General features: G+C 73.4%; 58 protein-coding genes (2 of these 58 only partly in view). 33 read left to right on the top strand and 25 right to left on the bottom strand.

Annotated features, from left to right (window positions below; translation table 11 throughout):
- Window positions 1–935, top strand: the 3' portion of a protein-coding gene (locus IR158_RS10655) for a LacI family DNA-binding transcriptional regulator (protein WP_291812767.1). Its footprint begins 67 nt before the window's first position; 935 of the gene's 1,002 nt are visible here — the last part of the coding sequence; its start codon lies off the left edge, out of view; it ends in the stop codon at window positions 933–935.
- 30 nt (window positions 936–965) lie between these two features.
- Here the strand turns inward: IR158_RS10655 and IR158_RS10650 are convergent, their stop codons facing one another.
- Both IR158_RS10650 and IR158_RS10645 read right to left on the bottom strand, forming a co-directional pair.
- Window positions 966–1,409, bottom strand: a complete 444-nt coding sequence (locus IR158_RS10650; protein WP_291812765.1) for a hypothetical protein — start codon at window positions 1,407–1,409, stop codon at window positions 966–968.
- A gap of 146 nt (window positions 1,410–1,555) precedes the next feature.
- Entirely contained in the window at window positions 1,556–2,986 is a 1,431-nt protein-coding gene (locus IR158_RS10645) for an endo-1,4-beta-xylanase (protein ID WP_291812763.1), read from the bottom strand.
- 417 nt (window positions 2,987–3,403) lie between these two features.
- Here IR158_RS10645 and IR158_RS10640 point away from each other — a divergent pair, with 417 nt between their 5' ends.
- On the top strand, window positions 3,404–3,940 hold the full coding sequence (locus IR158_RS10640) for a GNAT family N-acetyltransferase (protein WP_291812761.1): 537 nt from the start codon (window positions 3,404–3,406) through the stop codon (window positions 3,938–3,940).
- Window positions 3,941–4,006: 66 nt separating this feature from the next.
- On the opposite strand, the gene IR158_RS10635 is transcribed toward IR158_RS10640, so the two are convergent.
- Window positions 4,007–4,849, bottom strand: a complete 843-nt coding sequence (locus tag IR158_RS10635; RefSeq protein ID WP_291812760.1) for an SMP-30/gluconolactonase/LRE family protein — start codon at window positions 4,847–4,849, stop codon at window positions 4,007–4,009.
- A gap of 156 nt (window positions 4,850–5,005) precedes the next feature.
- On the opposite strand from IR158_RS10635, the gene IR158_RS10630 reads away from it, so the two are divergent.
- The 4 genes from IR158_RS10630 (at window position 5,006) to IR158_RS10615 (ending at window position 9,214) form a co-directional block, all read left to right on the top strand.
- A complete protein-coding gene (locus IR158_RS10630) occupies window positions 5,006–6,730 on the top strand; it encodes a GMC family oxidoreductase (protein WP_291812757.1) in 1,725 nt (574 codons plus the stop codon).
- A gap of 46 nt (window positions 6,731–6,776) precedes the next feature.
- Window positions 6,777–7,910, top strand: coding sequence for an endo-1,4-beta-xylanase (locus tag IR158_RS10625; RefSeq protein ID WP_291812755.1), 1,134 nt, complete (start codon window positions 6,777–6,779; stop codon window positions 7,908–7,910).
- Between the two features lie 109 nt (window positions 7,911–8,019).
- Window positions 8,020–8,313 (top strand): GNAT family N-acetyltransferase, encoded by a 294-nt coding sequence (locus IR158_RS10620; RefSeq protein WP_291812753.1) that lies wholly within the window; start codon window positions 8,020–8,022, stop codon window positions 8,311–8,313.
- A 37-nt stretch (window positions 8,314–8,350) separates the two neighbouring features.
- Window positions 8,351–9,214: a PHP domain-containing protein gene (locus tag IR158_RS10615; RefSeq protein ID WP_291812751.1), complete on the top strand. Its 864-nt coding sequence runs from the start codon at window positions 8,351–8,353 to the stop codon at window positions 9,212–9,214.
- A gap of 16 nt (window positions 9,215–9,230) precedes the next feature.
- Here IR158_RS10615 and IR158_RS10610 read toward each other — a convergent pair whose 3' ends face one another.
- Complete coding sequence (locus tag IR158_RS10610) at window positions 9,231–9,641, bottom strand: hypothetical protein (protein WP_291812748.1); 411 nt, start codon at window positions 9,639–9,641, stop codon at window positions 9,231–9,233.
- A gap of 120 nt (window positions 9,642–9,761) precedes the next feature.
- Window positions 9,762–10,346 carry a DinB family protein gene (locus IR158_RS10605; protein ID WP_291813350.1) on the bottom strand — a complete coding sequence of 195 codons (585 nt, stop codon included), beginning with the start codon at window positions 10,344–10,346 and terminating at the stop codon, window positions 9,762–9,764.
- Between the two features lie 175 nt (window positions 10,347–10,521).
- Here IR158_RS10605 and IR158_RS10600 point away from each other — a divergent pair, with 175 nt between their 5' ends.
- The 5 genes from IR158_RS10600 (at window position 10,522) to IR158_RS10580 (ending at window position 14,874) form a co-directional block, all read left to right on the top strand.
- Window positions 10,522–11,799, top strand: a complete 1,278-nt coding sequence (locus IR158_RS10600) for an ABC transporter substrate-binding protein (protein WP_291812746.1) — start codon at window positions 10,522–10,524, stop codon at window positions 11,797–11,799.
- A gap of 26 nt (window positions 11,800–11,825) precedes the next feature.
- Entirely contained in the window at window positions 11,826–12,755 is a 930-nt protein-coding gene (locus IR158_RS10595) for a carbohydrate ABC transporter permease (protein ID WP_291812744.1), read from the top strand.
- Window positions 12,752–13,648: a carbohydrate ABC transporter permease gene (locus IR158_RS10590; protein WP_291812742.1), complete on the top strand. Its 897-nt coding sequence runs from the start codon at window positions 12,752–12,754 to the stop codon at window positions 13,646–13,648. Before IR158_RS10595 ends, IR158_RS10590 begins: the two co-directional genes overlap by 4 nt.
- 85 nt (window positions 13,649–13,733) lie before the next feature.
- Window positions 13,734–14,207 (top strand): ATP-binding protein, encoded by a 474-nt coding sequence (locus IR158_RS10585; protein WP_291812740.1) that lies wholly within the window; start codon window positions 13,734–13,736, stop codon window positions 14,205–14,207.
- 55 nt (window positions 14,208–14,262) lie between these two features.
- Window positions 14,263–14,874, top strand: a complete 612-nt coding sequence (locus tag IR158_RS10580; RefSeq protein WP_291812738.1) for a class I SAM-dependent methyltransferase — start codon at window positions 14,263–14,265, stop codon at window positions 14,872–14,874.
- A 3-nt stretch (window positions 14,875–14,877) separates the two neighbouring features.
- Here IR158_RS10580 and IR158_RS10575 read toward each other — a convergent pair whose 3' ends face one another.
- Complete coding sequence (locus IR158_RS10575; protein WP_291812736.1) at window positions 14,878–15,414, bottom strand: DUF1990 family protein; 537 nt, start codon at window positions 15,412–15,414, stop codon at window positions 14,878–14,880.
- Window positions 15,396–16,349, bottom strand: coding sequence for a YndJ family protein (locus IR158_RS10570; protein ID WP_291812734.1), 954 nt, complete (start codon window positions 16,347–16,349; stop codon window positions 15,396–15,398). Before IR158_RS10570 ends, IR158_RS10575 begins: the two co-directional genes overlap by 19 nt.
- A 374-nt stretch (window positions 16,350–16,723) precedes the next feature.
- Here IR158_RS10570 and IR158_RS10565 point away from each other — a divergent pair, with 374 nt between their 5' ends.
- A complete protein-coding gene (locus tag IR158_RS10565; protein WP_291812732.1) occupies window positions 16,724–18,151 on the top strand; it encodes an endo-1,4-beta-xylanase in 1,428 nt (475 codons plus the stop codon).
- A 79-nt stretch (window positions 18,152–18,230) separates the two neighbouring features.
- Here IR158_RS10565 and IR158_RS10560 read toward each other — a convergent pair whose 3' ends face one another.
- On the bottom strand, window positions 18,231–18,998 hold the full coding sequence (locus IR158_RS10560) for a DUF1345 domain-containing protein (protein WP_291812730.1): 768 nt from the start codon (window positions 18,996–18,998) through the stop codon (window positions 18,231–18,233).
- 150 nt (window positions 18,999–19,148) lie between these two features.
- Between IR158_RS10560 and IR158_RS10555 the strand changes: the two genes are divergently transcribed.
- A complete protein-coding gene (locus IR158_RS10555) occupies window positions 19,149–20,123 on the top strand; it encodes a pseudouridine synthase (protein ID WP_291812727.1) in 975 nt (324 codons plus the stop codon).
- Between the two features lie 75 nt (window positions 20,124–20,198).
- Here the strand turns inward: IR158_RS10555 and IR158_RS10550 are convergent, their stop codons facing one another.
- Both IR158_RS10550 and IR158_RS10545 read right to left on the bottom strand, forming a co-directional pair.
- The gene (locus IR158_RS10550; RefSeq protein WP_291812726.1) at window positions 20,199–21,035 is read right to left on the bottom strand and encodes a hypothetical protein; all 837 of its coding nucleotides are present in this window, start codon (window positions 21,033–21,035) and stop codon (window positions 20,199–20,201) included.
- Between the two features lie 164 nt (window positions 21,036–21,199).
- Window positions 21,200–21,901, bottom strand: coding sequence for a metalloregulator ArsR/SmtB family transcription factor (locus IR158_RS10545; protein ID WP_291812724.1), 702 nt, complete (start codon window positions 21,899–21,901; stop codon window positions 21,200–21,202).
- Window positions 21,902–21,966: 65 nt separating this feature from the next.
- Between IR158_RS10545 and IR158_RS10540 the strand changes: the two genes are divergently transcribed.
- Together IR158_RS10540 and IR158_RS10535 are read left to right on the top strand one after the other, a co-directional pair.
- Window positions 21,967–22,425 carry an OsmC family protein gene (locus tag IR158_RS10540; RefSeq protein WP_291812722.1) on the top strand — a complete coding sequence of 153 codons (459 nt, stop codon included), beginning with the start codon at window positions 21,967–21,969 and terminating at the stop codon, window positions 22,423–22,425.
- A complete protein-coding gene (locus IR158_RS10535) occupies window positions 22,422–22,868 on the top strand; it encodes a hypothetical protein (protein WP_291812720.1) in 447 nt (148 codons plus the stop codon). Before IR158_RS10540 ends, IR158_RS10535 begins: the two co-directional genes overlap by 4 nt.
- A gap of 23 nt (window positions 22,869–22,891) precedes the next feature.
- Here IR158_RS10535 and IR158_RS10530 read toward each other — a convergent pair whose 3' ends face one another.
- The 4 genes from IR158_RS10530 to IR158_RS10515 form a co-directional block, all read right to left on the bottom strand.
- A complete protein-coding gene (locus IR158_RS10530) occupies window positions 22,892–24,175 on the bottom strand; it encodes a glycoside hydrolase family 3 N-terminal domain-containing protein (protein ID WP_291812718.1) in 1,284 nt (427 codons plus the stop codon).
- Between the two features lie 100 nt (window positions 24,176–24,275).
- Entirely contained in the window at window positions 24,276–25,526 is a 1,251-nt protein-coding gene (locus IR158_RS10525) for an MFS transporter (RefSeq protein WP_291812716.1), read from the bottom strand.
- Window positions 25,527–25,702: 176 nt separating this feature from the next.
- A complete protein-coding gene (locus IR158_RS10520; RefSeq protein ID WP_291812714.1) occupies window positions 25,703–28,006 on the bottom strand; it encodes an endo-1,4-beta-xylanase in 2,304 nt (767 codons plus the stop codon).
- Window positions 28,007–28,333: 327 nt separating this feature from the next.
- Window positions 28,334–28,909 carry an NAD(P)-binding domain-containing protein gene (locus IR158_RS10515; RefSeq protein WP_291812712.1) on the bottom strand — a complete coding sequence of 192 codons (576 nt, stop codon included), beginning with the start codon at window positions 28,907–28,909 and terminating at the stop codon, window positions 28,334–28,336.
- 160 nt (window positions 28,910–29,069) lie between these two features.
- Here IR158_RS10515 and IR158_RS10510 point away from each other — a divergent pair, with 160 nt between their 5' ends.
- Together IR158_RS10510 and IR158_RS10505 are read left to right on the top strand one after the other, a co-directional pair.
- Complete coding sequence (locus IR158_RS10510; protein WP_291812709.1) at window positions 29,070–29,774, top strand: hypothetical protein; 705 nt, start codon at window positions 29,070–29,072, stop codon at window positions 29,772–29,774.
- Window positions 29,771–30,412 carry an HAD-IA family hydrolase gene (locus IR158_RS10505; protein ID WP_291812707.1) on the top strand — a complete coding sequence of 214 codons (642 nt, stop codon included), beginning with the start codon at window positions 29,771–29,773 and terminating at the stop codon, window positions 30,410–30,412. Before IR158_RS10510 ends, IR158_RS10505 begins: the two co-directional genes overlap by 4 nt.
- An 84-nt stretch (window positions 30,413–30,496) precedes the next feature.
- On the opposite strand, the gene IR158_RS10500 is transcribed toward IR158_RS10505, so the two are convergent.
- Window positions 30,497–30,991, bottom strand: a complete 495-nt coding sequence (locus IR158_RS10500) for a hypothetical protein (protein WP_291812705.1) — start codon at window positions 30,989–30,991, stop codon at window positions 30,497–30,499.
- A 507-nt stretch (window positions 30,992–31,498) separates the two neighbouring features.
- Window positions 31,499–32,524: a LacI family DNA-binding transcriptional regulator gene (locus IR158_RS10495; RefSeq protein ID WP_291812703.1), complete on the bottom strand. Its 1,026-nt coding sequence runs from the start codon at window positions 32,522–32,524 to the stop codon at window positions 31,499–31,501.
- Between the two features lie 55 nt (window positions 32,525–32,579).
- On the opposite strand from IR158_RS10495, the gene IR158_RS10490 reads away from it, so the two are divergent.
- The 5 genes from IR158_RS10490 to IR158_RS10470 all read left to right on the top strand — a co-directional run bounded on the left by IR158_RS10490 (window position 32,580) and on the right by IR158_RS10470 (window position 38,269).
- Window positions 32,580–33,827, top strand: coding sequence for a sugar MFS transporter (locus IR158_RS10490; protein ID WP_291812702.1), 1,248 nt, complete (start codon window positions 32,580–32,582; stop codon window positions 33,825–33,827).
- A gap of 143 nt (window positions 33,828–33,970) precedes the next feature.
- Window positions 33,971–36,721, top strand: coding sequence for a glycoside hydrolase family 9 protein (locus tag IR158_RS10485; RefSeq protein ID WP_291812700.1), 2,751 nt, complete (start codon window positions 33,971–33,973; stop codon window positions 36,719–36,721).
- Window positions 36,722–36,873: 152 nt separating this feature from the next.
- Window positions 36,874–37,191, top strand: a complete 318-nt coding sequence (locus IR158_RS10480; protein WP_291812698.1) for a metalloregulator ArsR/SmtB family transcription factor — start codon at window positions 36,874–36,876, stop codon at window positions 37,189–37,191.
- Window positions 37,188–37,712, top strand: a complete 525-nt coding sequence (locus IR158_RS10475; RefSeq protein ID WP_291812696.1) for an SRPBCC domain-containing protein — start codon at window positions 37,188–37,190, stop codon at window positions 37,710–37,712. Before IR158_RS10480 ends, IR158_RS10475 begins: the two co-directional genes overlap by 4 nt.
- Window positions 37,709–38,269 (top strand): VOC family protein, encoded by a 561-nt coding sequence (locus tag IR158_RS10470; protein WP_291812694.1) that lies wholly within the window; start codon window positions 37,709–37,711, stop codon window positions 38,267–38,269. The genes IR158_RS10475 and IR158_RS10470 overlap by 4 nt, the downstream gene beginning before the upstream one ends.
- A 43-nt stretch (window positions 38,270–38,312) precedes the next feature.
- On the opposite strand, the gene IR158_RS10465 is transcribed toward IR158_RS10470, so the two are convergent.
- A complete protein-coding gene (locus IR158_RS10465; protein WP_291812692.1) occupies window positions 38,313–38,921 on the bottom strand; it encodes a putative immunity protein in 609 nt (202 codons plus the stop codon).
- Between the two features lie 107 nt (window positions 38,922–39,028).
- Between IR158_RS10465 and IR158_RS10460 the strand changes: the two genes are divergently transcribed.
- From IR158_RS10460 to IR158_RS10430, 7 genes are all read left to right on the top strand, one after another.
- Entirely contained in the window at window positions 39,029–39,667 is a 639-nt protein-coding gene (locus IR158_RS10460) for an SRPBCC family protein (RefSeq protein WP_291812691.1), read from the top strand.
- 5 nt (window positions 39,668–39,672) lie between these two features.
- Window positions 39,673–40,332: a DUF4166 domain-containing protein gene (locus tag IR158_RS10455; protein WP_291812689.1), complete on the top strand. Its 660-nt coding sequence runs from the start codon at window positions 39,673–39,675 to the stop codon at window positions 40,330–40,332.
- Window positions 40,333–40,409: 77 nt separating this feature from the next.
- Entirely contained in the window at window positions 40,410–41,459 is a 1,050-nt protein-coding gene (locus IR158_RS10450; protein ID WP_291812687.1) for a magnesium and cobalt transport protein CorA, read from the top strand.
- 146 nt (window positions 41,460–41,605) lie between these two features.
- Window positions 41,606–42,700: a sensor histidine kinase gene (locus IR158_RS10445; RefSeq protein WP_291812685.1), complete on the top strand. Its 1,095-nt coding sequence runs from the start codon at window positions 41,606–41,608 to the stop codon at window positions 42,698–42,700.
- Complete coding sequence (locus IR158_RS10440) at window positions 42,697–43,335, top strand: response regulator transcription factor (RefSeq protein WP_291812683.1); 639 nt, start codon at window positions 42,697–42,699, stop codon at window positions 43,333–43,335. Before IR158_RS10445 ends, IR158_RS10440 begins: the two co-directional genes overlap by 4 nt.
- Before the next feature lie 123 nt (window positions 43,336–43,458).
- Window positions 43,459–43,854 (top strand): hypothetical protein, encoded by a 396-nt coding sequence (locus IR158_RS10435; RefSeq protein WP_291812682.1) that lies wholly within the window; start codon window positions 43,459–43,461, stop codon window positions 43,852–43,854.
- Window positions 43,855–43,859: 5 nt separating this feature from the next.
- Complete coding sequence (locus IR158_RS10430; protein WP_291812680.1) at window positions 43,860–45,224, top strand: DJ-1/PfpI family protein; 1,365 nt, start codon at window positions 43,860–43,862, stop codon at window positions 45,222–45,224.
- Here IR158_RS10430 and IR158_RS10425 read toward each other — a convergent pair.
- Complete coding sequence (locus tag IR158_RS10425; RefSeq protein ID WP_291812678.1) at window positions 45,164–46,138, bottom strand: helix-turn-helix domain-containing protein; 975 nt, start codon at window positions 46,136–46,138, stop codon at window positions 45,164–45,166. The genes IR158_RS10430 and IR158_RS10425 overlap by 61 nt on opposite strands.
- Before the next feature lie 282 nt (window positions 46,139–46,420).
- Between IR158_RS10425 and IR158_RS10420 the strand changes: the two genes are divergently transcribed.
- Window positions 46,421–47,233 carry an alpha/beta hydrolase gene (locus IR158_RS10420; RefSeq protein WP_291812676.1) on the top strand — a complete coding sequence of 271 codons (813 nt, stop codon included), beginning with the start codon at window positions 46,421–46,423 and terminating at the stop codon, window positions 47,231–47,233.
- On the opposite strand, the gene IR158_RS10415 is transcribed toward IR158_RS10420, so the two are convergent.
- Entirely contained in the window at window positions 47,210–47,887 is a 678-nt protein-coding gene (locus IR158_RS10415; RefSeq protein ID WP_291812674.1) for a DUF402 domain-containing protein, read from the bottom strand. The genes IR158_RS10420 and IR158_RS10415 overlap by 24 nt on opposite strands.
- A 94-nt stretch (window positions 47,888–47,981) precedes the next feature.
- On the opposite strand from IR158_RS10415, the gene IR158_RS10410 reads away from it, so the two are divergent.
- Complete coding sequence (locus IR158_RS10410) at window positions 47,982–48,563, top strand: nucleotidyltransferase domain-containing protein (RefSeq protein WP_291812672.1); 582 nt, start codon at window positions 47,982–47,984, stop codon at window positions 48,561–48,563.
- Window positions 48,564–48,816: 253 nt separating this feature from the next.
- On the opposite strand, the gene IR158_RS10405 is transcribed toward IR158_RS10410, so the two are convergent.
- Both IR158_RS10405 and IR158_RS10400 read right to left on the bottom strand, forming a co-directional pair.
- Entirely contained in the window at window positions 48,817–50,370 is a 1,554-nt protein-coding gene (locus tag IR158_RS10405; RefSeq protein ID WP_291812670.1) for a hypothetical protein, read from the bottom strand.
- The gene (locus tag IR158_RS10400) at window positions 50,367–50,771 is read right to left on the bottom strand and encodes a hypothetical protein (RefSeq protein WP_291812668.1); all 405 of its coding nucleotides are present in this window, start codon (window positions 50,769–50,771) and stop codon (window positions 50,367–50,369) included. Before IR158_RS10400 ends, IR158_RS10405 begins: the two co-directional genes overlap by 4 nt.
- A 667-nt stretch (window positions 50,772–51,438) precedes the next feature.
- Here IR158_RS10400 and IR158_RS10395 point away from each other — a divergent pair.
- Window positions 51,439–51,897: a ricin-type beta-trefoil lectin domain protein gene (locus IR158_RS10395; RefSeq protein WP_291812666.1), complete on the top strand. Its 459-nt coding sequence runs from the start codon at window positions 51,439–51,441 to the stop codon at window positions 51,895–51,897.
- A 31-nt stretch (window positions 51,898–51,928) separates the two neighbouring features.
- Here the strand turns inward: IR158_RS10395 and IR158_RS10390 are convergent, their stop codons facing one another.
- Complete coding sequence (locus tag IR158_RS10390; protein ID WP_291812664.1) at window positions 51,929–52,129, bottom strand: hypothetical protein; 201 nt, start codon at window positions 52,127–52,129, stop codon at window positions 51,929–51,931.
- Between IR158_RS10390 and IR158_RS10385 the strand changes: the two genes are divergently transcribed.
- The gene (locus tag IR158_RS10385) at window positions 52,128–53,891 is read left to right on the top strand and encodes an alpha/beta hydrolase (protein WP_291812662.1); all 1,764 of its coding nucleotides are present in this window, start codon (window positions 52,128–52,130) and stop codon (window positions 53,889–53,891) included. The genes IR158_RS10390 and IR158_RS10385 overlap by 2 nt on opposite strands.
- A gap of 50 nt (window positions 53,892–53,941) precedes the next feature.
- On the opposite strand, the gene IR158_RS10380 is transcribed toward IR158_RS10385, so the two are convergent.
- From IR158_RS10380 to IR158_RS10370, 3 genes are all read right to left on the bottom strand, one after another.
- Window positions 53,942–54,715, bottom strand: coding sequence for a bifunctional 2-polyprenyl-6-hydroxyphenol methylase/3-demethylubiquinol 3-O-methyltransferase UbiG (locus IR158_RS10380; RefSeq protein ID WP_291812660.1), 774 nt, complete (start codon window positions 54,713–54,715; stop codon window positions 53,942–53,944).
- A 144-nt stretch (window positions 54,716–54,859) separates the two neighbouring features.
- Window positions 54,860–55,828: a methylenetetrahydrofolate reductase gene (locus IR158_RS10375; RefSeq protein WP_291812658.1), complete on the bottom strand. Its 969-nt coding sequence runs from the start codon at window positions 55,826–55,828 to the stop codon at window positions 54,860–54,862.
- Window positions 55,829–55,877: 49 nt separating this feature from the next.
- On the bottom strand, window positions 55,878–56,276 hold the 3' portion of the coding sequence (locus IR158_RS10370) for an HD domain-containing protein (RefSeq protein ID WP_291812656.1). The gene runs 192 nt beyond the window's last position; the window shows 399 of its 591 coding nt (coding positions 193–591); its start codon lies beyond the right edge, outside the window; it ends in the stop codon at window positions 55,878–55,880.

Raw genomic sequence — 56,276 nt, 5'->3', positions numbered from 1 at the left:
ACGGCCGGCCCCGCGTCAGCGAGGCGACGCGCCAGCGGGTGCTCGCGGCGGTCGACGAGCTGGGCTACCAGGTCAACCTCACCGCCCGGAGCCTGCGGGCCGGGCGCAGCGGCACGATCGCGCTGTCCATCCCGCGGGTGGACCACCCCTACTTCGCCGAGCTGGCCGCCGCCGTCACCGACGCGCTGCTGCCCAGCGGCCGGCACCTCGTGGTCGAGCAGACGGGCGCCAGCCGCGAGGGCGAGCTGAGCGCGCTCTCACAGGCGCGGCTCCAGATGTACGACGGCGTCCTGCTGTCCGTCGTCGGCCTCAAGGACTCCGAGGTCGCGCGCCTCAACGGCGACATGCCGCTGGTGCTGCTGGGCGAGAAGCCGATGCCCACCGCGCGCGACCACGTCCAGCTCGGCAACTTCGAGGGCGCCCAGCTCGCCACGTCGTACCTCATCCAGCGGGGGGCGCGGCGCATCGCCATCGTCGGCGGCACGCTCGACGCCGACCACACCGGCATGGTCGGCACGCGCACCGGCGGGTGGCGCGCCGCCCACGCCGCGGCCGGGCTGGACGCCGACGTGCGCCTCGTCCTGCCGCCCGCGCACTTCGCCATGGCCGAGAGCCGCGAGATGATCCGCAACGCCATCAAGGGCGGACTGCTGGTCGACGCGGTCTTCGCCGTGACCGACCAGGTCGCCATCGGGGTCATGGCCGGCCTGCACGACTGCGGCCTGCGCGTCCCGCACGACGTGCAGGTGGTCGGCTTCGACGACCTGGACGTCAGCGAGCACCTGGTGCCCGGCCTCACCACCGTGGACCCGCGCGTGGACCTCGTGGTCGCCGAGTCCCTGCGGCTCCTGGAGCGGCGCATGGCGGGCGAGGAGTCCGACGCGGAGCACCTGGTCATGCCCGTGCGGCTCGTGGTCCGCGGCACGACGCGCTGACCCCGGCCCCCGGGGCGGCGCGTCCTGGGGTCAGGAGCAGTAGTCGCAGTTGCCCATGGCGGCGAGCGTCATGTGGCACGTCGGGCACACGGGCGCGACGCGCTCCGGCTCGGCGGACGACTTGCGGGGCTTGGCCGCCGGCGCGCTCCGCTGCGGGGCCCGCTTCGCGCGCACCGGCGCCGCCACCGGCCCGCCGCCGGGCTGCGTGACGTCGAAGCCGCGCTTGCGCATGATCGCCGCCGCGCTCGCCAGGCTCCCGGCGAGGTCGTCCGACGTCGCCAGACGTCCCGTCGCGAAGCGGTGCGCGACGCCCACGACCGCGGGGAGGTCGTACACCTTGCCCTCGTGGGTCAGCGTCCACTCGCCCTGCGGCGCGAAGCCGTACACCGCGAGGAAGTCCTCGCCGCCACGGCGGTCGTACTCCTCGATCGCCTGGAGGACATGCTGACGCGCTACGGAGGAGAAGGTGGCCACGTTCACGAGCCTACGTCGCCTGCCGTACGCCGAACGCCGGGCGGGGCACGCGGAAAGTGTTCCGCTCGCCACTCCCGGGCATGACAGCGGGCGCGGTCCCGGGGGGGGCCGCGCCCGCTGCGTGCGTGGAGCCGGTGCTCAGCCGATCACGAGGCCGAGCAGCTCACGGTGGGCCACGTCCAGTTGCCGCCGTGCTGGACGGTGAACCCGAACGAGGCCGTCTGGCCGTTGGCCAGCGCCCCGCCGCCGGCCGGGCGCATGACCATGACGTTGGAGGACGGCCACGTGGGCGACGCGTTCCAGGTGGCGATGATCCGCTGCGGCGAGCGAACCGTGACCGTGGAGGTCCAGCTGCTGATGTTGCCGTTGGCACGGATCGTCACGACGCCGTTGAAGCGGTCGTTCCACTTCTCGCCCTCGGAGTACGTGGCCGTGCAGCTGCCGCCGCCGGTGGGCGGGGGCGTCGTCGGGCTGGCCGTCGGCTGCTGCGTGGGCTGCTGCGTCGGCTGCTGCGTCGGCTGCGGGCCCGCCTGACCACCGGGGGTCGCGGTCGTGCCGCCGGCGTTGAGGGCGTCGAGGGTGTAGTTGTACGCGGCCTTCTTGTTGGCGTTGCCGTCGAAGAGCAGCGGGGTGTCCGACGCGCGCCAGGAGTCGGTGTCCTTGACGCCCCACACGGTGATGCCGGTGCAGCGGGCCACGGACAGGCACGCCTGGACGATGCCGCGGAACTGCTCGCCCTGGGAGTTGCCCGAGCCCTGGATGTCCAGCTCGGTGATCTGGACGTCGACACCCAGTGCGGCGAAGTTGCCGAGGGTGGTGTGGTAGTTCGAGGGGACCGGGTTGCCGGAGTTGAAGTGCGCCTGGAAGCCGACGCAGTCGATCGGGACGCCACGCGACTTGAAGTCGCGCACCATGTTGTAGACCGCCTGGGTCTTGGCGTGGGACCAGTTGTCGGTGTTGTAGTCGTTGTAGCAAAGCTTGGCGCCCGGGTCCGCGGCGCGGGCGGCACGGAACGCGGCCTCGATCCAGTCGTTGCCGGTGCCCTGCAGGTTCGAGCTGCGCCGCGCGCCGGAGCTGCCGTCCGCGAACGCCTCGTTGACGACGTCCCAGCTGTGGATCTTGCCGCGGTAGTACGTGGCGACACCGGTGACGTGCTCGAGCATCGCGGTGCGCAGCGAGGACCCGGACATGTTCTGCATCCAGCCGGGCTGCTGGGAGTGCCACGCCAGCGCGTGCCCACGGACCTGCTTGCCGTTCTGGCGGGCCCAGTTGACGATGCGGTCGCCCGAGGACCAGTTGAACTGGCCGCGGTTGGGCTGCATCGCGTCCATCTTCATCTCGTTCTCGGCCGTGATCATGTTGAACTCACGGTTCACGACGTTCATCGTGGTGGAGTTGTTCAGGTAGTGCGCGGCCATCGCGGTACCGAAGTACCGGTTGGTCTCGGCGGCGGCCGCCTGCAGCGTGCTGCCCGCCGCCTGAGCGGGGACCGCGAGCGTGATGGCGAGCGCGGCGGCGGAGAGGCCGCCGACGGCGGCGAGGCGTCCGCGGCGGTGCCTCTGTCGTGGGGTCGTCATTGATCCCGTCTCCTCTGGGTCGGTGACCGGCGTCGGCCGGGGACGCAACGTCCCTCTCGCCCACCAGGGCCGTCAAGGGACAAATGGGACACTGATACTTTCGGGGACGGTTCGAATCGATATGACACTCTCGCGGATGACGTCGACGCAGGTCGTGTCGTTAAACCTCCCATCAATTGATCGAGACCCGACGCCCCGGTGGCAACCGTTCTCTAGCGCCCGATCGAAACTATCGGACCCGAGGGTCGTCCACGCGACCGGCACAGCCCTGAGGTGAACCCGCCCGACCGCGCACAGTGGTCGCACACGTGACCACTTCCGGGCCCTGGGCGTACCGATGTGACCACTTCTGTGCCGGGGGCCGCGCCTGGCCATGCGCGCGACGCTGTGTGGGGCGTGGGGACGTAGGGTGCCCGGATGGTCCCGGAACGTCACACCGCACGCCTGCTCCTGCGCCCGTGGCAGGACTCCGACCTGCAGCCGTTCGCCGAGATGAACGCCGACCCCGAGGTCATGGAGCACTTCCCGTCCCCGCTGACCCGTGCGGAGAGCGACGCGCTCGCCACCCGCGCGCGGGCGCACGTCGAGGAGCACGGCTGGGGGCTGTGGGCGCTGGAGGTCGACGGACGGTTCGCCGGCTTCACCGGGCTCGCGCGGCCGGGCTGGAACCCCGAGCTGGTCGAGGTCGGCTGGCGGCTGCCCCGCTGGGCGTGGGGCCACGGGTACGCCACGGAGGCGGCGCGCGAGGCGCTGGCCGTGGGCTTCGACGAGCTCGTGCTGGCGGAGATCGTGTCGTTCACCGCCGTGGCCAACGAGCGGTCGCGGGCCGTCATGCGTCGACTCGGCATGACCCACGACCCCGCGGACGACTTCGACTACCCGACGATCCCCGAGGGCCACCCGCTGCGCCGCACCGTGCTCTACCGGATCCGCGCGCCGCGGGAGAGCCGGTAGGTCGCCCGGAGCACGACCCGGGCCATAGGGATGGACCAGCCGATCAGCGGCTCGGCCGTCCCGCGCTCACCCGCCGAACGGCAGCACCGGCCGGCCCGGCACCTCGACCCGCACGCGGAACAGCGCGCCCGCCTCGGGCTCGGGGTCCTCGAGGTGCTCGCGCGACGTCGTGATGTACAGCTCCCGCAGGTCCGGGCCGCCGAGCGTGCAGGCCGTCGTGAGGCGCACGGGCACCTCGACCTCCGCGAGCACCTCGCCCGACGGCGAGACGCAGCGGACGCGACCGTCGCCGTTGAGCGCGACCCACACGTTCCCCGCCGAGTCGACCGTGAGCCCGTCGGGGCTCTCGCCGTCCCGGGCGAGGAACGGCCGCCGGTTCGTCAGACGCCGGTCGACCACGTCGAAGACGTCGGTCCGGCCGGTGGCCGTGTCGTCGTAGTAGGCGCGCGTGCCGTCGGGCGAGAAGTCGAGGCCGTTGGAGATGGTCGCGTCGTCGATCACGACCTCGACGTCCCCGGCGGGCGTGATCCGGTACAGCTTCGCTCCCCCGGGCCGCGCCTCGTACGCCATCGACCCCGCGTACAGGACGCCCCACGGGTCGCACCCGGCCTCGTTCAGGCGCACGCCCGGGTCGGACCACAGCTCCGGCTGCGGCGTCGGTGCGCCGTCCGGCGACTCGGCGAGCCCGATGCCGCGCTCGAGCCCCACGACGTAGCCGCCCCGCGAGCGCGGCCGCACGAACGCCGCGACGTCCCCCACGTGGAGGCGCCCCACCGAGCCGTCCTCGTCGAGCGTCAGCAGGTCACCCGCGAGCATGTCGACCCAGCGCAGGCCGCCCCACGTCGGTGACCAGCACGGACCCTCACCGTGGTAGGCGACGGCGTCGGTGACCTGCTCTGCTCTCAGCACGGGCGCTCCTCCTCGGGTGGGTACCCCGAGCCTTCCCGCCGGAGCGCCGCGCCGCACGCCGACGCGCGGGTGCGGCCGGTCACGGATGCGCGCCACGTCGCCGCGCGCGACGGCTATCGTCGGCCTCCCCACCTGCGACGACGCCTGGAGGTGAGCGTGCCCGAGCCGGCCGCCCCGCACGTCGTCGTCGTCGGCTCCGGGTTCGGCGGGTCCGTCGCAGCCCTGCGGCTCTCGGAGAAGGGCTACCGCGTGACCGTCGTCGAGGCGGGTCGCCGGTTCACCCCCCAGACGTTGCCACGCACGTCGTGGGACGTGCGGCGTTTCCTGTGGGCGCCGCGCCTGGGCTGCCGTGGCATCCAGCGCATCCACGTGCTGCCCGACGTCGTCCTGCTGGCCGGCGCCGGGGTCGGCGGCGGCTCGCTCGTGTACGCCAACACGCTGTACCGGCCGGAGTCCGACGACTTCTACCGCGACCCGCAGTGGGCGTCGCTCACGGACTGGCGCGACGAGCTGGCGCCGCACTACGACCAGGCGCAGCGCATGCTCGGCGTGGTCGAGAACCCCACGGTGACACCGGCGGACGACGTCGTGCGCGCGGTCGCCCGTGACCTCGGCGTGGCGGACACGTTCCGGCTCGCACCGGTCGGTGTCGTCTTCGGGACGCCGGGCGAGCCCGTGGCGGACCCGTTCTTCGGGGGTGCCGGGCCGGAACGCCGCGGGTGCCTGGAGTGCGGCGAGTGCATGACCGGCTGCCGGCACGGCGCGAAGAACACGCTGGAGACCAACTACCTGTGGCTCGCCGAGCGGTCCGGTGCGCGGATCGTCCCCGACACCACGGTCACCGCCCTGGCCCCCCGGCCCGACGGACGGTGGGACGTCGTGACGGTCCCGACGGGCCGACGCCGGCCGCGCACCACCCTGCTCGCCGACCAGGTCGTCCTCGCCGCCGGAGCCTGGGGCACGCAGGAGCTGCTGCACCGGCTCAAGGCCGACGGCACGCTGCCGGGGCTGTCCGACAGGCTCGGGCACCTGACGCGGACCAACTCCGAGGCGCTCGGCGGCGCGGCCCGTCGCCCGCGCGCGCCGGGCCCGCGCGTCAACAGCGGGGTCGCGATCACGTCGTCGGTGTGGCTCGACGAGCGCACGCACATCGAGCCCGTGCGCTACGGCCACGGCTCGAACCTCATGGGGCTGCTGGGCACGGTGCTCACCGACGGCGGCGGGCGCGTGCCGCGCTGGGTCCGCTGGCTGGGGCAGGTGGTGCGGCACCCCCGGCACGCGGTGTCGGTGCTGGCCGGGCTGCGGACGTGGTCGGACCGCTCCGTCATCGGACTCGTCATGCAGACCGGCGGCGCGTCGCTCACCGTGCGGCCGCGCCGGACGTGGACGGGCCGGTGGCGCCTGACGTCGACGCGCGGTGACGGCGAGCCGAACCCGACGTGGCTGCCCCAGGCCAACGCGGCGTACCGCAGCATGGCCCGCCACCTCGACGGCATCCCCATGAGCACGCTGGGCGAGGTCGCCGACGTGCCGATGACGGCCCACTTCCTGGGTGGGTGCACGATCGGCGCCGACCCGGCCACCGGCGTGGTCGACGCCTACCACCGGGTGTTCGGGTACCCGGGCCTGCACGTCGTGGACGGGTCGACGATCTCCGCGAACCTCGGTGTCAACCCCTCGCTCACCATCACCGCGCAGGCGGAGCGCGCGTGCGCGATGTGGCCGAACGCCGGCGACCCGGACCCGCGGCCGACGGCCGGTGAGCCGTACCGGCAGGTGCCGCCCGTCCCGCCACGGCACCCGGCGGTCCCCGCGCACGCGCGTGCGGCGCTTCCGCTGACGGTCGTGCGGCGCGGACGGCCGCCCGAGTCCCACGGCTGAGCGGTCCCGCCCCCCGGCCGACGCGCAGCCCGTACGATCCGGCGTCATGAGAGCAACGAGGCTCGTCCGGAACGGGGCCGTGCTGAGCGCCGCCGCCGCGCTCGCCCTGGCCGGCTGCACGTCAGCCGGCGACCCGTCCCCCACACCGACCCCCACGCCCGCCGCCGCACCCGACGTCGCGCTGCGGGACCTGCCCCGCGCGGGCCTGGCGATCGGTGTCGCGGTCGCCGGTGGTGGGCACCACGCCGCGGCCGGCTACCCGGACCCGTTCGGCGAGGACGACGCCTACCGCGCAGTCATCGCCGAGCAGTTCTCGTCCGTGACGCACGAGAACCAGCTGAAGTGGGAGTTCCTGCGGCCCACGCGCGAGGAGTTCCGGTTCGAGGGCGCCGACGCGGTGATCGACTTCGCGCAGGAGAACGGTCAGCAGGTCCGCGGCCACACCCTGCTGTGGCACTCGCAGAACCCGCGCTGGCTCACCAGCGGCACGTTCACGGACGAGGAGCTGCGCGCGCTGCTGCAGGAGCACATCGCCACGGTCGTCGGACGCTACAAGGGCCGGATCGTGCACTGGGACGTCGCCAACGAGATCTTCGACGACTCCGGCGTGCTGCGCACCGAGGAGAACCCGTTCCTCGCGCGCTTCGGCACCGCGATCGTCGCCGACGCGCTGCGCTGGGCGCACGAGGCCGATCCCGAGGCCGTCCTGTACCTCAACGACTTCAACGTCGAGTCCGTCGGGGCCAAGTCCGACGCGTACCTCGCGCTCGCGACCGAGCTGCTCGCGGCCGGCGCGCCGCTGCACGGGTTCGGCGTCCAGGGCCACCTGTCGACGCAGTACCCGTTCCCCGGTGACCTCGAGACCAACCTGCGGCGCTTCACCGACCTGGGCCTGGAGGTCGCCATCACCGAGCTCGACGTCCGCGTCCCCGTCGACGCCGCGGGCACTGCCGAGCCGGACGAGGTCGAGAAGCAGGTCGAGTACTACGGCCGCGCCGTCGACGCGTGCGTCGCCGTCGAGCGCTGCACCTCCCTGACGCTGTGGGGCGTGACGGACCGCTACTCGTGGGTCCCGGGCTTCTTCCCCGGCGAGGGCTCCGCGATGGTCCTGGACGAGGAGCTCGCCGTGAAGCCCGCGTTCACCGCCGTGGCCGACGCCCTGCGGGGGTCCGACGCCTGATCACCCCGTGGCCCCGGAGCGACGCGTCGCTCCCACGGGCACGCGCAGGAGCGTGCGACGTACGCTCGGGGGACGGCCAGGCCCCCGGGCCCGACGAGAGGGGTGACCCATGGCGCACGCACCCGACGCACCCGTCGTCGAGCACGACGAGCCCGGACGCCGGTACGTCCTGCGGATCGGCGACGACGAGGTCGGCGAGCTGACGTACTCGACCGGGGCCGACAGGGTCGTGCTCGAGCACACGGTCGTCGACGAGTCCCGGCAGGAGAAGGGCCTGGGGTCGCAGCTCGTGGGGTACGCGCTCGACGACGTGCGGGCCGCCGGGCGGCGCGTCGTCCCGCAGTGCCCGTTCGTCCGCGCCTACGTCGAGCGGAACCCGCAGTACGCGGACCTCGTCGACTGACGGGCACCGATCGTGACGCAGGGCTCGTGACGTGGGCATGACCTTGCCGGCCGACAGCCACGTGCACAGCGAGTGGTCCTGGGACACGGGCGGGCCCGCCTCCGCCGCGGCCGGGCGCATGCGGGCCACGTGCGCGCAGGCGGTGCGGATCGGGCTCGAGGCGATCTACTTCACCGAGCACCTCGACGTCCCCGGCACGTGGCACGCGGAGCCGGAGGACCTGATGCCGCACCAGCAGCACCTCCTGAACGGTGCGGGCACGGTCGACTTCGCGCCGTTCGACGCGGCCGGCTACCTCGACGCGGTCGATCGCGTGCGCCACGAGTTCCCCGACCTGCGCATCCACACCGGGCTCGAGCTCGGGCAGCCGCACCTCGTCGGCCGCCAGGCGGCACAGCTCGTGGACCTCGGCCTCATCGACCGCGTGCTCGGTTCCCTGCACACGCTGGACCTGGGCGACGGGCCCGCCGAGCCCCACACCCTGTACCGCGACCACGCCCCCGCCGAGGTCATGGACGCCTACCTCGCGCAGATCCCCGTCATGGTCGCCGGCTCCGAGGTCTTCGAGGTCGTCGCCCACATCGACTACGCGGTCCGGACGTGGCCCGCCCCGAGCGCCGGGCCGTTCGACCAACGCCGGTTCGAGGAGGGCTTCCGGTCGGCGCTGCGGTCGATCGCCCAGGGCGGCCGGGCGCTGGAGATGAACACGCGGCGGCTCTGGCCGTGGATCCCGCAGTGGTGGGCCGACGAGGGCGGCGCCGCCGTCAGCTTCGGCAGCGACGCCCACACGCCGGACGCCGTCGCCTCCCACTTCCCCGAGGCGACCGCGATGCTCGAGCACGTCGGCTTCCGGCCGGGGAGGACGCCGGCAGAGCTCTGGCGCCGGGTCCACGTCCTGTGACCAGTGGGGCGTCGGCTCAGTAGCGGCCGTTGACGTTCGCCGTGCTCCTGCTCCACCCGTTCGAGGCGCTGACCTTGGCGAAGATCTCGTCGCCGCCCTCCGGGTCCTCGTTGAGCGTGCCGTGCCACACGAGTGCCTCCATGGCGAAGTTGGTGCCGACGGCGGTGGTGGAGAGCGAGACACCGAGGTCGTCGTTGAAGACGGGGTCGTCCCCGATCAGCCGCATGCCCACGGTCGTCGTCGGTCCGGCGTCGTGCACGTGGCCCCTGACGATCACGATGTAGTAACCCGCGTGGAATGGCGACGGGGTGATGGAGAGCTCGGCGTAGGAGCTGGCGGCTGCGGCGGGCACTGCCGAGAGGACGGCGGTGGAACCGGCCAGGGCGACGACCGTCGCGGCGGCGGCGAGCCTGTGTCGTCGATGCATGAGGACCTCCTCGGACGGGTGGCCGCCTCGTCGCGGCCTACGAGGAGGAGCGCACGCAGGACCGGGGAGATACCTGGCCGGGTGGGCGACCTGGGCGACGGTCGCGTGCCACCGGCGGGCTCAGCGGCCGGAGGCCTCCCGCGCCGCCTGCTCGATGCGGACGGTGTGCGCGGCCCACTCGGCGGGGCTGCGGCTCGACACGTTCGGGTCGTCGGCGACCAGCCCCGCGCGCCCGTCGAGCTGCTCGCGCAGGACGTCGGCGTGCCCCGCGTGCCGCGCGACCTCAACCAGCAGGTGCACGAGGACCTGGTGCAGGGTCACGCGCCGACGCTCGCCCCACCACGGGACGTCACCGACCGCGTCGACGGGCAGCGCATCGACCGTGGCGTCGGAGTGCTCCGCCGAGTGCTCCCACAGGTCGAGCACCGACGCGCGGCTCTCGTCCGCCGGGACCCACAGGTCGGCGTCCGGCTCCGCGTCGTCGGCGAACCAGGGCAGCTCACGCGGGCTCGGGCGGCCGAAGACCTCGCCGAGGTAGCCGACCTGGACGCTCGCGACGTGCTTGACCAGGCCGAGCAGGTTCGTCCCGGTCCCCGTCAGCGGGCGGCGCACGTCGTACTCGTCCAGCCCGTCGAGCTTGCCGACCAGCCCGTCGCGCTGACCGCGCAGGTACCGGTGCAGCGTGGTCTTGGCGTCGGCGTCCATGAGGTCCACGGTCCCACCGGGGTCCGACACCGGCAGGGACGTCCCACCGGTCACCGGCCGGCCCACGGCGCCGTCACGTGAGCCTCCGGCCGTCCGTCGACGAGCGCCCCCGGCCGGTCGGCGCCATGCTGGACCCGCACGTTCCGTGGGACGACGACGACCGACGGGAGCAGGCATGGCGTCACAGGCATCGCTGATGTCGGCGGGGCTGAGCCGCCGCGGGTTCCTCCGTGGCGTCGGGGTCGCCGGTGCCGGGCTCGCGCTCGCGTCCTGCGCGCGGCCCTCGTCCGCGTCGGGGACGACCGAGATCGTCTTCCACCAGTCGAAGCCCGAGGTCATCGACTACTTCGACGACCTCATCGAGCAGTTCCACCAGTCGCAGTCCCGGGTCCGGGTGCGGCACGACGCCACGTCGAACCTGGCCGGGACGTTCGTGCGGGAGTCCCCGCCGGACATCGGCTGCCTCAACTACAACTTCGAGGTCTCGCGGTACGTGGAGCGGGGGGCGCTCAGCGACCTCGGTGACATGCCGGAGGCCGGCCGCGTGCTCGACGAGCTGCAGCCGCTGATCGAGGTCACGGCGAGCTACCCCGAGCGCACCAGCGTGATCCCGTACTCCCTGATGGCGGCGGCCGTCCTCTACAACCGGGAGATGTTCGCCGGCCTGGGGCTCACCCCGCCGACGACGTGGGACGAGCTGGTCGCCGTGTGCGAGGCGTTCACCGAGGCGGGGATCACGCCGGTCTACAGCACGTTCAAGGACCCGTGGACGATCGCGCAGGGCCCGTTCGACTACACGGTCGGCGGCATGCTCGACACCACTGACCTCTTCAGCCGCCTCAAGGCGCAGGGTGCCGACGACGGGCCGGTCACGTTCGCCGACGAGCTGCTCGAGCCGGTCCAGCGGATGCAGGAGCTGCTCGCCTACACGAACGACGACGCCGCGAGCCGCGGGTACGGCGACGGCAACCTCGCGTTCGCGAACGGTGAGGCGGCCATGTACCTGCAGGGACCCTGGGCCATCGGGGAGATCGCGAAGACCAACCCCGACCTCGACGTCGGTGCGTTCCCGCTGCCGGTGACGAACGACCCCGGGGACCGCAAGGTGCGGGTCAACGTCGACCTCGCGCTGTGGATCCCGGAGGGGTCCACCAAGAAGGAGGCGGCACGCGAGTTCCTGTCGTTCCTCATGCAGCCGGAGATCATCGACGCCTACAACGCGCACGCCCTGGGCTTCGGCGTCACGCAGGACGCGGCCCCGGTGACGGACCCGACGCTCGTCGAGCTGAGGGAGTACTACGACCGCGCCGACTTCTACCTGGGCGCGTCCCAGCTGGTCCCGCAGTCGATCCCGCTGCAGAACTACACGCAGTCGCTCGCGTCGGGGGCGGACCCGCGGCCCGTCCTGCGCACGCTCGACGCCGACTGGCAGCGGCTGGCCTTCCGGTCCTGACACCCACCGACGACGAAAGGCACCTCATGGTCAGCGCCACAGCAACCCGACCAGGGAGCAGCGACGTCGCGGACGCGGGGCCGAGGACGGACCGCCGCCCGCCGGTCTCGCGGACCTTCTACCTCTTCCTGATCCCCACCCTCGTCCTGTTCACGCTGTCCATCACGTTGCCGGCGGTCATGGGCATCACGCTGAGCTTCACCGACTCGGTGGGGTTCGGGGAGTTCCAGTTCACCGGGCTGACCAACTACGTGGCGCTCTTCCAGGACCCGGCGATCCGCAGCTCGTACCTCTTCACCATCGGCTTCGCCCTCGTCACCGTGCTGCTGGTCAACGTCCTGGCGTTCCTGCTCGCCGTCGGCCTGACCGCGCGGATCCGCGCCAAGGTCGCGCTGCGCGCCGTGTTCGTGCTGCCCATGGTGATCTCGGGCATCGTCATCGCCTACGTCTTCAACTTCCTGTTCTCCAACTCGATCCCCCAGCTGGGGCAGGCGACCGGCATCACGTTCCTCGAGCAGAGCCTGCTGGCCGACCCCGACCTGGCCTGGATCACGATCGTCGTGGTCACCGCGTGGCAGGCGGTGCCCAGCGCCCTGCTGATCTACATCGCGGGCATCCTGTCGATCCCGGGCGAGGTCTACGAGGCCGCGGCGATGGACGGGGCGTCCGCCCGCCGACGGCTCGTGTCCATCACGCTGCCGCTGGTCGCGGGCTACGTCGTGATCAACATGGTCATCGGCTTCAAGAACTTCCTCAACGCCTACGACATCATCGTCGGCCTCACCAACGGCGGCCCCGGCACGGCGACCCGCAGCGTCGCCATGACGATCTTCTCCGGCTTCACGGGTGGTGACTACGCCTACCAGATGGCCAACGCGACCATCTTCTTCCTCATCGCCGTGGTGCTCGCCGTCGCCCAGCTGCGCCTCACCCGCGGAAGGAGCGCGCTGTCATGACCGCGCAGACGCTGACGACGACGACCCCCGGTCAGGTCCCGGTCCGGCGCGGGCGCCCGCGCCGCCGGGGTGGCGAGGAACGCACGAGCCGGGGCACCACCATCGCCCTGGTCGTCTGCACGCTCGCGGTCTTCGCGCCGCTGTACGCGACGCTCACGATGTCCTTCAAGACGACCGCGCAGTCGGTCGACGGGCAGGTCTTCTCCCTGCCGTCGCCCATCAGCATCGACGGCTTCGTGGAGGCGTGGCGGCTCACGAACTTCCCCCGCGGGTTCGCCATCTCGGTGTTCGTCACCGTGGTGACCGTCGTCGGGACCGTCGCGCTCGCGTCCCTGGCCGCGTACGCGATCGCCCGCAACTGGGACCGCCGGTTCTTCCGGTGGTCGTTCTACTACCTGCTGGCCGCCATGTTCCTGCCGTTCCCCGTGCTCGCGCTGTCCCAGGTGAAGCTGACGGGCATGGTCGGGCTCGCGAACCCGGGCGGGGTGGCGCTCCTGCACGTGATGTTCCAGCTGTCGTTCAGCGTGCTGCTGTTCACGGCGTTCATCCGCGGGCTGCCCGAGGAGCTCGAGGAGAGCGCCCGGCTGGACGGCGCGACGACGTGGACCGTCTTCCGGTACGTCGTGTTCCCGATGATGGCGCCCATGAGCGCGACCGTCGCGATCTTCGCGTTCCTCGCCTCGTGGAACGACTTCATGATGCCGTCGCTCATCACGGCCGACTCCACGCTGCAGACCCTGCCGGTGCTGCAGAGCGTCTTCCAGAGCCAGTTCAGCAGCAGCTACAACGTCGCGTTCGCCTCGTACCTCATGGCGATGGCGCCCGCGATCATCGTGTACCTGTTCACGCAGCGCTGGGTCATGGCGGGCGTGACGCAGGGGGCGATCAAGTAGGGACGACGCCGGTCGACGAGCGTCGGGACGACGCGCCGGGCCGCCCGTTCGGCAGGTCCCGCCACGCTGCTCTACGGTCGAGCGCGTGACGAGACCGTCCGGACCCCCTGCGGACGACAGTCCCGACCTCGACGGCGGGCTGCGGAGCTCGCGTCCGCCTGCCCGGTTCACGCCGGTGCGTACGTGGGTCCTGGACAACGTCTCCGACCTGCACGCCTTCCGGCAGCAGCTGCGGACGGAGATCAACACGCGGTCCGACGTCCCCGCCGAGGAGGTCCTGGGCACGGTGGCGCACGACCTGGTGCTCGTCGCCTCCGAGCTCGCGACCAACGGGATCCGTCACGGCCGCCCGCCGACGACCGTCGAGCTCCTGCAGGACGGACCCGAGTTCCTGCTGACCGTGGCCGACCACGACCTGGGCAGCGTGCCGCGCGTCGCCGGGGAACGTCCGCCGGGTGACGGCGGGTTCGGCCTGCAGATCGCCCGGCGCCTGGCCCGCGAGGTCGGGTGGTACCGCACGGACAGCGTCAAGGTGATCTGGGCCGAGCTGGGCCCTTGACACGCCCGGCACGGGGTCCGACGTTGGCCTCGTGCGCTGCCCGCGTCCCCGACCCGTGTTCGCCCGCCTCTACGAGCGCGCGGCCCCGGCGATGGACCGGCAGGGAGCCGCCGGTCACCGGCGCCGGCTGCTGGCGGGTCTGACGGGTGACGTCGTCGAGGTCGGCGCGGGCGGCGGCGCCAACTTCGTCCACTACCCCGACGGCGTGGGCAGCGTGCTCGCGCTCGAGCCCGAGCCGTACCTGCGTGAGCGGGCCGCGCGGCGCGCGTCGGAGGCGCGGACCCCGGTGCGGGTGGTCGACGCGGTGGCCGAGCAGATCCCGCTGGCTGACGGGTCGGTGGACGTCGTGGTCGCCTCGCTCGTGCTCTGCTCCGTCACGGACCAGGCGATCGCGCTGCGCGAGATGCACCGGGTGCTGCGGCCGGGCGGGCAGCTGCGGTTCTACGAGCACGTCGCCGCGCCGACCCGTGCGCGGCGCGCCCTGCAGCGCCTCGTGGACGCCACGGCGTGGCCCCTCCTCGCCGGCGGCTGCCACACGGGCCGTGACACGGTGGCGGCGATCCGCACGGCGGGGTTCGCCGTCGACGCCGTCGCCGTGGTCGATGTCGGGCCCGCGCACCTCTCGCCCGCGTGGCCGCACGTCCTGGGGCGCGCGAGCCGCGCCTGACGCTCAGGCCCGACGGCGGTGGAGCCGACGCGCGGCACGGGCCAGCACGCGGACGTAGAGCCGCTGGCCGATCGGCATGACCGGTCCCAGGACCCGGGCCCACGCCCACGCCCACGCCGGCCTGCTGTACGCCTCGACCTCGAGCCACACGTCGCCGTCGCGGAGCACGGCCCGGAACGCCTCCTCACCCTCCACCGGGTGGCCCGGCAGGGTGCCGTAGCCGAACCCCTGGTCGTCCACCCACACGACACGGCAGGGGGCGTGCAGCGTGGCCGGCCCTCTGCCGAGCAGCGTCACGACACGCGCGCCCGGTATCGCGGGCCCGGCGACCCGCAGTCGCACACCCGCCTCGCGGTGCACCCGCCAGGTCCGCAGGTCGTCGGCCAGCGCCGCGCGCGCCGTCTCGCCGCCCCCGCGCGCCACGCGGTGGCGGACGTGCAGCACGCGGTAGCCCTGCGGGACGCCCGCGCGCGCCCACGCGGCGCCGGCCCGCGCACGCGTCGCGCCGACCGGTGCGTACGTCAGGTCGTCGAGCGCCATGTCCCACCTCCGGGTCCGGCCGGTGCCGCCTCCACCGGGTCCTGGTCGCCGCGCGGTGCCCCCGCGCGCAGCCGCAGCGCGACGAACGAGCCGAGCACGACCGCGAGCGCGTTGACCGCACCGTGGGTCGCGACCATCCACGACAGGTCGAGGTGCGCGACGCCACTGACCTCACCCCACGCCCACCACAGTGCCAGCAGCATCGCGACCACGCTGCCCAGCGCGGCCGCCCCGGCCCAGGCGGCGGCCGCGGGTCGCCCGCCTCCCACCGCGTCCCGGCGGGCCGCGCGCCACGCAGCGGCCGTCGCGCACCAGATCCCCGCGGTGAGCACGACGGTGCCGACGAGCTCGGCCTCGTCCGAGACGAGGTAGCCCGCCAGCACGGTGAGCACGCCGAGCGTCGTCCCGCCGGCGCCGACGCGGGCGAGCGTGTCGGGCCCGGCCGACCGGGCGCGCGCGGCCAGGCCGGCGGCGAGGCACGCGCCGAACCCGGCGAACAGCATGTGCGGCACGGTGAGCAGCAGGATGTCCCCGTCGAACCCCAGCACGGACGCGCCGGCGCGGTCGGCCACGAGCGCGAGCGCCCCCACCGTCGTGACGCCCAGGGCGACCGCGACGGCGATGTCGGGCACGCCGCGGGCACGGCCGGGAACGGTCCACGCCCGCGCCGCCGTCAGTAGCAGGACGCCGGTGACCACGGCGAAGGGGACGGCCAGCGCGACGGCCGCCGGTCCCCGGGGCAGCAGCAGGGCCAGCGCTGCGGCGGCACCCGCCAGCGGCCACGCGGTCGACCGGGGCCGGGGTACCGGGGCCGCCCCGCTGGCCGCCAGCAGCCGCAGGCCGAGCGGCAGGACGACGACGGCGCCGAGCGCCACGGCCGCCCGGACGCCCGCGAGCGCGGCGGGTGCGAGGGCGTCGGGCGGCATGTCCGTCATGGACCTAGTTGAACACGTTCAACTGAGCGTGTTCAACACCTCGGCGCACGGCACAGCAGATCAGCTCGCGCACCTCGGACGTCATCCATGGCAGGGTCCTGTGCCACGTCGCGTTCACGCCGCTCGGCAGCAGACCGTCGGAGGAGTCCGCGTCCCTGCTCCTGGAGCACGAGCTGGACTTCATGAACGCCGACTTCGCCCGGGCCAACCACCCCGACGTCGCACGCCGACGGTCCAGCGCGGGACGAGCTGTCGGAGACCGGGTCGAAACTTGAACGTTTAGTGCGTTGACGGACACATCCCCGGGTCGAAGAGTGGGGCCTCCGCCGACCGGCTCGCTGACGATCCGGCGATCGGCTTTTCAAGGAGGAACGATGACCCCCCCATCCACGCTCCGACGAGGGCAGACCTACGTCGCCAGAGGCGCGTCCGCGATCGCGATCCTCGCGCTCGCGGTGACCGCCGCCGCGGCCATCCCCGCCCAGGCCGCCGGCTCGACACTCCAGGACGCCGCCGAGGACCGCGGCCGGTACTTCGGCACCGCGATCGCCGCGGGCCGGCTCAGCGACTCCACGTACTCCACCATCGCGAACCGTGAGTTCAACATGATCACGGCCGAGAACGAGATGAAGATGGACGCGACGGAGCCGAACCAGAACCAGTTCAACTTCACGCAGGGCGACCGCATCCTCAACTGGGCCCAGCAGAACGGCAAGCAGGTCCGCGGTCACGCGCTGGCGTGGTACTCGCAGCAGCCGGGCTGGATGCAGAACATGGGGGGTCAGCAGCTGCGGACCGCCATGATCAACCACATCAACGGTGTCGCCGGCCACTACAAGGGCAAGATCTACGCCTGGGACGTCGTCAACGAGGCGTTCGCGGACGGCAGCGGCGGCGGGCGTCGTCCGTCGAACCTCGAGAGCACGGGCAGCGACTGGATCGAGGTCGCGTTCCGCACGGCCCGCGCCGCCGACCCGGCGGCCAAGCTCTGCTACAACGACTACAACACCGACGACTGGTCGCACGCCAAGACGCAGGGCGTCTACCGCATGGTGCGGGACTTCAAGCAGCGCGGCGTCCCGATCGACTGCGTCGGCCTGCAGTCGCACTTCAACCCGCAGAGCCCGGTGCCGGCCAACTACCAGACGACGATCGAGAGCTTCGCCGCGCTGGGTGTCGACGTGCAGATCACCGAGCTCGACATCGAGGGCTCCGGCCAGCAGCAGGCCGAGAACTACCGCAAGGTCGTCCAGGCCTGCCTCAACGTCTCGCGCTGCACCGGCATCACGGTGTGGGGCGTGCGTGACACCGACTCGTGGCGCGCCTCGGGCACCCCGCTGCTGTTCGACGGCAACGGCAACAAGAAGGCCGCGTACACCGCGGTCCTCGACACGCTGAACTCCGGCCCCGGCACCGACCCGTCGACGCCGCCGGTGACGACGCCGCCGGTCACGACGCCGCCGGTCACCACACCGCCCGTCACGACGCCGCCGGTCACCACCCCGCCGGTCACCACACCGCCCGTCAGCGGCAGCTGCTCCGCCGCGCTGACGATCGCGAACAGCTGGCCCGGCGGCTACCAGGGCACCGTGACGGTCACGGCCGGGTCGTCCGGCCTCAACGGCTGGCGCGTCACCCTGCCCGGTGGCGTCTCGACCAACAACGTCTGGAACGGCCAGATCTCCGGCAGCGTCGTCACGAACGCCCCGTACAACGGGTCCGTCGGAGCCGGTCAGTCGACGACCTTCGGGTTCATCGGCCAGGGCAACGCACCGTCCGGTGCCACCCTGACCTGCAGCTGACCAGCACCACCTGACCGGCCCTGTGCCGGCCGTCGCGACGGCGCCGTACCTCCCCGAGGTGCGGCGCCGTCGTCGTGCGTCAGGCCGCGAGCGCGGCGATCGAGGCGACGGTCATGGCGACGATCACCGCGTTGAACAGGAAGGCCGCGAGCGCCTGCCCCGTGACGGTCCGCCGCAGCGCGCTGCTCGTGACCTCGACGTCGGTCGTCCCGAAGGTGGTGCCGACGGACACCGCGACGTAGAGGTAGTCGCTGAACACGCGCGGCCCCTCGCCGGGGAACCGCAGTCCGCCCGTCGCGCCATCGCGGCGCAGGTACTCCACCGCGTACGTCAGCACCATCGTGGCCCAGGCCGTGACGATGAGGACGACGCACATCGCGACGAGCAGTGGCGCCGGCAGCGCACTGGTGAAGCGGTCGGCCTGCGGCAGGACCACGACGGCCGCAGCCATGGCACCGGCACCGACGACGAGCGCCGCGCCCGCTCCCGGCTCGGCGACCAGGAGCCACCGGTGCACGAAGCCCCGACGGGGCATGGCGGCACCGGCACGCGCGACCGTCTGCGGCGACGCGGGGAGGAAGACGGCGAGCGTCAGCCCCACGTACACGAGCTGGTAGGCCGCCAGGAACACGAGCAGGTGGTCCACGACCCACCACGGCCGGCCGTCGGCGCTCGGCATGACCGGGGTCAGGCTGAGCACGATCGCGGTACCCCCGGCCACGTACGACCGTGCCGCCTCCGTCAGGAGGCGGTCCCGCAGGCCGCGCTCCGGGGTGAGACGCGCCCGCGCCGTGCGCCACCACCGGCGGGGCACCGACCACGACCGGGCTGCTCGTCCTCGTTCCACGCCGAGGACCCTAGGCGGGCCACCACCGGCGGTCCAGCGATCGTTGCACCGGCCACGCCGGGCCGCCCCCCCTCGCGTCGCCGGCGTCGCGTCACGTGCCCGGACGGCTCTGCGGGAGGAAGGGGCGCCGTCGCCTCGTACCCTCGACACGTGGCCCCCCGCTCCCCCCTCCCGGCACGCCACGGGCTGGCCGCCGCCCGCCTGTGCACGCCACCGCGCGCCCGCGGGGTCCCCGACGCCTGGTCCACCATGGGCGCGTGGCTGCGCGCCCGGCTCCCCGAGCACGTCGACGTGGCGGGGATGCTGGCGCACGGGTGCTTCGTCGACGAGGACGGGCGCGCGCTGCGCGACGACGACCCGTACGTGCCGGCCCGACACGTGTGGTTCCACCGGATCGTGCGCGACGAGCCCGTGGTGCCCGGGCCGATCCACGTGGTGCACCGCGACGAGCGCCTCGTGGTCGTCGACAAGCCGCCGTTCCTGTCGACGATCCCCCGCGGACGGCACGTGGTGCAGAGCGTCGTCGTGCGGCTGCGCGCCGAGCTGGACCTGCCGGAGCTCTCGCCGCTGCACCGCCTCGACCGGGGCACGTCCGGGGTCCTCCTGCTCGCCACCGAGCGACGCTGGCGCGGCGTCTACCAGATGGCGTTCGAGCGCCGCGTCATGGACAAGACGTACCGCGCGCTCGCGCCGCTGCGCGCCGACCTGGAGCTGCCGACGGTCGTGCGCAACCACCTGCGCAAGGTGCGCGGGACCCCCCGCGCCGAGGTCGTGCCGGACGCCCCCGTGAACGCCGAGACGCTCGTCGAGCTGGAGCGTGAGGTCGACGGCCTCGGCGTCTACCGGCTGACCCCGCGCACCGGCCGCACGCACCAGCTGCGGCTGCACCTGAGCGGGCTGGGCATCCCGATCGTCGGCGACCCGCTGTACCCGGTGCTGCGCGACGTCGACCTCGACGACTTCCGGGCGCCGATGCAGCTGCTCGCCGCGGGGATCGCGTTCACCGACCCGGTCGACGGGCAGCGCCGCGAGTTCCGCAGCGTGCGGTCGCTGCCGCTGACCTCCGAGGACTTCCAGCCGCCGGACCCGCAGGCGTCCGAGGAGCGGTGCGCGGCGACGACGTAGTCCCTCCCTCCGACGGCACGCTCGGGACCGTCCTGCGGCTCAGGCAGAACGTCCCTCCGTGGAGGGAGCGGGCGCTCAGGCGGGCTGACGCCGCCGACGGGCGAGCACGACGCAGCCGACGCCGGAGAGGATCGCCGCAGCGGCCAACGCCGCCAACGGCCCCTCGGCGACGCCCGTCACCGCCAGCACGGCGGGTCCGCGAGCGCCGCGTGCGGCCTGGGCGGCTGGGGCGGCGGCTGCGGGTGCCGCGGGCACGGGCGCAGCGGGTACTGGCGCAGCGGGTACTGGCGCCGCGGGTACCGGTGCCGCGGGTGCAGGGGCGTTCGCCGCGTCGATGGCGCGCGCCACGAACTGACCGCTGACGATGAACTCGCGCAGCTCGGCACGCGTGCCGTCAAGAGCGGCCTGGGCCGCGTCGTCCAGGGCTGGCCCGGTGTTGTCGCTGCCGCCGAGGACCATCCGTGCAGCCGCGAGCCTGTCGTCGACGTACTGCGCCTCAGCCAGGCCGGTGTTGAGGAAGTCCGTCACCGCCTGCGGGTCCGCCATCTCGAGGACCACCTGGATGGCGCGGTCGACCGTCGGCTTCGTGGCCGTGCTCATGAGTCGCGCCACCCGGATCTCCTCATCGGCCCGCCACGCCAGGAGGTACCCCGCGTCGCCGTAGGCCCGCAGCTGCTCGACCGTCCCCGCCAGTGCGCGGGTCGCGCTCGCGTGCATGACCGGCCCGTCAGGGGTGGCGGCGAGGGCCTCGACCCAGGCGCGGTACTCCTCGTCCGTCGTCCCGCTGAAGCCTGCCTGGACGAAGGCACGGTGGTCGGCCGCCGGATCCGCGGCGGCGGGCACGGCGCCCATCCCGAGCCCGACTGCCGCCAGCACCACGGCGACCCCCAGCGATCCCATCAGCTTCCGCACAGCACGCACCTCTCGTCATCCCCCTGCACCTGACGGTGCGCCACCCGCGCAGAACGAGCAGCCGCGGGGACTCTACCGGTTTGATCCGTTTGATCCGGGGCGTTCTCGCACGGTTCGTCCCGGCGCCCCTGTGCCCGCCGCGAACGCCGAGGCGACGGCGAGGGCTACTCCGGGCAGGGCGAGGCCCACGTGGCCGGTGCCAGTGCCCAGGTCCGAGCGAGGGCCTCGGTCCCCGCCTGCGTGATGTCCAGTCCGCGGCCGCGGGTGCGGCGGCGCACCCAGTCACGTTCCACGAAGAGCGCGGCGAGCGCCGCACCGAGGCCGCCGGCGAGGTGGGGCCGTCGTTCCGTCCAGTCCGGGCAGACCCGCACCAGCGGACGCCGGCGTGCGGCGAGCTCGTCGACGGGGAGCCCCAGCCCGGTGATCGAGGCCCGGCCCACCGCGGTGAGGCGGACGTCCCCGGAGGCGAGCCAGCCGGAGCGCTGCATCGACTCCAGCAGCTCGACGCCGAGGCGTCCGGCCAGGTGGTCGTAGCACAGGCGCGCCCGCGCGAGGTCGCGAGCCTCGCGAGCGTGACGGAAGGACGTCGTCGGCGCCGACGGGCAGAGGTGCCCCAGCCGCTCCAGCGCGGCGGCGACGGAGTCGTCGGCCAGCGCGTAGAACCGCTGTCGCCCGCGCGGCTCGCACCGGACCAGGCCCGCGTCGACGAGCACGGCCAGGTGCTCGCTCGCGGTCGCGGCCGACACCCCCGCCGCGCGCGCGAGCTCCCCCGCGGGCCGTCGTGAACCGTCCATGAGGAGGTCGACGAACGTGGACCGCGCGGGCGCGGCGAGCGCCCGGCCGACGACCGAGAAGTCCCTGCCCACGTCCCGACCGTACCGCCGGGACACTTCGGCCGTCGCCGAAGTCTTCCCGTCCTACGGTGCCGGTCATGACGACGCACACGTACACGACCCACCTCGCCTGGTCGGGCTCCACGGGCGAGGGGTACCGGTCCTACCGCCGCGAGCACCACGCCGACGGCGCCGGCGGCACGGCGCGGGTGGCGCTCAGCGCCGCCCCCGAGTTCCGTGGTGACGCGACCCGCCTCAACCCCGAGCAGCTGCTGGTCATGGCGGCCAGCTCGTGCCAGCTCCTGTCGTTCCTGGGTGCCGCGGCCCGCGCCGGTGTCGACGTGGTCGGGTACGCGGACGACGCCGAGGCCGTCATGCCCACCGACACCCCGCACCCCCGGCTCACCCGGATCGCGCTGACGCCGGTCGTGCGCGTCGCGCCCGGCACCGACCACGACCTCGTCCGGACGCTCGTCGAGCAGGCGCACGACCAGTGCTACGTCGCCCGCTCGCTCACCGCCGACGTCTCGGTCGACCCGACGGTGGTGGACGCGTGAGCGGGCTGCGCGACGTCGAGGTGCTGCTCGCGGACCGACCCGGTGCCCTCGCGGAGCTGGGCGAGGTGCTCGGTGCGGCCGGGGTCAGCCTCGAGGGGGGCGGGGTGTTCAGCCACGCCGGGGCCGCGGTGGCGCACTTCCTGGTGGCCGATGCCGACCGGGCGCAGGCGGCGCTGCAGCGCGCCGACATCGGGCCGGTGACCGTGTCCGACGTCGTGCTGCTCCGGCTGGACCAGGGCACGCCCGGTCAGCTGGGCCAGGTGGCGCGCCTCATGGCCGACGCGGGGGTCGACCTGCGCGTCCAGTACAGCGACCACGACCACCGGCTCGTCCTCGTCGCCCACCCGGAGCACGGGGCGGCGTGTGCTGCCGCAGCGGCCCGGTGGTCGGGTCACGATGCCGGCGGCAGCGACGAGCCGGGAACCGGTGACGCGGGTGGGTGACCGGGCGCTCCGAGACGGGCGGCTCAGGGGACGGCGACCGGTCCGGCGAGCGTCGGGCGGGCGACGTCGACGCACGAGGTCGCCACCGGGTCCCCGCCCGCGAGCGCGGCGACCCGTGCGGCCGCCTCGGAGAGCCGCTGCTCGGGGAGCGTCCCGGTCCGCACCGCCTCGACGAGCGCGTCGCGCATCCGCACGGCGTGGCGCCCGTCCGTCGTCAGGACGGCGTCCGCGCCCGCGGCAACGGCCTCGACGGCGGCTGCCGGGAAGTCCCACCGCAGGTTCACCGCGCCCATCCCGACCGAGTCGGTCATCGCGACCCCCTCGAACCCCATCTCGCGCAGCAGCGCGTAGGCACGTGGGCTCAGCGACGCCGGCCGGTCGGGGTCGAGGGCCGCGTACTGCAGGTGGTTGAGCATGATCACCGGCGCGCCCGCGTCGATCGCGCGCTGGAAGGGCAGCAGGTCCGTCGCCACGAGTTCGTCGAGCCCAGTGGTCACGAGCGCGGACGTCTCGTGCGAGTCGACGGTGGAGCGCCCGTGCCCGGGGAAGTGCTTCATCGTGGGCCGGACACCCGCGTCGGTGAGGCCCTGGGCGTACGCGAGCCCGTAGTCGGCGGCCGTGGCGGGGTCCGCGCTGAACGACCGGTCGCCGACGACGCCACCGGCCGGGCCGTCGTCGAGGTCGAGGACGGGTGCGAGGTCGAGGTCGACGCCGACCGAGGCGAGCGCCTTCCCCGTGGCGGCGGCCCGCTGCCGCACCGCCTCGGGGGTCTCACGCTGCGTCATCCGCCGCGGCGAGGGCCCCGCGCCGACGACGCCCCGCATGAGCGCGACCCGGCCCGACTCCTCGTCGGTCGACACGAGCAGGGGCCGAGCCGCCAGCGCGCGCAGCCCCGCCGACAGCGCCGCCACCTGCTGCGCGGTGCCGACGTTGGACTCGGACAGGAAGACGCCGCCGACACCGAGCGCGACGACGTCCCGCGCGAGCGGGTCGGTGGCCCTGCGCACGTCCGGCAGGCCGACGACGAGGGTCGCGGCGGCGCGCTGCTCCAGCGGCGCCGGGACGCACGCGGATGTCGGGGTCGGCGCCGGGGTGCGGACCTCCGCGGCCGTCGTCGCACGCGCGACGGGCTCCTCCTGCGCGCCGTCGAGAGCGACCGAGGTGAGAGCGCCCGCCCCGAGGCACACGACCGCGAGACCGGCGAGCGCCGCGGCACGGGCCTGTGCCGCCCGCGGCGAGCGCCGCGCGTGCCGGGGTGCGACGTCGTCGCCACCCTCCGCGGGTGCGACGGGCGGTGGGGGCGTCACCTCGGCAGGCTATGTCGCGGCTCGGACGACGGCCTCCCGAGCCGAGGGCGGCGCCCGAACGGGAGCGGCCGACCCGCACGCGCCAACCGCCCCGCCCGTGTCACGGCCGGGGCGGACGCCCGTCGGTGCGCAGCGCCGCCCCGGCGCAGATCCCGAGCAGACCCGCCGCGGCGGCGGGCCAGAAGACGTGCGGCAGCGAACCGGCCAGCGCGCCGCCGGCCGCCGCTCCCCCGGAGACGCCGAGCACCAGGGCGGTGGCCAGCAGCGCCATCGTCGACGCGACGAGCCCCGGCAGCGCGACCCGCTCGGCACGCGCGTAGCCGCTGACGAGCAGCGTCCCGGCACCGACCCCGAGGACGACCGCCCACGCCGCCGCACCCCAGGGGCCGGGCAGCGCGGCGAGCCCCAGCGCCCCGACCAGGACCGCCGCACCTCCGGCGACCACGCGCGCGGCGATGCTCCCGCGCCGGACCCGCCGGGACAGCGCGAGGCTCGCGATCCCGCTGCCGACCCCGGCGCAGGCGTAGACCAGGCCGGTGAGCTCGTCGGTGCCGCGCGCGGCGTTGACGGCGGTGAGCCCGGTCTGCGTCGCGCCGAACGCGATGCCGACGGCGAGGCACGCGAGCATCGGCGCGAGGAGCGGACGCAGGTCCAGCCGCGCGACGGGCTGCGCCGTCCCGACGTCCGTGCGGGTGCGCCGGGGCCACGCCGCGCGGTCCGTCCACAGGTACGCCGCGAAGGCGCCCTGCCCCACGACGGCGAGGCCGACGAGCACCCACAGCGCGGGAACGGGGCCGAGCAGCGCGACCAGCAGCCCGGCGGCCACGGGCCCCACGACGAACCCGAGCTCGTCCGCGGCCACCTCGTAGCCCAGCGCCCGACGGACGAGGTCCGGCCCTCCGCCGCGTCGCGCCAGGTGCGACCAGCGGGAGCGCGCGATCGACCCGACCTGCGGGTTGGCGGCCCCCACGACCGCCGCGCACAGCAGCAGGAGCCACGTCGCGGCGCCCTGCGTGGTGGCCACGAGGACCGCGAGCAGACCGGTGACCTGCAGGGCGGTCGCCACGGCGACGACGGGCAGCGGTCCCCACCGGTCGACGCCGCGTCCCACGAGCGGGGCGCCGACGGCGGTGCCGATGCCGACAGCCGCCACCGTCGCGCCGCCCAGCCCGACACCGAGCCCGGACGAGGCCACGAACATCAGCAGGCCCAGCTGGATCATCGAGGACGGGATGCGTCCGGCCAGGGCGGTCACCAGGAAGGGCAGACCACCGGCGGCAGGCAGCGAGAGGCGGGGTGCGGGGACGCCGGTGGGCGCGGACGCGCGCGAGGGCGCGAGCTGGTACGTCAACGTGGGTGCTCCGGGGATGCGTCGAGGACCCGTGCGCCCCACCCCACACACGGAAGACTGCCCCTGAGCTGACACCCAGGGTACGACGGCTCCGGCCGCGCTCCCCCGCCCGCGGGCCGTGATGCCCGCTGGGCGGTGCACCGGCAAGAGGACCCCGCCGGTGCACCGCTCCGACGTCAGCCGCAGGACGCTCCCGCGTGGCCGGCCTGGTAGGTCGTCAGGGCGGGCCGCCAGCTGACGACTGCCGCACCCGTGACCCGGACGTTCCCCGCGGCCACGCTCGCGCCCGGCGCGGACCAGGTGCGCTCGAACGACGCTCCCGGCATCAGCAGCCGCCCGGAGACCGACCACCAGGGGGTCGTCGCGGCGACGAGGACCGGCACGCGCTCGTTGTTGCGGACGTGCACCGTGACGTGCGGCCGCCCGGCGACGCACTCGGCGGCCGCCGAGACGGTCAATGAGACCTGCCCGGGGGTCCCAGGCAGCACCGTCGGCGTCACCGCCGCCGACGCCGCGGACGGCTCGGAGGCGCCCGCGGCGTTGGTCGCGACCACCGTGAACGTGTACGCCCGGCCGTTCGTCAGGCCCTCGACGACGCAGGACGCGCCGTCGGTCGTGCACGTCGCCCCGCCCGGTGCAGCGGTGACGGTGGACGCGGTGACAGGGCTGCCGCCGTCGTCGGCGGGGGGCGTCCACGACACGGTCGCGGAGCCGGCGGCGGCGACCGCGGAGACGTCCGTCGGCGCCGCCGGGGCGCTCGCCGGCGGCGGGACGACCGCGCCGGGCCACGTCACGAGCACCTCGTCACCGGCGGCGGAGACCTTCTCGACCGTGATCGTGTTGACGGAGAACGCGTTGCCTCCTCCGCCCCCGCGGATGCCGATGTTGCCGATGAGGCCGTCGGCGGGCTGGTCGCCGTCGAGCGTGATCTCGGTGACCAGGTCGTAGCTACCCATGTTGACCATGCCGCTGTTGAAGTACGCGGGGATGTGCGTGGCGACCTGGCCGGCGGCGTACGGGTGGGCGTTGACCGCGGCCCCGTCGGCGGTGGTGTAGCCGCTGTTGGTGTTGTCCCGGACCCAGCGGACCCGGATCGCCGTCGTGCCCTTGGCGGTGTAGTTCACGGTCACCCGGTAGGTCGCGCCCGGCTCGGGCCGGAAGGCCACCTCGCCGTCGTCGGTCGTCGACCACGGCCACGCCTCGGCGTCGTCACCCAGGACGATGTTGGCGCCGCTCCAGGAGTCGCCGTCGGAGGTGTCGAACACGTGCACGCCGGGCACGGGCGGGCGCTCCTCGCCGCCGGAGGTGTCGATGTACTCGTGCGTCGCGAGGAACTGCTCCGGGTACAGGATGCCGAGCAGCGCGAGCTTGGCGTTGCCGTCGTAGTCGTACGGCATGGCGAACTCGCCGCCCTTCCAGCCGCTGACGACGTCCCGGACCCCCGCCAGCTTCACGGCGGCGACCACGTGCGGGTTGTCGGTCGTGTTGGCGGGGCCGGCCGCGTGGTCGCGGTAGACCTGGAAGAGCTCGGCGTACTTCATGCCCTGGTTGTTCTCGTTCTCGGGCGTCAGCTCGCCCGGCGGCAGGGCGATGTCCATCTCGGTCACGTGGACCTCGACGTCGCCGAGGGTCGCGAAGAGCTTGATGTTCTGCTCGACGGCCGCCACGTCGGTGGCCAGGTTGTAGTGGCCCTGCATGCCGATGACCTCGATCATCGGCTTGCCGCCCGGGCGGACGCCGGCGTGGCGCTCGTTGATGTCCTTGACCATCTCGTAGACGACGCGCGCCTTGGCCGGGGAGTCCAGGCCGAAGTCGTTGTAGGTGAGCTTGACGTCCCAGCCGTTGGCGTCGACGACCTCGGCGGCCTTGAGGAACGCGAGCTCGACCCAGTCGGCGCCCAGCGCCTGGTACCAGCCCTCGCCCTTGGCGAGCGAGCCGCGCCAGTCGGCCGGGTTCGCGGTGCCGACGGCCTCGTTCACGACGTCGATCGCGACCAGGCGCTCACCGAAGTGCCCGAGGACGGCCTCGATGTGGGTGTGGAGGTTCTCGAGCGCCACGGCGCTGTCGAACGTGCCGGGCTGGTCGAACCGGGCCGGGGGCGCGTCCCACATCCACGTCGGGGTCTGGGAGTGCCACGCGAGGGTGTGCCCGTACAGCGCGAGGTCGGGGTTGCGTGTCGTATACCGGGCGAAGGCTGCCTCCGCCGGGTCGAAGGTGAACACGCCCTTCTCGCGCTGCGTGCTCTCGGGCTTCATCTCGTTGCCCGGCGTGTAGGACGCGTAGTTGTAGATCAGGCCGTCGACCTCACCGGCGCCGAAGATGCCGAACGAGAAGTAGTCCTCGTAGGCCTCCTTCATCGGCGGGTAGTGCTCGAAGGTCTGCCCGCTCGGCGGCAGCTCGGGCTCGGTCGCTGCGAACGCGGGGTGAGCGGGGACCAGCGCGGCGACCGTCAGCGCCCCCGCGAGCAGCGTCGCCATCATGGGTCTGATCGCCCTGCGTGCGGGCCGGACGGCTCCCGCTCCAGCAGTGGCGGTGGTGTCCGGTCGCGAACCCGGCATGGGATCCCCTCCAGGGCTTCCCCGGCGCACCGTTGCGCGGGGAGTGGCAGTGGCAAACGTTCTCTATCGAGAATGCTCACGAACCTAACGGGCTCGGCACGCACGCTGTCAAGGGGATCGGCGGGGGTTCCTCCCGTCTCGTCCACCGTGGTCGACTGTGCCGCTGCGCCGGCTGGACGCACCCCGCGCGGCGCTGCGCGCCTGCTCTTTCCCCCGGTAAAGGGCTGAGCAGGCGCGCGGCTCACAAGGTCAGGAGACGACCGCGAACCCCGCCGTCCAGGCGATCTTCTCGCCGGCGGCCAGCGTGAGCTGCAGGAAGCCGACGGCCTCCAGCTCGCGGGCGCGCTTGAGCGAGCCGGCGTCGACGGCACGGACGCCACCGGAGGTGACGACGTCGATGAGCAGCTGCTTGGCCTGCGCGTCGTCGCCGGCGACGAGGACGGTCGTGGGCACGTCGCCGACCGCGCCCGAGGCGAGCGTCGCGGCGAAGTTGGTGTTGAACGCCTTGAGGACGCGCGACTGCGGCAGGGCCGCGGCCAGCTCGGCCGCCGCGGAGCCGTCGGCCGGGACGACGAGCGAGTCGAAGGTCTCGAAGTCGACCGGGTTGGTGATGTCGACGACGACCCGCCCGGCGAGCTGCTCGGCCCGCTGCGCGGCGATGTCCGTGAGCGCGGCGTAGGGCACGGCGAGGACCACGAGCTCCCCGGTGACGGCCTCGCCGGTGTCCGTGTGGGCGAGGGCCTGGACCGAGTGGCCGCCCTTGGCGGCGAGGGCGGCGATGGCCTGGCCCATGTTGCCGGTGCCGATGATCGTGACGTGTGCCATGAGGAGCTCCCCGAGTCGATTGGTTGTTGCGTCAACGTTGACGTTACGCCACATTGGTTGACGGCACAACTATGGGCGTCCGGCCCTGTCGCCGCGCGCCGGACAGCCTCTGGCCAGGCGCACTGATCTGGGCTTCACTCCTGATATGTCCCGTTTCGTGATGAGGGCGACGGCGTCGTCGCTGCTGCTCGCGTCCGCCGTGATGTTCGTGGCCGCCGCGGCGCAACGGTGGTGGCCCGCGTGCCAGCGGGGCGCCTTCGAGACGGACGCGTGCCTGCGGCTGCAGGACCACGCGTTCGACCACCTGCTCGTCTCCGACCCCTGGACACCGGCCGGGCACGCCGCCCAGTACGCGGGCGCCGCGATGATCCTGCTCGCGGGTGCCGCCGCCGTGCTGCCGTTCCTCCTGGTCCGGCGGCCGCTCTGGTTCTCCGTGCCGGTGGCGTTCTCGACAGCGGGCGCCCTCACCGTCCTCGGTGCGCACGCCTGGACGTCGGGCGTGACCGGGCAGGTCCAGCCCACGCCCGGGATCACGGCCGCGGCGCTCGTCCTGACCGTCGTCGTCCCCGTCGCGGCCGGCATCTGGGCTGCTCGTGAGCTCGGGGCCGGCCCCGACCCGGCCCGCGACCGGTGGACGCGCGCGCTCGCGGCCGCGCTCATCGTGTCCAGCCCGCTGCCCACCGAGCTCCTCGGCCCGCTGGTGGTGCTGTACTCCTCGCACGACACGAGCCCGTGGTCGGACGCCGTGGTGGCGCTCCCCCTGGCGGCAGCGGCGCTGCTCGTGTGGAAGGTCACCCCGCGGGACTCGGCGCCTGCACCGGCCCCGCGGCGGCGGCCCGGCACCCTGGCGGACCTGCGGGGATGAAGCGGTACGTCCTGCTCGACCACGACGGCGTCCTCGTCGACACCGAGCACTGGTACTACGAGGCCGGAGCACACGCGCTGGCCGAGGCCGGCGTGGTCCTGGACAGGGCGCGGTACCTCAGCGACATGGCCCAGGGGCTCGGCACGTGGGACCAGGCCCGGGCGGCCGGCGTCGACGAGCAGACGATCGACCGGCTCCGCGCGGTGCGCGACGCCTGCTACCAGGAGCACCTGCGGACGCAGACGATCGAGATCGAGGGCGTCGTCGACGTGCTGGCCGAGCTGTCGCAGCACGCCCGCCTGGCCGTCGTGACGAGCTGCAAGCGCGCGGACTTCGACCTCATCCACGCCGAGCGCCGGATCCGCGGGTTCCTGGACTTCGTCCTGGTGCGCCAGGACTACGAGCGCGCCAAGCCGCACCCCGAGCCGTACCTCGTGGGGTTGCGGCGCTTCGGCGCCGCCAGGTCCGAGACGCTCGTCGTCGAGGACTCGGAGCGCGGGCTGCGGTCGGCGGTGGCGGCCGGGATCGACTGCGCGGTCGTGGACTACCACTTCACCGGTGGCGGGGACTTCTCGCAGGCGCGGTACCGGATCGGGACGCTGAGCGAGGTCGTCGACATCGTCCGGGGAGCGGGCTGACACCGGTCGGCATCCGGCCGTAGAGGTCCATCAGCGTCCACCACGCGTCTCGCTGCGGGTCGCGCATCGGTGGGAGCTGCACCGTCACCGACGGCCTTCCACGGCCGCGCGGATGATGTCCCGGGCTCTCTGGCGTTCACGCGGGCCGCCGTGCTCCGCGAGGTCGGCAGCCACCTGAAGCCGCAATGACGACGGAGGTACGAACGGCGCGGAGTGCAGCCACACGTTGGCGCGAGCGTCGGAGGCCGCGACCAGGAGGTGCCGTCGCACGACCCCTCGGATGTCGTCGTCCTGGACGTACGCCTCGACGTCGGCACCTGCGGAGATACCGGCACGTGAGTCGCTCAGCCCGGACAGCACGAGCTGGTCGTCACGCCGCAGGCCATCCGGCTCCTGTGCCCCGTACGCGTGCCGGGTGGCTCTGTTCCGCACGAGCGCCTGCAGCAGCAGCTCAGGTGCCGGGTCGGAAGCGAGCCGGTCCAGGTGCCTCTCCACGCGGTACACGTCCCCGGGTGCGACCCACTCGGGCCGCTGGTCGTCGGCCAGCAGCAGCAGGGCCCAGGCCGTGCGCGGAGACATGGGGCGTCCCGGTCGGCGCGGCATCGCCAGCAACGCGTTCACGTCGACCAGATGCTGGTTGCCCACCTTCCGTGAGGGCACCCGGCCAGCGTTCACGAGCGCCCGCACACGTGCTGGACTGAGCGCGGCGGCACGTGCGGCCTCGGACACCGTCACCTCTGCACCGCTCCGCAGGTCTGCCATGCGCACAACCATATCGATGTCGCAATAGTTGTGCACATGTTCAGTCGCTGTCGAACCTGGCGGGCCGTGCGCCGGGGGTGTCAAGGGGTCCGTGGGCGCCGCGACGTCGCCGCGACGACCAGCGCGGGTGCCCCGGCTGCGAGTGCACCGACGACCCACCAGGGGCTCCCTGCCAGGACGGACGCGCCGAGCACGACCACCGTGACGACGAGCGCCGCGAGAGGCGCGAGGGCGAACCACCACCGCCCGGGAGCCCGATCCCGGGCGCCCGTGACGGCCGCACGCCGCGCCACCTTGGCCGCGGCGGGCTGTCGACGCCGACCGTCAGTCCGGGTCGCGGGTCGTCGACCGGACCACCACGTGCCAGTCGTGCCGCTCCTGGGGCTGCACCGGCTGCCCGAGCGCTGCCCGCGCACACGCGGCGCCCTGCTCGCGCAGCGACTGCCCGAGGGTCGTCAGGCCGGCAGGCCCGGCCGCGTCGCTGTCGTCCCACCCGGTGACGGCCAGGTCGGTGGGGACACGCCGACCGAGAGCCTCGGCCGCGCGCAGGGCCCCGAGGGCGAGCTCGTCACTCATGGCGGCCACGGCGTCGGGCGGGTCGTCGCCCAGCAGCAGGTCGCGGACGTGGCTCTCGCCCTCGGTCACGCGGTTGACCGGGCACACCGCCAGCCGGAGCTGGGCGGGGTCACGGCCCACGTTCGTCCAGGCGGCCCGCAGCCCTTCCCACCGATGGCGGGTGACCGGGAACCTCACGTCACCGACCTGGTCACCGACGAGCAACCGACGGTCGCGTCCGCGGTCGAGCGGGAAGCCGAGGACGACGGGACGCGTGGCCCGGGCGAACGCCACGCGCCCGATGGCAGAGGCCGCTGCCCGGTCGTCGATGCCGATGACCGGCATCCCGTGCCCGTCGGGACCGGCGTGGACCACGGCGGGAAGCCTCGTCCGGGCGACGGCGTCGAGCACGGGGTCGTCGTCGCTGGTCGTCCAGACCACGAAGCCGTCCACGGCGGCCTGGGCGACGCGCGCGACGTCCGACGCCGTGCCGGTGGTCGGCACGAGCGTCAGCCCCACGCCCTCGCTGGCACACACGTCCGAGACGCCCGCGAGGAACCGGGCCGCCTGGGGGTCCTCGAACGCATAGCTCAGCCCCTCACCCAGGACGACACCCAGAGAGCCGACACGGCCGCGACTCAGGGACCGTGCCGTGGGGTTCGGACCCGGGTAGTGCAGCTCCTGGGCGGCGGCCCGAACCCTCGCCGCCGCGTCCGGTGACACCCGGTCGGGCCGGGAGTAGACGTAGGAGACCGTCATGGTGGAGACACCGGCTGCCCGGGCAACCTCGCGCATGGTCGCCCGTCTTCCCCTGTTGCCTCCCGCGCCGTCCACGCCACACACTGTACGTGTGTACCGGTACACAGGGTCTTCCGACCGCGACGGCTCCACCGCCCCGTCGCGCGCAACCGCGCCGCAGCCGGGCGACGGCCGGCCCATCGTGCGCGACGCCGCCACCGTCGTGTCGTACGCGGTGCTCGGCTGCTACACGTTCTGGCTCTACGCCTTCGGACCCGCGGTGACCCTGCTGCGCGAGGAGCTCCGCTTCTCCTACACCACCCTCAGCCTCTACTCGGTGGTGTGGGCGGGGGGTGCCGCGCTGGCAGGAGCGGGATTCGTCCGGGTCGCGCGACGCCTGAGCAGGGGCTCGCTGCTCTGGCTCTCGACGCTCGCATCCGTGGGCGGTGCGACGTTGTTCACCCTTGGCCGCAGCGCCCCCGCGACCTTGACCGCGGCGGCACTGTTCGGCTTCGCCGGCACGATGCTGCTGACCGTGGTCCAGGCGATCCTGTCCGACCGGCACGGCAGCCGGCGTGACCAGGCGCTGACCGAGGCCAACATCGCCGCCGGAGCGTCGGCGGTGCTCGCGCCGCTGGTGCTCGGCGCACTCGCCCTCACCGTCGTCGGGTGGCGTGCGACGTTCGCGCTGCCGGCACTCGTCCTCCTCCTGCTGTACCTGCGCCACCGCCGCCTCCCGCTCCCGAGTCCGGCACCCGACCCCGCCATCGGACGCGGCGGACGGCTGCCCGTCGCCTGCTGGCTGTTCGCGGTCCTCACGGCCGTGGGCTCGGCCATCGAGTTCTGCCTCGTCTACTTCGGCCCTCAGATGCTCATCGACGCCGGCCTGTCCGCTGCGGCGGCGAGCACGGCCCTCAGCAGCAACTACCTCGGCATCCTGCTCGGGCGCTTGCTCGGCGCGGGTCTCACGCGCCGCGCCGGCCGAGCCGTCCCGCTGCTCTACGCCTCGCTCGCGCTCACCGGCGTCAGCTTCCTCGTCTTCTGGCTGACCGACCTGCCCGTCCTGGGGGTCGTCGGGCTCTTCGCGTGCGGGGTCGGCATCGCGAACCTCTACCCGCTCTCGCTCGCGCTCACCCTCGACGCCGCCCGCGGACGCGAGGACCAGGCGAACGCCCGTTCGCAGGTGGTCGTCGGGCTGGTCGCCGCGGCCGCGCCGTTCCTGCTCGGCAGCCTGGCCGACCGGCACGGGCTGGGGGCCGCCTTCGCGCTCGAACCCGTGCTGATCGGCGCCGCCGCGCTGCTCCTCTGGAGCGGGATCCGCGCGCGACGCACGGCCGTCTGCTCGTCGCGCATCCCTTAATCGATTCCGCGGTTGCACGGCGGTCCGACAGGCGAGGTCCCCGACCTACCGTGGGGAGCGCTCCACGACGGCCGGACCCAGCGTCGGGCGACTACCGGGTGTGAGCGCCGTCCCGCCCCGTCGTCCCCCACCTGAGGACCGCCATGTCACCGATCACCCGACGACGCGCGCGGCGCAGCGGCTGGTCCGCCGCCCTCGCGGTCGCCACAGCCCTGAGCGTCGCGGGCGTCACCGCACCGACGGCCGTCGCCGCCCCCGACCCCGGCTCACCGGTCAAGGTCAACCAGGTCGCCTACGTGCCCGGCGTCGCCAAGGTCGCGACCCTCGTCAGCACCTCGACCAGCCCGGTCGCCTGGACGCTGCGCGACGCGGCGGGCCGCACGGTCGCCGAGGGCACGTCGACGGTCAAGGGTGCCGACACGCTGTCCGGCGACCGCACGCACCTCATCGACTTCTCGTCGTACGACACCCCGGGCACGGGCTACGTCCTGTCCGCGGCCGGCGCCAACAGCTACCCGTTCGACATCTCCGCCGACCCGCTGAAGAAGCTCCGCTACGACGCGCTCGCGTTCTTCTACCACCAGCGCTCGGGCATCGCGATCGAGGCGCAGTACGTCGGCAGCACCTACGCACGCGCCGCCGGGCACCTCGGGATCGCGCCCAACCAGGGCGACACGAGCGTGCCGTGCCGGCAGTCGTGCGGGTACAACCTCGACGTGCGCGGCGGCTGGTACGACGCGGGCGACCAGGGCAAGTACGTCGTCAACGGCGGCATCGCGACGTGGCAGCTGCAGAACGCGTACGAGCGGACGCTGCACGTCGAGGGTGCGGACCGTACCGCCCTGGGCGACGGCAGGGCCGCGATCCCCGAGCGCGCCAACGGCGCACCCGACGTGCTCGACGAGGCCCGGTGGGAGCTCGAGTTCCTCATGCGCATGCAGGTGCCCGCCGGTCGCACCGACGCCGGCATGGTGCACCACAAGATGCACGACGAGAACTGGACGGGCATCCCGACGATCCCCTCGCAGGACGCCCAGCGCCGCATCCTCGCGCCCGTGAGCACGGCCGCGACCCTCAACATGGCGGCCGTCGCCGCGCAGGCGTCGCGCCTGTGGGAGTCGTACGACCCGACGTTCTCCGCCAAGGCCCTGGCGGCCGCGCGGACCGCGTACGCCGCGGCCAAGGCGAACCCGAACCGCATCGCGTCCAGCACGGACGGCACGGGCGGCGGCGCCTACAGCGACGCGTCGGTGACCGACGAGTTCTACTGGGCGGCAGCCGAGCTGTTCGCCACGACGGGTGAGTCGTCGTACCGCGCCGACGTCACCGGATCGTCGTTCTACAAGGGCGTGAGCTTCGCGCAGCGCGGCTACGACTGGGGCTGGACCGGCGGCATGGGCGACACGACGCTGGCGCTCGTCCCCACGGACCTGCCCGCGTCGGACGTCGCGGCGACGCGCTCCGCGATCGTGTCGTTCGCCGACGCGGCCCTGACGCGCCTCGCGAACCAGGCGTACCCGGCGCCCAACAACGCGGGCAGCGTCTACTACTGGGGCTCGAACGGCCAGGTCGCGAACAACGCCAACGCGCTCGCACTCGCGTACGACTTCACCGGCCAGGCGAAGTACCGGACCGCCGTGTACGGCGCGCTCGACTACTTCCAGGGCCGCAACCCGCTGAACCAGTCGTACGTCGCGGGCTACGGCGAGAAGGCCGTGCGCAACGTGCACCACCGGTTCTGGGCCAACCAGAACGACTCCTCGCTGCCGATCGCGCCCCCCGGGTCGTTCTCCGGCGGCCCCAACAGCGAGTTGCAGGACCCGGTCGCGGCCGCCGAGCTCGCCGGCTGCGCGGCGCAGAAGTGCTTCGTCGACGACATCGAGGCGTACTCCGTCAACGAGGTCGCGATCAACTGGAACTCCGCGCTCGTCTGGCTCACCGCGTGGGCGGCCGAGCAGGCGGGTGGGCAGGCGCCCACGGACACCACCGCGCCCAGCGCCCCCGGCACGCCGACCGCGAGCGCGGTCGCGGACACGTCGGTGACGCTGACGTGGGCCGCGTCGACCGACGCGGAGAGCGGGGTCGCGGGCTACGACGTGCTGAACGCCGCGGGGGCGGTCGTCGCGACGTCGACCACGACGAGCGCGACGGTCTCCGGCCTGACGGCCGACACGGCGTACACGTTCACGGTCCGCGCCCGCAACGGCGCCGGTCTGACGTCGACGTCGGCACCGCTGAGCGTCCGCACCACGGGCGGCGTCACACCCGTGGACACCCCCCCGTCGACTCCGGGCACGCCCGTCGCCTCCAACGTGACGGCGACGGGGATGACGCTCACGTGGACCGCCTCCACCGACGACGTCCGCGTCGCCGGGTACGACGTGCTCCAGGTCGAGGGCGGCACGCAGACGGTCGTCGCCACGTCGACCACGCCGTCCGTCACCATCACCGGCCTCGCGGCCGACGGCGTGTACACGTTCGTCGTCCGCGCCCGGGACTCGGCCGGCCAGCTCTCCGCGGTCTCCGGGCCCGTCACGGTCGACACGGCGCCCCGCATGACGCCGACGCCGACGCCGCCCACCGCAGCCTGCCGGGTGACGTACACGGCCAACTCGTGGGGCACGGGCTTCACCGCCGCCGTGACGGTGACCAACACGGGCCCGACCGCGTGGTCGTCGTGGCAGCTGGGCTTCACGTTCCCGGGCAACCAGAAGGTCACGCAGGGCTGGAGCGCGACGTGGAGCCAGACGGGGACGACGGTCACCGCGACCAACGCCGCCTGGAACGGCTCGCTCGCCGCGGGCGGGTCGACGAGCATCGGGTTCAACGGCTCGTACAGCGGCACCAACGCCGCACCCACCGGCTTCACGGTCAACGGGGCAGCCTGCTCCTGAGTGCACGGCCCGGGGCGCTCCCCGGAGTCGACGGCGGCCGTCGGTCCACGTGACCGGCGGCCGTCGGCGCGGGAGAACTCGGCCAGCCAGGGCCGTCGCACCGCGACATCCGTACCGTTGTGGTTACGTAACTCACAGGGTACGGTCGGTCCATGGATGCAGTTCTGCAGGCACTGGCCGACCCGAGCCGACGCACCGTCCTCGCGATCCTGCGCGACCACGAGGCCACTGCCGGCGAGCTCGCCGACGCCCTGCCCATCGCCCGCCCCGGCGTCTCACGGCACCTGCGGGTGCTGCGGGAGGCCGGCCTGGTCGAGGCACGCCAGGAGGCGCAGCGCCGGATCTACCGGCTGCGTCCCGAGGCGCTCATCGAGGTCGACGAGTGGCTCGGGGACTACCGCGCCCTGTGGAGCAACCGCCTCGACGCGCTGCACACGGAGATCAGCCGAGGGAAGAGGGCCAGGAGATGACGACCACCGCGACCATGCGCGCACTCGACCCCACGACCGGAGCGATCCGGGTCGAGGACGTCTACGACACCGACATCGACGACCTGTGGGAGGCGTGCACGACGCCCGAGCGGCTCGCACGGTGGATCGCCCACGTCTCCGGCGACCTGCGGGTCGGCGGCACCGTCGAGATGACGTTCACCAGCTCGTGGAGCGGGCAGGCGCGGATCGAGGCCTGCGACGCTCCCTCTCACCTGGTCGTCGCGTCCCGTTCCGACGCCGGTGAGGAGACCCGGATCGAGGCGTGGCTGACGACCGAGGGCGACCGGACACGGCTCGTCGTCGAGGAGCGTGGGTTGCCGCTGGCCGAGCTGCACGTCCACGGCGCGGGCTGGCAGGCCCACCTCGAGGACCTCGGCCACTCGCTCGACCTGGACGGCCCCGCACACCCCGAGGGCTGGTCCGCGACCCGGCCCGCCCCCGCGTGGGAACGGCGATGGACCGAGCTGAGCCCCGCGTACGCACCCGTGGACGCGCCATGACCTCCGACGCGATCCGGTTGAGCGGCGTCACCGTCAACGCGCCGGACGCCCTGCAGCTCGCCCGCTTCTACGCCGACATCACCGGCGGCTCGGCCGAGGGCGAGGCGACGTGGGCCCGGGTCACCGGGCCCGGCGGCGAGATCGGGTTCCAGCAGGTCGCCGACTTCCGCCCGCCCACCTGGCCCGACGGCGAGGTGCCGATGCACCTGCACCTGGACTTCCTCGTCGACGACCTCGCCGCCACCGAGGCACGGGTGCTCGCCGCCGGTGCGACACGCTTCGACACCCAGCCCAACGACGACCACTGCCTGGTCTACGCCGACCCGGCGGGCCACCCGTTCTGCCTGACGCTGTGGGACGGCGACCGGGCTGCTCAGTCGGTCGGCTCGACCGGCGACGGGTCCGCCTCGACCTCGCCGGGCGTCGGCACCTCGCGCTCGCCGCTGTCCTCGGCCGGCTCGGTGTCACCACTCGTGGAGTCGCGCGAGCCGGCGGACGCGGCGTCCCCCTCCAGCACCTCCGGGGTGACCTCCTGCTCGAGGGTCGGGTACCCGTAGCCGCCGTCCTGCGCCGTGGCCTCCGGCTCCTGCGGTGTCTCGCTCATGGCCGCCCTTCCCGCCGCTCCTGGACCGTCGCTCCATCGTCCGTGCCCGCGCGGTGCTGCGCCATCCGGACGCCGCCAGCCAGCTCCGTCTGGATCTGACGGATGACGGTCGCCAGGACGCCGCCCGTGAGCAGCCCCGACCCGAGAGGGCCCGCCGAGTCCTCACCGAGTACAGGCAGCCGCCGCAGCGCTGCCCGCGTGGCCGCACTCATCCGCCGCAGCTGCCAGCGGACCTCGTCGTCGACCGCATCCGCCCGACCGGGGACGCCGAGCCCGACCGCCTTCGCGGCGTAGGCGGCCGCCCCCAGGGCGTGCGCACCCATGTGGGCGACACCGGACGCCTGCGCCGCCGCCCTCGCCGCGGCAACGGCCGCGGGCGACCTGACGGCACTCGCTGCGCGACCGGCGACGAAGCGCCGGCGGATCTCGTCGGCGGCACGCAGCTCGCCGCGGCTGAAGGCCCGGGCACGCGCGATCGCGTCGCGGGGGCGGCCGTCGTCCGCCGCCTCCGCCTCGAAGAGCGGCAGGACGCGCTCGGCGCAGTCCGCCGCCCACTCGGCGACCGTGCGCCGCTCACCCTCGCTGAGCGCCTGGGGAGAGACCACCTCGACCTCCGTCTCCCGCCGATGGCGGGTTGTCGTGCGCGACCGCAGATGATGCCCGAGCCGTCGCCAGGATTGTCCGTCGTCGGCCCGCACACCATAGTGGGAGCGTGACCACACCGATCTACGTCGAGACGCACATCCGCGCGGGACTCGACCGGGTCTGGGAGCTCACGCAGGACACGTCCTCCCACCCGCGGTGGGACGCGCGGTTCAGCCGCATCACCCCGGTGGAGGCGCTCGCGACGGGCGGCTACCGCTTCCGCTACGAGCTGCGGCTGCCGCTGCACACGCTCGCCGGGACCGGCACGAGCCTGGGCGAGCGGCACCGCCCCGACGGCACGCGCACGTCGGCGCTGCGGTTCACGACCCCGGACCGGCTCTCGCCGCTGGGCGACGGGCGCGGCTACTGGCGCTACGTCCCGACCGACGACGGCGTGACCTTCGTGACCGGCTACGACTACGAGCCCGGGTGGGGCCGGCTGCTCGACCGGCTCGTCGTCCGCCCGCTGGTCGGGTGGCTGACCGCCTGGAGCTTCGACCGCCTGCGCCTGTGGGCCGAGGACGGCGTAGAGCCCGAGCGGTGGCCGCTGCCGTCGGTCCTGGCGGTGTGGCGTCCGGACCGCCCGCGCGCGGGCCGCTGCCTGCGCGCACCCCGCCGGGGATCGACCCGCCGGACCGCCCCTCCCTCCGGGCCGTCCGTCATGGACGACGCCCCCACGACGCTCGACCAGCTGGAGGCACCGTGACATCCGTGTTCGCCCAGGCACTCGGTGCCGACTTCGCCCGCCTGCACCCCATGCTGCAGCAGAGGTTCGGCGTCGGGCTCGACGCGGGGTACGCGTGCGTGGGCCGCGGCGTCATGCAGGAGATCCGCCGCGGACCGTGGTGGACGCTGCCGTTCCTGCAGCTCGGGGCCGTGCGCAACATCCTCGTCCCCGACATCGGGCGCGACGTGCCATTCACGATCTCGAACTTCCCGTACCGCGACCCCTTCGGCAGGGAGACCGTCACGTTCGTGCGGGAGTACCGCGTGCGCGACCGGACGCGGCGGTTCGACGCGACGATGGTCCTCCACGAGGGACGCGTCATCGACTACCTCGGGACGCACCAGCACCTGGCCGTGGACCTCGACCTGCGCGTCCTCGACGACGGCTCGCTGCACCTGACGACCCACGGGCAGCGGTTCTACGAGGGGCCGGTCGGCTTCCGCTTCCCGATGCTCCTCAGCGGTGAGGCCCGGTTGCACGAGTGGTTCGACGACGAGGAGCAGCAGTTCCACGTCGACCTCGAGGTCCGCAACCGGCTGCTCGGGTTCCTGTTCGGCTACCGCGGCACGTTCACGTGCGAGTTCCCCGACGCGGTCGACGCGCCCGGCGCACTGCGGCCGGTGCGGCACGAGGTGCGCACGTGACGACGTGCTCGACCGCGCGACCTCCGCCCGCAGCCCCTGCCCTGCGGGTACGGTCACGGCGACGAGAGGAGCCGCACGTGGACGTGGACGGTGGCGCGGACGACGCCGAACGCGTGGTGGACGCGGACCGCGTCGTCGTCGACTGCGGACTGTACGTCGACGGCCGGCGCGCACCGGGCCGCCTGCCGCTGGGGCGCGCCGGCGACGTGGCGCGCGAGAGCGGCGGCTTCGTCTGGCTGGGGCTCGAGGGGCCGACGGTCGCGGACGTCGCGGCGGTGGCGGGCGAGTTCGGGCTGCCGGCGCTCGCGGTCGAGGACGCGGTCAAGGCGCACCAGCGCCCGAAGCTCGAGGTGTACGGCGACGTGGTGTTCGTCGTGCTCAAGCCCGTGCGCTACGTCGACCACGACGAGGTCGTGGACGTCGGGGAGATCGCGCTGTTCCTCGGCGAGCACTTCGTCGTCACCGTGCGGCACGGGCAGGGTGACGTGCTGCGGCGCGTGCGCGAGGAGCTGGACCGCGGGGACGGCCCCGCGGCCGGGTTCGGGCCCGCCGGCGTGCTCTACCGGGCGGCGGACCTCGTCGTCGACGGGTACGAGTCGGCGCTCGGCGAGATCGACGTCGACGTGGACGACATCGAGGCGCGCGTGTTCGGGCCGGGGCAGGTCAACCACGCCGAGCGCATCTACAAGCTCAAGCAGGAGGCGGCGGAGGTGCGCCGGGCGGTGCTGCCGCTCGGCCGTCCGCTGCAGCGACTCGTCGACGGCGACGTCCCCCACGTGCCGCCGACGTCCGCCCCCTACTTCCGCGACGTGCAGGACCACCTGCTGCGGGCCGCGGACGCGGTGGAGGCGGTCGAGCGCCAGCTCGGTGACGTGCTGCAGGCCAACACCGCCCGCGTGACGGTGGCGCAGAGCGAGGTCGCGCTGCGCCAGAACGGCGACATGCGCAAGATCTCCTCGTGGGCGGCCATCGCGCTGGTCCCCACGGCGATCGCCGGTGTGTACGGCATGAACTTCGAGTTCATCCCCGAGCTGCGGTGGCGGTACGGGTACTTCCTCGTGCTGGGGGTCATCGCTGCGGTGTGCGTCGGGCTCCACCGGTCGTTCCGCCGCAACGGCTGGCTCTGAGGGGTTCCGGGTGACGTCGTCGACGTCGGCACGGGCCGAGGCCGCGCTCACGACGCTGGTGGCGCGGGTCGCGGACTGATCGGACCCGCCTGACACCCGCCGTCGCGTCATTGACCGGCGACACCTCGTCCTGCACAGTGAATCGGGTGAACCGGGCGCTCGCCGTTCTCACCGTGGTCGCCTACCTGACGCTGCCGCTCGGGTCCGCGAGGTCCGCGGAGCTCCTGCCGACGCTGCTGGTGGGTCTCGCGTACGCCGCACTGGCGATCCTGGGGTTCCGCTTCGTCGAGGAGCGTCCTGCCGGGTGGGCGGCCGGGTACGTCGGCGTGCAGCTGGTGCTCGGCTTCGCGGTCTTCTCCCTGTCCGGTGCCGCGGTCGGTGCCGTGCTGCTCCTGGTCGTGCTGGTCGCGCAGGCGGTCCTGCTGCTGCCGCTGCCGGCCGCGGTCGGCGTAGCCGCCGTCGTCCCGCTCGTCCACCTCGGCATGCAGTGGCCGCGCGTGCTCGGCGAGGCCCTGAGCACCCTGGCGGTCAGCACGTTCACGGTGATCGTGATCGAGCTGCTCGTCCGCGAGCAGCGGGCCAGGGCCGAGCTCGCGGCCGCGCACGAGCGCCTGCACGGGTATGCCGCGCAGGCCGAGCAGCTGGCCACCACCCAGGAACGCAACCGCCTGGCGCGCGACATCCACGACGGCGTCGGCCACCACCTGACGGTCGTGCGGATGCTGCTGGCGGCGGCCCGCGCCGTCATCCCCACCGCAGACCCCGATCGCCTCGACGCCATGCTGGCCCAGGCGCAGGACCAGTCGGGACAGGCCCTCGCCGAGGTCCGGCGGTCCGTGGCGGCGCTGCGTGAGCACCGTCCCGTCCTCGCGGACGCGTTGCGGACGCTCGCCGCCGAGGCGACGGAGGCCGGCGTCCCGACCGAGCTGGACGTCCGGGGCAGTGCCCGTCCGCTGCGCGCCGACGTGGACGAGTCCCTCTTCCGAGCGGCCCAGGAGGGCCTGACCAACGTCAGGAAGCACGCGGCCGCCACGCGCACCGCGGTCGTGCTGGACTTCCGCGACGACGACCACGTCCGGCTCGAGGTGCGCGACGACGGTCGCGGCCTGGCGGAGGAGCCGGCGGACGGTTTCGGGCTCGCGGGGCTCCGCGAGCGCATGGCCAACGTCGGGGGGCGCCTCTCCCTCGTCTCCACCCCGCCCGACGGCGTCACCAGCCTCGTCGTCGAGGTGCCCGGGTGACGGTCCGTGTGCTGCTGGCCGACGACCAGGCCCTCTTCCGCGAGGCGCTCACGACCCTGCTGGAGGTGCAGCCCGGGATCGAGGTCGTCGGTGAGGCGTCGAACGGTGAGGAAGCCGTCCGCGCGAGCGCCGCGGCGCGACCCGACGTTGTCCTCATGGACCTGCGCATGCCGGTGCTCGACGGCATCGCGGCCACGGCTCGGCTCCGTGCCGAGCAGCCGGAGGTCCGGGTGATCGCGCTGACGACGTTCGACGACGACGAGGACGTCTTCGCCGCGCTGCGGGCTGGCGCGGTCGGCTACCTCCTCAAGGACGTGAGCTCGGCACGGTTGGTCGAGGCGCTCGTCGCGGCCGCTCACGGGGAGACCGTGCTCCAGCCGTCGGTGGCGGCCAAGGTCGTCGCGCGGGTGGTGCGGATCCCCGCGGACACGGCGCCGTCGACGCACCCGCTGTCCGAGCGGGAGGTCGCGCTGGTGCGGCTGCTGGCCGACGGGCTCAGCAACCGCGAGATCGCCGGCACCCTGTACCTCGCCGAGGGGACCGTGAAGAACCTCGTCAGCAGCGTGCTGTCGAAGCTCGAGGTGCGCGACCGCACGCAGGCGGCCCTGCGGGCCCGGGACCTCGGGATCCTCTGACCATGGGCGGCGCCGGGGTCACTCCCGGAGGGTGACCCGAGGCGTGACGATCGGCACCTGACCGCGGCCGTGGGCCGGTCGACGCTGTCGTGTGTCCGCACATCGGATCCACGAGGAGTCGAGATGAACCACGAAGAGCACGGCACCGCCCGCCACCCGGCGCTGCGGTTCACGCGGCACGCGGCGGAGATGGTGGTCGCGATGGTGGCGGGCATGGTCCTGCTGGAGCCCGTCTGGTCGTTCGCCTGGCCGGCCCTGAGCGAGAGCACCACCGCGCAGGTGCTGGTGATGGCGACGAACATGTCGATCGGCATGGCGGTGTGGATGCGGGTCCGGGGGCACGGGGTGGCGTCCGTCGCCGAGATGGCCGCCGCGATGTACCTGCCGTTCCTGGTGCTGCTGCCGTTCAGCCGGGCCGGAGCCGTGACCGACATGGAGCTGATGACGGCCGGGCACGTGATGATGCTGGCGGCGATGGTCGCCGTGATGCTGCGCCGCCGCCACGAGTACGGGTGGTGAGCCCGGTGCGCGCGTTCCTCAGGGTCGTCCTGCTCGTGCTCGCAGCGCTGGCGCTCCCGGCCGCACTCGGCGGCCCGACGGCCGTCGACACGGTCACCGGCCTCAACGCCGCGCGGACCGACGGCGCGTCCCCGAGCCCGGCGCCGACCGCGTACGACCCGACCAGACCGACAGCGGCCGTCGTGGTCGGGGCCAAGGGTGCCGTCGCGTCCGACGTCCTGGCCCCGTACGAGATCCTCGCCGCCACGGGTGCGTTCAACGTCTACACCGTGGCCCCCGGGAGCCACCCGGTGCCGCTCACCGGCGGGCTCGACCTCGTGCCGGACCTCACGTTCACCGGCCTCGAGGACCTGCTCGGTGGGCCGGCGGACCTCGTGGTCGTGCCGGCGATGCCCGACGTCGGCCGGCCCACGACGAAGCCCGTCACCGCGTGGCTCACGACCCAGGCGCACGGCGGCGCCGTCATCCTCAGCGTCTGCAACGGGGGCGCCGTGGTCGCCTCGGCGGGGCTGCTCGACGGCCACCGGGCCACCGCCCACTGGCTGCGCCTCGACGAGTGGGCCGGCGCCTACCCCGCCGTCGACTGGGTCGCCGGGACGCGGTACGTGGACGACGGTGCCGTGATCAGCACGGCCGGCGTCCTGTCAGGGATCGACGGCACCCTGCACGCCGTGCAGCGGCTGGTCGGGCAGGACGCCGCGGTGCGGGCCGCACGGGCGATCGGCTGGTCGTACGACGCGTCGAGCGGCCCGCCGCGGATGGCGCGGACGCGGCTCGCACCGCCCGACGCGGTCGTCGCCCTCCACAGCGCCTTCGGCTGGGACCGGCCGCGCATCGGCGTCCAGCTCACGGACGGCGTCGGCGAGCTCGAGCTCGCCTCGGTGTTCGACACGTACGCGCAGTCGCTGGCCGCGGACACGGTCGCCGTGGGCGACCGGCCGGTGAGGTCGCGTCACGGTCTGACGTTCGTGCCGCGCACCGCGTCGGTGGCCGGGCTCGACCGGCTCGTCGTCCCGGGCACGACCGGGCCCCGCACCGTCCCCGGCATCGACGTCGTGCACCCCCACGAGCGACCCGGCTTCGCGTACGACGCCGTGCTGCAGGACCTGGCCCGGACGACCGACGTGGCCACCGCGCGGTGGACGGCGAAGGTCCTCGAGTACCCCGTCGACGGCCTGCCGCTCGACGGCCCGTCCTGGCCGTGGGCGCTGACGCTGCGACCGGTCGCGCTCGGCACGCTCGGCGTGCTGGTGGCACTCGGTGTGCTCGGCCTCGTGCGTCGAGGTCCGCACCTGAGCGCACGGCGCGGTCAGGTTCCGGCAGGCTCGGAGAGCGCGATGCGACGCCAGTCCCGCGGGGTGAGCCCGTAGGCCGCCTTGAAGCGACGCGTGAAGTGCGCGGGGTCACGGAAGCCCCAGCGGCGGGCGATCGAGGAGATCGGGACCATGACGTTCGAGGCGCGAGCGAGCTCGTCGTGCGCGCCCACCAGGCGTCGGCCGATGATCCACTGCTCCAGGCTGAAGTCCGCCGCGGCACAGATCCTGAAGAGGTGCCGCTCGGAGATGTTGTGCGCCTGCGCGACCGTGGCGGGCGTCAGGTCGGCGTCGCGCAGGTGCTGCTGGACGTAGGCGCGCACCTGGACCAGCAGCGTCGCCGCGATCGTGCTCCGTGCGAACCTGGCGTCGTGCGCGGCGGACGCGAGCAGGGCACGCAGCAGGTCGACCGAGGCGCTACCGACCGCAGTGGCGGTCGGATCCGCCGTGACCGCGTCGGTGCGGTGTGCCAGACCGAGCAGGTGCCGCTGGAACAGGCCGTAGAGCGGGCTGGTCCTCAGCTGGCGTGAGGCGGTGCGGACGACGTGTGCCGGCAGCCCGACCTGGTCGGCAGGTACGGAGATGCAGAAGGCCGAGCCCAGCCCCCGCCACGCGTAGTCGTACGGCTTCGTCAGGTCGACGCAGATCAAGCCGCCCGTCCCCGCGCGAACGTCGGGGTCGGCGTCGTCGTAGCTGATCAGCGACCGACCGGCCTCCTGGACGGCGATCGAGATCCGGCAGTCCGGGTCGACCCGGAGGTGACGGCTGCCGCGGACCATCCGCATCCCGGAGGCCTGGTTCCGCCACACGTCCACGTCGCCCAGCCGCCAGGCCTCGATACGCGTGAAGACACGGTCCGGGGCGTCGTCGTAGCGGACGTCGCACGGAGCTGTGGTCCCCTCCAGGGCGGCCGAGATCGCCGACAGCCTGTCCGTGGACGCGACGGTCCGGGTGTCCAGCAGCACCACCATGCCACCGCCCCTTCCCCTCGTGGCCGTGGGTCGTGAGGTCGAGGGCGCCGTCCCCGTGCGGGACCCCGCCCTCTGGCTGGTCTGTGGCTGCCAACAGCAGGTCTCTGACGGACCTGCGCAGGTCCGACGGTTCCCCGCTGGACCAGTGTGTACCGCGTCGAGGCCCCAGCGTACGTCGCCGGGGTGGTCGACCACATCCCCCGCCAGAGCCGATCTGTGCCGTTCGACGACAGGCGATCTCTCATCTTCATCGACTCCCCGACAGCCTGAGAGGAACCGATCATGACCACCATCGTGCTCGTGCACGGCCTGTGGATGACCCCGCGCAGCTGGCGCGGCTGGAAGGACCGCTTCGAGGCCGCGGGCCACGACGTCCTCGTCCCGGCCTATCCCGGCTTCGAGGTCGAGGTCGAGGCGCTGCGGGAGAACACTGAGGTGATCGCCCGGCTCACGGTGCCTGAGACCGTCGACCACCTCGCGACGCAGATCGCGGCACTGCCTGAGCCGCCGATCATCATGGGCCACTCCTTCGGCGGCACCCTCACCCAGCTGCTCCTGGCTCGCGGCCTGGGAGCGGCGGGCGTGGTCGTGGACTCCGCACCGACCGAGGGGGTTCACGTGACCCCCCTGTCGCAGGTCAGGTCACTGTTCCCGGCACTGCGGAACCCGGCGAACGCGCACCGGGCCGTGGCGTTCACACCCGAGGAGTTCCACTACGCGTTCGCGAACACGCTCTCGCGCGAGGACTCCGACGCGGTGTGGCGCGAGTTCGCGATCCCCGCGCCGGGCAGCTGGGTGTGGGCCTACGGCCTGATCGCGAACCTCAAGCCGGGCAAGCAGGAGACGTGGGTGGACTACGACGCCGATCGTGCGCCCCTGCTGTTCATCGGCGGCGAGAAGGACCACATCATGCCGCCCTCGGTGAACAGGTCGAACGCGAAGCACTACGCGAAGTCGCCCGCCCTCACCGAGTACCACGAGTTCCCGGGCCGCTCGCACTGGATCTGCGCCGAACCGGGCTGGGAGGAGGTCGCGGACCACGCCCTGGCCTGGGCGCTCGAGCACGCCCGCTCAACGCCGGTCCCGGCGCCGTAGGCGGTGCCGTCCGGGGAGGTGTCGCACCGCGCTCGCCGCCCTGCTCTGCGCCTGCTCACCTGGGCCCGGGTCGCGCTCTCCCGGCCGCCAGGTCGCCCAGGTGAGGTCCCACGGCGGGTCGCCGCGCTCGATGTCGGCGATCACCGCCTCGCCGGTGGCCCTGACGGCGGCGGCCTCCCTCGCCGTCAGGACCCCGTGCTCCACGGCCGCGACGAGCTCGTCCTCGTCCTTCCACCGCCACCACGACAGGTCGGGCGCGACGAGGATGTCGAGCACGTGGTCGAGGGTCTCGAAGCCGTCGGCCGTGCGTCGCAACGGTTCCTGCAGGTTCACGTACCAGGCGCTCACCTCCCGCTCGTCGGGGGTCGACAGCCGCCACACCTCGAAGGGCTGGCCGACGCGACCGATCCGCAGACGACCGGGCGGCTGCCACACCTTGTCGCGCAGGGTCCAGCGCCTGCCCGCCATGATCCGCAGGTAGTCCGTGCGCTCGGACGGGTCGATGGGCTCCCGCGTCACGCTGCCGGCGGCCTGGTGCAGGACGAGCCGGTCGGGATCGTCGACGACCACCGTGACAGGGCGTTCCGTCCACAGCAGGCCGTCGACGACCTCGCGGACCACGACGCTCTCGCCGGGTCGGAAGCGCTCGCTCATCGGCCCATCCTCGCGGACCGGTCCCTGCGCGCGCCTCCACCGCCCCCGCTACGTTGACCGGTGAGCCGGGCCCGCCCGCGGAGGGGAGCGCACGTTGACCGACCCGGACGAGGGCGTGGCGAGTGACGGCACCATCCGCACGGGCGCGCGCCGGGACCGCGTGCCCGGCGTCTTCGAGGACGTCCTGAGGGACGCCGTCGCCCTCGTCGGCGAGCCGGGGGCGTCCCTGTACCTCTACGGCTCCGTCGCCACCGGCTCTGCGCGTCCCGGGTCGTCGGACGTGGACCTGCTGTCGATCGACCTGCCCGACGCGGCCGTCGTCGGGCGACGCCTCTCGGCCCGCTACGCCGACCGGTGCCGGGGAGTCGAGGTCGCGGCCGCCGCGAGCGAGGAGCTCGCAGGTGACACCGACGCCGCCTACGGCCTGCGGGTCTTCCTCCGCCACTACTGCGTTCATCTCACCGGCCCGGATCCAGCCGCCGGCCTGACGGCCTACCCGGCCGACGGTGGTCCGAGATCGAGCCCGGACTCGCCGGCCCGCTCACGTCGCTGCACCGGTGGGTCGACGGAGAGCATCCCCGTCACGTCAGGACGTCCAGCGCGCGCTCGACGGCGACGGAGTCGTCGCGGCCGTCGTGGACCGCTTCAGCAGCGTGATCGGGCTCTGGCCGGATGACGTCGTGGACCAGTAGCGCCCCTCATGGCGGGCAGCCTGCAGCGAGAGTCGCTCTGCCACAGCCCGCCCGGGCCAGGACCGGGTTCGGCCCGGGGCGAGCACGAGCCGGTCTTCACGGCAGACCATGACGCCGCTCAGTCGAACCGTGCTGCATCTCGACAGTCCACGTCGATGGCGGGTGTCGAGATGCGCGAGTGATCGACCGACGTCGAGCGTCGTACCCTGACCAGCCGCGCGATCGATGACCGGGTCGTCAGGGCGCGTCGAATGTCCCCGGGCGGGGCTCCCACGGGAACCGTCCCTCATGGACCGGTAAGCCGAGGGCGCCCAGCGCCGCGTCCATCACGGCGGCGCTGCTGGCCGTGCCGCGCGTGCGAAGACGACTCTCCCCGAGAACGACATCGATCATGACCGTCGAGGGCCACAGCGGGGAACGCTTGAGGCTGAGGCTCGAGTAGAGGAGCGGCACGTACTGTCTCGCCGCTGCGCCACTCAGGACGTCGGCCGCTCCCGCCAGAGCCTGCTGCAGATGAGCCGGCGCGCCGTGCACCGAGATCGAGGTGGCGCTGGTCAGGCCGGGAAGCGCGCTCAACAACGGTCGCAGCTCGTCAAGGTCGGATTGCGCGAGCACCGCTCGGAGGACTCGTGACAGCACGTCGACTCCCATGGCTGACGGCCAGAGCCCTGGCTGGTCGGTACGGTCCAGGGTCGTCCGGACCCACCTCACACGTTCGTCGCGGTCGACGGTCACCCGGAGGTCGAAGCGGTGCGCGCCATCGGACACGCCCTGCCACCGGTGCTCGACGGCGTCCTCGGACAACCGGTTCTGAGCGCAGCCGGGGGTGTCCCTACCTGGGCCGAACACCTGCGCGGTGAAGTCGTCTGCCCTCGGATACACCTCGACCGCGTTCAGCTCGGCCCACGTTCGCCACCAGACGAGCGCGATACGCACTGCCGTCCGCAGCTCGTCCGCCGCGATCGTCCAGTCCCCGACCGTCCTGGCGTCCGGATCTCGCTGCGCGGCGATGCCAAGGGTGTTGTTCTCGCGACACAGGAGGCTCCGCCCTCCCCAGGGGTCGCGGAAGTGGAACCTCCCCGCACCGTCCGCGCCCAGCCCTGAGACGAAGTGCAGCCCACGCCCGGTCGACACCCCGAGGAGGATGGGGCGGGCCTTCTCCGCGAGGCGTGCGAGCCGCTCTGTCTCGACGGAGTACCGGTACGGAATCCTCCGCAGGTCGGGAAGATGGTCACTGTTGATGACGCATACCCACGGCGTCGACTGTGCCTTCCTGTACACGTCGAGCCAGATCGCCTCGGGGTACATGCCGTCATCGGTCCGGTATGCCAGCACGCGTTCGTCGTAGATGTCGTCCGGCATCTCCTGCGCAGGCGGGACGTACGGGGCTTCCCCGAAGTCGCCGGGCGCATCGTCGCGATCGACCACTGCACCGAGGAGCCGGGGCGCGAGCGCGGGCTGCGTGACCGTCGCGTGACGGCCGCCAGCGTCGCGGAGTGTGATCAACCCCGTGAGATCGTCGGCGCCCAGGTAGGCCACGGTCTCGACGCCTGCCCCGGTGCGGATCACGAGCACGGGATCGGTGTCGATGCCGTGCTCGCGCCGGCGGCTGAGCCACCGGAGGAGCCAGTCCCCTTGGCACCCGTCTGCGTCGAGCTGGTGCAGGCGCGCGGGGCCGCGGGGCATGCCGACGACGTAGACGGCAGCGGTCTTGCCGGTCCGGCTCTGCCAGAGGTCGACGGCCGCAACGAGGGCCGCGACGACCGCCACGTCGGGCGGGTCGCCGGTCACCGGAACACCAGCATGGTCCACACGCCCACGCTCACGAGCGTCGCGGCGAGCAGCAGCGCGGCCGCGATGTTCACTCGTCGCATCCTGCTCCTGAGGTACCTGGCCCTGCTGGCGTCGAAGTCCTGCATCGGCACGGCGGCGAGCAGAGGTTGGCACGCCCAGAGCGACACTGCCGCCGCTCCCACCAGCAGTGCCGCCGGCAGGACGGTCATGGCTCTGCCGAGCAGGGACTCGGGCTGGGCCGACTCGAGACCCAGGTACTTCAGCACCGCGAAGTAGACAGCCACGCCTCCTGTGGACGTCGTCAGCAGCGACGCCGAGAACCGCCGGATCGCCTCCACCGACTGCTTTCGTGCTTCGTCGTAGACGACGGGCGCCGGACCGGGGACGTCCTCACCCACATGGCGTGCGTCGACGTCGTTCCCCGCCGCCGGTTCCGGCTTACCGACCACCGCGCACGAGGCAACCAGGTACCCGGCGGGTGCCGTCAGCGGGAGGAGGACATCGGCCAGGACATGATCACGGGGACACTCCAGGGTCACCTTCCTCGAGTGCGGGATGGTGTCCCCTGGTCCGCCGAAGACGATCGGCTCGGGTTCCAGGTGCACATCGACAGGGACGACGTGCTCATCGCCGCACGCAGGGCAGATGTAGTGGGCCCTCTGCCGCCGGAGCTCCGAATGGTCTGGCATGGCTCTCTCCTGAGGCGGTCAACAAGGAGGTATAGCTCCGGCCCGCTTGTCTCCAGCATCCCACCGGGGAGGGCTGCGTCCAGTGATCGGGGTGACCGGCACGAGGGAGCCACCGCGTACGAGAGTCGGGGCCGGCCGGTGCGGCGCCCCCGGGGTCGTGATGTCGATGGTCCGCTCGCGGGTGCCTGCTGCGGGTGTGATCTCGAGGCCGTCGACGTGCGGCTCAATCCGGGGCCGATTCTCAAAGGACTCTGCATCGCGACGAGGACAGTGGGTAGTGCAACGTTCCACTATCTCCACGGATCGACGTCACCGCCGACGTCGTCAGGCGTCGGCGCGACCGCCCGGTCTCAGCCTCGCGAGAAGGAGCCCGACGATGGTGCGCAAGATCATCTCGACGCTGGCGGCATCCGCCCTGCTGGCCCTCAGCCTGTTCGGCGCGGCACAGCCGGCACAGGCCGCCGCGCCCGGCGGCGAGCTGCGCAACAAGGACACCGGACTGTGCGTCGACCGCCGTGAGCACCCCGAGCGGCCGGTGGCGGCGTTCACCACGAAGTGCGACGGTTCCGCCACGCAGCGCTGGGTCTACTCGGCGGTGGACCAGACCATCCGCACCCCGGACGGCCGGTGCCTGGCCACCGGAAGCTCCTCCGGGATCTTCGTCACGGCCTGCGACAGCGGTCTGCTGGTGCGTTGGGGGCAGACGTCCGACGGCCGCATCCACCAGCTCGACTGGGGCATCGGCTGCATCGAGGACTTCCGCACGGACACGCTCACGTGGGGGGCCTGCACCAACAGCCCCAACGAGGTCTGGTCGTCGCTGGCGACCGTCTGACACTGACGAGGTGGGAGGGCGCGGCCTGCTGCTACGCCGCGAGGACCTCGGGGAGGTCGCCGAGGCCCGCGACGTCCCCGACGTTCCTCGTGAACAGCACGGCACCGTGGGCGTGGGCCGTGCACCCGACGACGCGCTGCTGGCGGCCCGTCCGAGCCGGTGCGATGCTCGGGTGACGGCGTGCGCGGCCCTGTCCGGGGCGTGACGTCACCGCCCCGGGGGAGGCGCGCATGACGCAGCGTCCGGGCGAGGTCGCGCCCCTGTCCGGGGCCACCCGCACGGCGTCGGGGGTCTCCCCCACGGGCGACCGGCACCAGGCGGGCACGGACCCGCGGCGGCGACGTCGACGACTCCCCCGGCCCCCGCACCCCGCAGGGCTCGCGATGGGGACGCTGTTCGCGGTGGTCGCGATGACGCCCTCCCTGCTGCCGCGCGACTGGCTCTACCAGGGGCTCGTGTCCGGGATCTCCGGGGCGCTGGGGTACGGGGTCGGGGTCGCGCTCGCCCGGGTCCTGCGGTTCGTGCCCGCGTGGCGCCGCCTCGTGCAGACGGCACGCGGACGGGTCCCGTCGGCGCTCGCCTCCCGGCTGGTGCCGGCGCTCGTCGCCGCCGTGGCCGTGGTCGTCATGCTCGTGGTGGGCGCCCGTTGGCAGAGGGCGATGACGGCGGCCATCGGCATGCCGCCGCCCTCGACCCTCGACTGGCTGCGGGCCGGGCCACTGCTCGTGCTCATCGCGGCCGCGTTCGTCCTGGCGGCGCGCGGGGTGTGGTGGGTGAGCCGCCGCGTCGACGCGCTCCTGGAGCGGCGGCTGAGGTGGCCGCACGCGGTGGCGTCCGTGGTCGCGACGGTGGTCGTGCTCGGCGGGGTCGTGATCGTCAACGACGTCCTGCTGCAACGTGCGCTCGGGGCGGCGGACGCGGCGTTCGCCGCACGCAACGACCGCGACCACCCGGGCGTGGAGCGTCCGTCGGTGGCCGAGCGCTCCGGTGCGCCGGGGTCGCTCGTGGCGTGGGGGTCGCTCGGTCGCGAGGGCCGCCGCTTCGTCGCCGGGGGTCCGAGCGCCGACGAGCTGCGGACGGCCGCACCGGGCGCCGCACCGACGACGCCCGTGCGCGTCTACGTCGGCATCGAGAACGCCGACACGCCCCGTGAACGCGCCGCCCTGGCGGTCGAGGAGCTCGAGCGCACCGGCGCGTTCGAGCGGCAGGTGCTGCTGCTGGTGACCACGACGGGCAGCGGGTGGGCCAACAACTCCGCGGTCGAGTCCCTCGAGCTGATGTACGCCGGGGACACCGCGGCGGTCGCCACCCAGTACTCGTACCTGCCGAGCTGGCTGTCCTTCCTCTTCGACCGCGCCCGGGTCAGCGAGGAGTCGCGGGCCCTGCTCGCGGCCGTCGAGGCGCACCTCGCCGGGCTGCCCGCCGACGAGCGCCCGCTGCTGCTCGCCTACGGCGAGAGCCTGGGCTCGTACGGCAGCGAGACGGCGTTCACGTCCCTGGCGGACATCCGCGAGCGCACCGACGGGGTGCTGTGGGCGGGGCCGCCGGACGCGAACCCCGTCTGGCACGCCCTGGTCGAGCGGCGGGACCCCGGGACGCCCGCCGTGGCGCCCGTCTACGCGAGCGGCCTGCTCGTCCGCTTCGCGGGCGACGCCGCGCAGATCGCCGTGCCGACGACGCCGTGGGAGCCGCCGCGGGCCCTGTACCTGCAGCACGCCGACGACCCGGTCGTGTGGTGGAGCCCCGACGTGCTGCTGTCCGCGCCCGACCGACTGCGCGAGCCACCCGTCGGCACCGACCGCCCGACGATGCGGTGGTTCCCCGTGGTGACGTTCTGGCAGCTGACGTTCGACCTGCTCAACGCGAAGTCGGTGCCCGACGGGTACGGGCACAACTACGACGGGCTGGTCCTCGACGGGTGGGCGGGCGTGGTGCCGCCCGACGGGTGGACGGCCGCCGACACGGAGCGGGTGCGCGCGGTGCTCGCGCGGTGAGCCTGTCGCCTACTCCTCGCGCGTCACACCCGCTCCCCCGCCGTCCCAGGTCAGGGCAGCGGGCCGGTGCGCGACGACGTGCGCCCGTCGAGGAGCCGGTACACCGATACGTGCGACCTGGAGTCGGCGGTGAACGCGGCGCCGCTCCAGTCCGCGTGCCGGCTCTCCAGCCCGAACCCGGCGAGCTGGCCCATGAGGTCGAGCTCCGCGGGCCACACGTACCGGTGAGGGCTGCGGAACAGGTGCGCGTCGCGCCCCTCAGCGAACCAGACGTGGTGGGACTCCACGCGCTGCTCGAGCACGTCGTACGTGTCGATGCCCAGGTACCCGGGCTCGGCGCGCCACACCGTCGCCCCCACGCCGGGCGGGAGCACCCGCAGCCGCGGCACCCACAGCTCGATGACGAACCGCCCACCCGGTGCCAGGTGCCGGGCGGCGTTACGGAAGCACTCGACCTGCTCGGCCTGCGTGAGCAGGTTGGAGATGGTGTTGAACACGAGGTAGACGAGCGAGAACCGACCCGGTGCCCGGGCCGTCGCCATGTCGCCGATCACCACGGGGACCGTCGCCTCGTCGACCTTCGTGCGGAGCACGTCGACCATCGGCTGCGACAGCTCGATGCCCGTCACGGGCACCCCTCGCCCGGCCAGCGGCACGGCGACCCGACCGGTGCCGATCGCCAGCTCGAGCGCGGCACCGCCGTCCGCGAGCGCGACGAGCCTGTCGACCGTCGGCCCGAGCACCTCGGGCGCGAACATGCCGGTGCCGGGTGTGTCGTAGCTCGCCGCGGTGTCGGCGTCCCAGATCTCCTGCTCCTCTGCCACGAGTCGACCGTGGCACCGGTCGACGCCGCACGTCCACGGGTTTGTCCGGTGGGCTGGCGGCCGAAGGCGACGCGGCCCTCGTGGCTGAGCTTGGGTTACTCCGAGGTCAGGTCGTCGCCCATGGAGGATCCGCTTCCTGGCTCCTCACCGTGTGTGGTGCACGCGGTCCACGTGGCGAGTGGTGGTCCCGGCTCGCCGGAGCAGCTTCCTGAGGTCGGCCGCGAGCTCGATGGAAGCGTCGATCTCGTCGCGTCGGATCGAGACGCTCTCGACGTTGAAGCCGAACGGGATGCCGAGGCCGCGGCAGTAGGCGATCAGGTCCGTCGCCGTGGCCAGGGCGTAGTCGAGCGACGCCTGGAGGGTGTCCTCGGCGTGCACCAGCTCGTTCTCGAGCCACCGCGGAAGATCGACACCCAGCCAGTTGAGGAACCGCATGGTCTTGACGGATCCGCACACCGAGAGCGTGAAGATGATGGGAGCCGGGGGAACGTCGGGGCGCCGCGTGCACTCGTAGTAGTAGTCGGAGACAAGATTCTTGGCGGCATTGGCGTCGTAGACCACCTGGGTGACGAAGAACGAGCATCCCGCGGACTGCTTCGTGAGCAGCCGCACGTGCTCCTCACCGTTCCGGGTGTGACGTTCGGGGATGGCGACGCCCCCCAGCAGCAGGTCCGGCCGGACCTCGGTCCGCATTGCTTGTGCCCTGACCAGGGTCGTCTTCACCGGCGTCTCGCGAGAAGACGCCCCGACGAAGACGGTCAGCGTCTGCCGGGCGTCCTGAGCACACAGCCACGTCTTCAGCTCCGAATCGTCGTACTTGCCGACGGAACGGTAGACGACGACCGGCGCGTGGAATTTCCGCAGATGCCGTTCCAGGTAGTCCCCGGGGTCGATGGTCGGCAAGAACGGAAAGGGACGCTCCTCGGGGTTCCGGTCGCTCTCCTCGTCGATGTCGTAGAGAACGAGAGCGTCGAGCTCCAGCGGTCGGAGGCGTGCAGCCGTGGCGTCCGCGATCTCCTGAATTCTCGCCGGCGGTGTCGTCGCCCGGGGCGGGGTCAAGGCAAAGAAGAGGAGCTCCGCGTCCCGCTCCAGGAGTCGCGTCTGCAGGTCCACCCGGGGACCGTACCGCAGCAGCATTTGCCGCAGCCCGGCCCGTCCACCGTCAACCGGTGATCGGGTGGCTGTTCTGGAACGCCAGTCGCTGGTCTGCTCCGGCAGCCAGTTGGCCGAGATGGTCGTCCAGGTCGAGGAAGACCTGCCACGGCTCGTGTCCGGATGCCTGGACCAGGCGGTCTATCAGCAGCTGCTCCAGCTCAGGGACGCGCTTGGCCTTCCATGTCTTGTCCGCGACGCTGACGAGGAGGTCCTCCACCTGGATCCCTGGCCCGTCCCAGTCGCCGTGGGTCGCGGCGAAGCGGGCCAGCGACGGGTCGACTCCCGCATCGAGCAGCAGCTGCTGCCCGGCTCGCTCGTGCAGGGAGCCGGGCCCCGACAGCTCCTCGACGTGCCGGACCTTGCCGATGTCGTGGGTGGCGGCGCCGAAGAGCACGGCATCCCGGTC

It is taken from the genome of Cellulomonas sp., assembly GCF_015234515.1.
Lineage (GTDB): Bacteria > Actinomycetota > Actinomycetes > Actinomycetales > Cellulomonadaceae > Cellulomonas.
This window is presented reverse-complemented; position numbering and strand designations above follow the sequence as displayed.

Excerpts from the sequence above, each read along its gene's own strand:
- IR158_RS10645 (WP_291812763.1), bottom strand. The coding sequence starts at position 2,986 with ATGACGACCCCACGACAGAGGCACCGCCGCGGACGCCTCGCCGCCGTC.
- IR158_RS10640 (WP_291812761.1), top strand. The coding sequence starts at position 3,404 with ATGGTCCCGGAACGTCACACCGCACGCCTGCTCCTGCGCCCGTGGCAG.
- IR158_RS10625 (WP_291812755.1), top strand. The coding sequence starts at position 6,777 with ATGAGAGCAACGAGGCTCGTCCGGAACGGGGCCGTGCTGAGCGCCGCC.
- IR158_RS10620 (WP_291812753.1), top strand. The coding sequence starts at position 8,020 with ATGGCGCACGCACCCGACGCACCCGTCGTCGAGCACGACGAGCCCGGA.
- IR158_RS10615 (WP_291812751.1), top strand. The coding sequence starts at position 8,351 with ATGACCTTGCCGGCCGACAGCCACGTGCACAGCGAGTGGTCCTGGGAC.
- IR158_RS10610 (WP_291812748.1), bottom strand. The coding sequence starts at position 9,641 with ATGCATCGACGACACAGGCTCGCCGCCGCCGCGACGGTCGTCGCCCTG.
- IR158_RS10605 (WP_291813350.1), bottom strand. The coding sequence starts at position 10,346 with ATGGACGCCGACGCCAAGACCACGCTGCACCGGTACCTGCGCGGTCAG.
- IR158_RS10600 (WP_291812746.1), top strand. The coding sequence starts at position 10,522 with ATGGCGTCACAGGCATCGCTGATGTCGGCGGGGCTGAGCCGCCGCGGG.
- IR158_RS10595 (WP_291812744.1), top strand. The coding sequence starts at position 11,826 with ATGGTCAGCGCCACAGCAACCCGACCAGGGAGCAGCGACGTCGCGGAC.
- IR158_RS10590 (WP_291812742.1), top strand. The coding sequence starts at position 12,752 with ATGACCGCGCAGACGCTGACGACGACGACCCCCGGTCAGGTCCCGGTC.
- IR158_RS10575 (WP_291812736.1), bottom strand. The coding sequence starts at position 15,414 with ATGGCGCTCGACGACCTGACGTACGCACCGGTCGGCGCGACGCGTGCG.
- IR158_RS10570 (WP_291812734.1), bottom strand. The coding sequence starts at position 16,349 with ATGACGGACATGCCGCCCGACGCCCTCGCACCCGCCGCGCTCGCGGGC.
- IR158_RS10565 (WP_291812732.1), top strand. The coding sequence starts at position 16,724 with ATGACCCCCCCATCCACGCTCCGACGAGGGCAGACCTACGTCGCCAGA.
- IR158_RS10540 (WP_291812722.1), top strand. The coding sequence starts at position 21,967 with ATGACGACGCACACGTACACGACCCACCTCGCCTGGTCGGGCTCCACG.
- IR158_RS10520 (WP_291812714.1), bottom strand. The coding sequence starts at position 28,006 with ATGATGGCGACGCTGCTCGCGGGGGCGCTGACGGTCGCCGCGCTGGTC.
- IR158_RS10515 (WP_291812712.1), bottom strand. The coding sequence starts at position 28,909 with ATGGCACACGTCACGATCATCGGCACCGGCAACATGGGCCAGGCCATC.
- IR158_RS10510 (WP_291812709.1), top strand. The coding sequence starts at position 29,070 with ATGAGGGCGACGGCGTCGTCGCTGCTGCTCGCGTCCGCCGTGATGTTC.
- IR158_RS10505 (WP_291812707.1), top strand. The coding sequence starts at position 29,771 with ATGAAGCGGTACGTCCTGCTCGACCACGACGGCGTCCTCGTCGACACC.
- IR158_RS10500 (WP_291812705.1), bottom strand. The coding sequence starts at position 30,991 with ATGTCTCCGCGCACGGCCTGGGCCCTGCTGCTGCTGGCCGACGACCAG.
- IR158_RS10495 (WP_291812703.1), bottom strand. The coding sequence starts at position 32,524 with ATGCGCGAGGTTGCCCGGGCAGCCGGTGTCTCCACCATGACGGTCTCC.
- IR158_RS10485 (WP_291812700.1), top strand. The coding sequence starts at position 33,971 with ATGTCACCGATCACCCGACGACGCGCGCGGCGCAGCGGCTGGTCCGCC.
- IR158_RS10480 (WP_291812698.1), top strand. The coding sequence starts at position 36,874 with ATGGATGCAGTTCTGCAGGCACTGGCCGACCCGAGCCGACGCACCGTC.
- IR158_RS10475 (WP_291812696.1), top strand. The coding sequence starts at position 37,188 with ATGACGACCACCGCGACCATGCGCGCACTCGACCCCACGACCGGAGCG.
- IR158_RS10470 (WP_291812694.1), top strand. The coding sequence starts at position 37,709 with ATGACCTCCGACGCGATCCGGTTGAGCGGCGTCACCGTCAACGCGCCG.
- IR158_RS10435 (WP_291812682.1), top strand. The coding sequence starts at position 43,459 with ATGAACCACGAAGAGCACGGCACCGCCCGCCACCCGGCGCTGCGGTTC.
- IR158_RS10425 (WP_291812678.1), bottom strand. The coding sequence starts at position 46,138 with ATGGTGGTGCTGCTGGACACCCGGACCGTCGCGTCCACGGACAGGCTG.
- IR158_RS10420 (WP_291812676.1), top strand. The coding sequence starts at position 46,421 with ATGACCACCATCGTGCTCGTGCACGGCCTGTGGATGACCCCGCGCAGC.
- IR158_RS10415 (WP_291812674.1), bottom strand. The coding sequence starts at position 47,887 with ATGAGCGAGCGCTTCCGACCCGGCGAGAGCGTCGTGGTCCGCGAGGTC.
- IR158_RS10395 (WP_291812666.1), top strand. The coding sequence starts at position 51,439 with ATGGTGCGCAAGATCATCTCGACGCTGGCGGCATCCGCCCTGCTGGCC.
- IR158_RS10385 (WP_291812662.1), top strand. The coding sequence starts at position 52,128 with ATGACGCAGCGTCCGGGCGAGGTCGCGCCCCTGTCCGGGGCCACCCGC.
- IR158_RS10390 (WP_291812664.1), bottom strand. The coding sequence starts at position 52,129 with ATGCGCGCCTCCCCCGGGGCGGTGACGTCACGCCCCGGACAGGGCCGC.